This is a genomic window from Streptomyces viridifaciens (assembly GCF_001888885.2).
GTDB lineage: Bacteria > Actinomycetota > Actinomycetes > Streptomycetales > Streptomycetaceae > Kitasatospora > Kitasatospora aureofaciens.
Window position 1 is genome coordinate 279,659 of record NZ_CP090841.1, and the last position, 56,158, is coordinate 335,816.

Consider the following 56,158-nt stretch of genomic DNA (forward strand, 5'->3'; position numbering starts at 1 on the left):
CAGGCCGGAGCGGGCGACCATGAACGCCACGTAGATCGCACCGTCGGGCGCGACGGTGATCGCGGGGTCCCAGGACCTGCTGCCGTTCTGTCCGGTGCTGCCGGGCAGCGTGAGCGGCGAACCGAAGGTGGAGCCGCCGTCCCGTGAGCCGGCGAAGCCGATGCCCTTGCAGCCCATCCAGGCGTCGTAGACGGCGTTCACCGCCGGATCGACGGCCTGTATGGTCTCGGCGTTCTGCCCGGAGCAGGGGGCCGAGATGTTCGTCGGGGTGCTGATCGCGTAGGCGGCGTCCGCGCGGGCGGCCGGGCCCGCGGGGACGGCGGTGCCGACCGGCGCGGCCTGCGCCGGACCGGTGGTGAGGGCGATGACGGTGGCTCCGGCACAGAGGCCGACGAGCAGGGATCTGAGCCTGCCGGGACGTGCGCGCACGGGCTGATCTCCTCGGAGTGGAAGGGAGCCTGGGGGAACCTTGCGCGGAAGTGGCGGGCCGTCAGCAGCACGGCCGCGACCCGCCTCCGGACGGATTCCCCCGGGCGCCGGTCGCGAAGCCGCGCAGCTGTGGAGACAGCTCGGACGTCGTGTGCGCGGCCGGTTCAGATCCCGGAAGGCCGCGCAGGGGTCTTGCGCTGTCCCCGCGTGGCGGGATCGGAACCAGGCGATCGGACCCGTCTGGTCGGCCGACCGTCCGAACGCCGGACTCCGGTTGCGCCGCTCTCAGCGCCCCGGGGCGACCCGGCCGATCAGGTGCAGCAGCCGGTCCAGGGCGTCCTTGGAGTTGGGCTCGGTCAGGTTCACCATCAGCCGGAACGCCACCTTCAGCAGCGCCGGGTGGCCGAGTCCGGCGGCGCCCGCGGCGCCGAGCAGCCGGGGGCGGCCGAGCAGGTCGGCGGCCAGCCGCCCGAGGGCGAAGTAGCCGGCGTAGGCGGAGCGCAGCTTCTGCGGGTAGGCGCGCAGGGCGAGTTCGCGGCCACGGTCGGTGCGGCGGGCGTGCGCCTGGACGATCGTCTCGGCGGCGTAGCGGCCGGATTCCATCGCGTAGGCGATGCCCTCGCCGGTGCCGGGGCTGACCGTGCCGCCCGCGTCGCCGATCAGCAACAGCCCGTCGGCGTAGTGGGGTTGGCGGTTGAGGCCCATCGGGAGGGCGGATCCGCGGATCGGCTCGGTGACGGCCTCGGGGGTGTAGGCGTAGCCGGGCGGCAGGTCGGCGCACCAGCGCCGCAGCAGGTCGCGCCAGTCGAGGTCGGTGCCGGTCGTGTCGAGGACGCCGAGGCCGACGTTGGCCGTGCCGTCGCCCATGCCGAACACCCAGGCGTAGCCGGGCAGGAGGCGACGGGCGGGGTCGTTGGAGTCGCGCAGGTCGAGCCAGGCCTCCAGATAGCGGTCGTCGTGGCGCGGGGTGGTGAAGTAGGTGCGGTAGGCCACGCCCATCGCGCGGTCGGTGCGCCGGTAGCGCTTCATCGCGACCGACAGCCGGGTGGAGTTGCCGTCGGCGGCGACCACGATCGGGGCCCGGTACTCGACGGGCCTGCGCTCCTCGCCGAGCTTGACGCTGACGCCGGTGATCCGCCCGGACCGCTCGTCCGTCAACGGGCCCGCCACATTGGCCCGTTCGACCAGCCGGGCGCCGGCCGCGGCGGCCTTCCGGGCGAGCAGTTCGTCGAAGTCGGCGCGGCGGCGCACCAGTCCGTGGCCGGGGAAGGCCGAGAGCTCGGGCCAGTCGAACTCCATCGAGCGGTGCCCGGAGATCAGCCGCAGACCGCGGTTGTGCAGCCAGCCCGCCTCCTCGGAGACGTCGATGCCCATGTCGACCAGCTGCTTGACGGTGCGCGGGGTGAGGCCGTCACCGCAGACCTTCTCGCGCGGGAAGGCGGACTTCTCCAGCAGCAGGACGTCCAGGCCGGTGCGGGCGAGGTGGTAGGCCGCGGTGGAGCCGGCCGGGCCGGCGCCGACCACGATGACGTCGGCACTGTCCTCGGTCGGGGCGGTCGGCTGCCGCTCCGGTCGCACCTGCTGGTCTGGGCCGGGCATCGAGCACTCCCCCTGGGTCGGATCGGTTCCAGACGGACGATAGAGAACCCCGCGTTCCGCCGGCCGCCCCGACACGCGGGCCCGGCCCCGGACCGGCCAATACCGGCCATCGCATGTCCCGCCTGCGGCGCGCACGAGTCCAACACAATCGGGTGATCAGATTGTTGCGCGGGACTAATTGGACCAACTGCTCTCAGCGTGGCATTTCGGCCAAACCTCCCTTGCGTCGCGTTTCCCACTACGGGAACTTTTGTGCCCCTCACGTCGTACGAATCCGGTCCCCCGGCCCGGCGGCCGACCGAGAGCTCCCTCCCACCCCACAGGCTCGTCCCGGCCTGCCGTCACCCCGATGGAACACGCATGCACATCCGCTCCACCGCCGCACGCTCCCTGGTGGCCGTCCCGACCGCCGCCGCCCTGATGCTGCTCGCCCCCGTCGCGCACGCCGCCGCCGGTGGCAACGGCAACGGCAAGGGCCACCCCGGCAACAACGGCACCGTCAAGATCCACGACGCCGCCACCGGCCAGGAGGACGTGCGCAACGAGCCCAAGGTCTGCACCTTCTACCTGGACTCCTTCGGCTTCGACCCGAACCAGGACGTGCTCTGGGCGATCTTCGACATGGACGACATGACCGAGCCGGTCGTGTACGGCGACCTCCCGGTCGACGACAAGGGCCACATCCGCACCGAGGACATCAACCTGCCGGACGGCCACTACAAGCTGTTCTGGAAGGCCGTTCCGCTGGTCGACGGGGAACTGCCGGAGCACCCGGACGTCAGCAACCCCAAGCAGAAGGTCTTCAAGGTCGACTGCGGCGGCCAGACCCCGACCCCGACCGGCAAGCCGACCGCCACCGGCACCCCGACCAAGGCCCCGTCGGCCAGCCCGACCGCCGTGCCGAGCACCACCCCCTCGCACACCCCCACCCCCTCGCACACCCCCACCCCCTCGCACACCCCGACCCCGTCGCAGACGCCCGCGCCGTCGCACTCGGCCACGCCGCCCGCCACCCCGACGCCCACCGTCCCGGCCCCCACCACCCCGGCGCCGACCACCCCGGCCACGGAGCCCGCGAAGACCCCCGCGCCCACCACCCCGGCCGCCGAGGTCCCGACCGGCGCGCCCAGCGACGCCCCGAGCGCCGGCCCGTCCACCCCGCCGACCGCCACCGTCCCGGTGCACCCCGGCGCCGGCACCAAGGTCACCCCGGACCAGCCGCTGGTCGTGCCGGCCAAGGTCAGCGTCCCGACCCCGATCCCGGGCGCCTCGGACGGCAAGAAGCTGGCCTCCACCGGCAGCGACGGCACCCTGCTGTACGCGGGTGCCGGCACCGCCCTGCTGATCGCCGGCGCGGGCGCGGTGGTCTACACCCGCCGTCGCCGCACCTCCTCCTGACGACCCCCAGGAGCCTGCGGCACCGCTGAGGTGCCGCAGGAGACCCGATGACGCCGCCTCCGGAGGTCTGAGCCCTCCGGAGGCCGCAGGGCCGCGTCTGAGCCGCGGCACCCGGAGCCCCGCCCGCCCGCACTCGCGCGGGCGCCACGGGCGCGTCCCGCGGATCCTGTCGCGCACCCGGCGAAGATCCGCAGGACGCGCCCCGGGGCTCCCGGCCGTGACCCGCCCCTCCCAGCGGGCCCGGCCGGAGACGACGGAAGCCCCTGACCGCACGGGGGGACGTGTCAGGGGCTTCCGTTCTTCACCACGGCCACCACGGCCTCAGTGGTTCACCCTTCTCACGGATTCACCGCCAGCACCATGAACTCCGCCAGCACCCCCAGGTGCAGCGCGCCCTGCAGCAGGGTCGCCCGGCGCGGGATGACGGTCAGCGTGCCGAGCACGACCGTCAGGGTCAGCAGCACCATGTGCGACGGCGCGAGGCCGAGGACGAGCGGGCCGGACAGCCAGGTGGAGGCGATCGCGACCGCCGGGATGGTCAGGCCGATGCTGGCCAGCGCCGAGCCCAGGGCCAGGTTGAGGCTGGTCTGCACCCGGTTGCGCACGGCCGAGCGCAACGCCGCGATGGTCTCCGGCAGCAGCACCAGTATGGCGATCACCACGCCGACCACCGCGTGCGGCAGCCCGGCGTCGTCCACCACGGACTCGATGGTCGGCGAGACGCCCTTGGCCAGTCCCACGACCGACACCAGCGCGACGGCGAGCAGCAGCAGGCTGACCCCGGCGGCCCGGAGGGTGGGCGGGCCCACGTGGTCGTCGTCCTCGTCCCGGCGGATCCTGCCCTCCGGGGTGACGGGCAGGAAGTAGTCCCGGTGCCGCAGGGTCTGGGTGGTCACGAAGAGCCCGTACACCACGAGCGAGGCGGTGGCCGCGTAGCCGAGCTGGGTGGTGGAGAACTGCGGGCCCGGGGTGCTGGTGGTGAAGGTCGGCAGCACCATGCTGAGCGTGGCGAGGGTGGCGATGCAGGCGAGCGCCGTGCCGGTGCCCTCGGCGTTGAAGACAGCGGTGCGGTACCTGAGCGCGGCCACGATGATGGACAGACCCGTGATCCCGTTGCAGGTGATCATGACGGCGGCGAACACGGTGTCCCGGGCGAGGGTCGCGGACTTGTCCCCGCCGTCGGCCATCAGCGTCACGATCAGCGCGACCTCGATCACGGTGACCGCCACCGCGAGCACCAGCGACCCGAACGGCTCCCCGGTCCAGTGGGCGATGACCTCGGCGTGGTGCACGGCCGCCAGCACCGCCCCGATCAGGAACAGCGCGACCACGCCGACCACCCAGCCGGGCAGGTCCTCGTGCCAGGTCAGGACGAGGACGACGAACGCCGCCACCGGGACGACGAGGGTCCATCGCGCGGAGGCCGCGCGGAGCTTCCTGATCATGCGCCCGAGGATCCCAGACCGGAGGCCGGCCACCCGGGCACCCGGGCACCCGCGCCAGGATCCGTACGGATATGGTGCAACTCCTCCCGGTTTTTCAGTCACCCTCCGTAGTCGGCGAGGTAGCGGAGCACCTTGTCGACGTGCGGGCGGACGCGTTCCGGGACTCCCCCGGCGGCCGCCACCGACTTGTCGCTGGTGCGGTACGCGGCTGCGACCAGGGCGGGCAGGTCACGGGTGAAGCCGCGGTGCCTTATCTGCTGGTCGAGCCAGCAGACGTAGTTGCCCATCGCGGCGATCGCGTCGCCCGGGTCCAGGTAGGACTTCGGTCCGTCGTGGTTGGCGGCCTTGGACCAGGCCTCGAAGACGGCGGGCGTCCACATCGCGATGCCGTACTCGCCGGTCTCCGGGCGGGCCGCGTTCGGGTCGAAACCGCTCTCCGCCTTGAGCATCGCAGCCAGCAGGACCGGGGTGATCTCCGGCTCGGGGCAGCGCCGGGCGGCGTCCTCGATCATGCCGCGGTAGGCCACCGGGACGTCGGAGCCGGCCGGGATCGCCCCGGGCAGCGGCGGCACGGCCCGGTGGACGCCGGGTGCGCGGGGCTCGGGACCGCCGGTCAGGACGAGCAGCACGGCCGCGCAGGCCAGCACGCCGGCGCCGGCCCGGACGGCCCGTCGGCGCCCGGCCGGGCGGGCGGTGGCACGGGCGACCAGTGCGGCGAGGTCGGTGCGGGCGCGCTCCTCCCGGTCGGCGGCCAGGCAGGCCGCCACCACCGGCCGCCAGCGGGTCGGCAGCGCCTGGTCCAGCCGCAGCGGGGCGGCTCCGCGCGCGTACGCCTGGGCGGCCAGTGACCGGGCCCGGGCAGTGGCGCCGAGGAAGGGGTGCAGCCCGCCGGTGAACAGCTGGTGGGCGATCACCCCGAAGGCCCAGACGTCGGCGCTGGGGCGCAGCGCGACCCCGCGCGCCCCGGTGCGCTGGGACCACCACTCGGGCGGGACGTGGTCCGGTGAGCCCAGCGGCGGGGCGTAGGCGTGGGTGCCCTCCAGTTCGGCGGTGAGGCCGAAGTCGGCGATCTTGGCGGTGCCGTCGGGCATCAGCAGGATGTTGGCCGGTTTGAGGTCCCCGTGGACCCAGCCCGCCCGGTGCATGTGGGTCAGTCCGGCGCAGACCTCGGTGAGGATCCGCTCGGCGCCGGGCACCGCCGTTCCGGCGCGGGCGGCGGCCAGGACGTCCTGGAGGCTGTGGGCGGCGCGCTCCATCACCAGGGCGACGGCGCCGTCCAGTTCGGGGCGGTCGGGGTCGTCGACGGTGACCACGGCGAGGGTGCGGATCAGGTGCGGGTGGTCGGCGCGGCTGCTGAAGCGCAGCTCACGGGCGGCCATCTGGGCCAGGGTGCGGCGCTGACCGGGGCTGGAGCGGGCCGGGCCGAGGAGCTTGACGGCGGCGGGGGTGCCGTCCGGGCCCTCGGCGGCGTAGACACTGCCCCAGGCGCCCGCGCCGAGGAAGGCTCCGGCGCGGTAGCCGGCCAGCGGGTAGCCGTCGGGGACGTCGAAGAGCGACGCCGCGGCGACGGGCCGCCTCTCGGAGGATCCGCCGTCCGGGGCGGCGCCGCGGTGCTCGGGCGGCTTCACGGCCGGTGGACCGGGCGCCGGGGCGGGAGCAGCAAGAGGTGCTCCTCCCGGACGAGGTCGAACCTCAGGGCCAGCGCGACCAGTTCCTCGCGCTTGCCGCCCGCCGGGCCCTCCTCGTACGGCTCGCGCAGCCGCAGTTTCGTGCCCACCAGGTAGTCGATGTGGTAGTTCACCGCCGAGCGGGTCAGCCCGTGGCAGGAGGGCAGGGCGCGCAGCCTGGCCAGCACCTCGGTCGCCCCGGGGACGGCGGCGGTGGAGGGCGAGCGCAGCCGGGGCTCGCAGAGCGCGAGCAGCACCAGGAAGTACTTGGCGGTCGGGTCCAGTGCGAAGGGGCTGACGGTTCGTTCGCCGTCGGCGCCGCCCGGGTGGCCGTCGAGGTAGGCGTGCTGGGGGGCGAAGACCTTGAAGGCGGCGGGCTCGCCCAGGGCGGGGAGCAGGACGCGGGAGAGCTCGAACGGGACGGGTGCGCCGAGGCGCCCGGGGGCCACCTTGATGTGCTCCCCGGCGCCTTCGAGGTTCTCCACCACGTAGGTGGCGGTGGTGCTGAAGTTGGACAGCCGCCAGTAGTCCTCGGCGGCGACCACCTCGCCGGCGCGGCGGGAGACGCCCTGGTCGGGCAGCGGGATGGCGGCCGGTCGCCCGGGCTCGCCGCGTCCGAACACCGCGGTCTCGCCGGGGCCCATCCGCAGCAGTCCGGGCGCCCGGCCGGGGGCCGGATCCGGTCCCCGGCCGGGCAGTTGCACGATGACCGTGTCCACGCAGCCACCTCCGTGGGATCGGCTCGATGGTATCCGTCCGATTCGCCCAGGTGGCGAGGCGCCACCCGGACGAGTGAAGGAACACGGCCAAGCCCCGTCGGCCGACGGCGAGTTGTCCCGCCGAGCCGGCCCGGCCGGACGGCGGAGCGCCCGCCGCCGCAGGTAAAAGGGTCGTTCAAGGTCTGGTCAACACAGTGTTGTTGGCGTACGAGGTGCGACGCTTCAGGTTCAACTCGCCCCCTCTCCTGCACCACGGACCCCGCCCGGTCCGCCCGGCAGGCGGCCCGGCCGGGGCTTGGGTACAGTTCAAGAAGGCCCACGGCCCTTTGCACGCCGAGGGGTTGGAACAGAAGGCCGAACCGGAGGAGCCCGTCCGGGCGATCCCGGCGCTGACCTCGGACGACTTCGGTCACCGGGCCGCGGCGCCGGCGCCCGCGCACGGCGGCGTGACGGCCCGGCGCGGACGGTTCCACCGCCCCGCCGACTGATCCTCCGTCAGTCTGCAACTTGTCCGTACGCTGAACGTTCGGCGAACGATTGCAGCCAGTAGTTGAACAGTCACCATGGGTGTGACGCAACGCACACATGCGAATCCCAGGATGTGTGCAACACTCATCTCACCCAGTGAGATTCCCTTAATTTCCAAGGAGGTTCGTATCATGCGCACTCGGATTGCAGCCGTGACGATGGCGGCGGCAGGGATCGCAGCGCTGTCGGCTGCTCCCGCCATGGCCGCCACGGCGACGTCCGAGGCCGGCACCGTCGCCTGCGCCACGGTGCTCAACCGCCCCTGCATCACGCACCAGGTCGACGGTGACGGCATCGTCGGCATAGCCCAGGTCAACGCGGACCCCACCCAGTTGACGATGGTTCAGGTAGAGGTGCGCTCCCAGCAGGCCTGGGGCAGCCCGTGGGAGACGGTCGCCAGCGCGTCCGCCGTCCGAGTCGGCTCCGTCCAGGCCACCACCCCGAAGGTCACCGGCCCCGCCCCCCACATCATCTGCGCCACCGCCGGCCCGGCGCTGGACGCCAGCAAGCAGGTGACCACCTGTACCAACCCGTTCTGATCCCCGCGGTCAGGACCCCCGGCCGTTCACCCGTGGAGCGGCATCCGTAAGACAGGGCAGCCCGCACGACAGGGCGCAGGGAGCCGGGGCCTTTCCACAGGCCCCGGCTCCTCGCACGTCCCGCCCGGCGGGCCCGCGCGCACCCCGCCGAGCCCCCACCAGGCCGAAGGCCGAGCCCGGCGCCGACGCGCACCGGCCCGCGCACCGGTCCCGGGTGGACCGGAGGGCCCCGTTCACGGCAAACTGGTCTAGACCTCGGAGGTCTAGACCTCAGACTCGCCTCAGAACGGTGGACCCAGTATGGAAATCGTGATCGTCCCTGACGCCTCAGCGGCCGGCGAACTCATCGCCGCGGCGATCACCGATCTGCTGACCGACAAGCCCGACGCCCTGCTCGGCGTCGCGACCGGCTCGACCCCGCTGCCGATCTACCGGTCCCTCGCCGAGCGGGTCCGGGACGGCCGCCTGGACGCCTCCCGCGCGCGCATCTGCCAGCTGGACGAGTACGTCGGCCTGCCGGCCGGCCACCCGGAGTCCTACCGCTCGGTGGTGCTGCGCGAGGTCGTCGAGCCGCTCGGCCTGACCGAGGACTCCTTCCTGGGTCCGGACGGCAACGCGGCCGACGTCGCCGCGGCCGCCACCGCCTACGACCGCGCGCTGGCCGAGGCCGGCGGCGTGGACCTGCAGCTGCTCGGCATCGGCACGGACGGCCACATCGGCTTCAACGAGCCCTGCTCCTCGCTCGCCTCCCGGACCCGGATCAAGACCCTGACCCGGCAGACCCGGGTGGACAACGCCCGCTTCTTCGACAGCATCGACCAGGTCCCGCACCACGTCATCACCCAGGGCATCGGCACCATCCTGGAGGCCCGCCACCTGGTCCTGCTGGCCACCGGCGAGGCCAAGGCCGAGGCCGTCGCCCTGGCCGTCGAGGGCCCGCTGGCCGCGGCCGTCCCCGCCTCGGCGCTGCAGCTCCACCCGCACGCCACCGTAGTGGTCGACGAGGCCGCCGCCTCCCGCCTCAAGCTCGCCGACTACTTCCGCGACACCTATGCGGCCAAGCCGGCCTGGCAGAAGCTCTGATCCCACGGTCTCAGTCACGCGCACGACGGCCGGGGCGCGATCGCCGTGATCGGCGCCCCGGCCGTCGGTGTGCGCTAACGCTTGCGCAGCCAGTCGGCGAAGGCGTCCAGGGCGGGGCCGGGGTCGCGGCGGCCGACGCCGATCCGGAAGCGGTCGGTGGGGGTGGGGGTGAGGTCGGAGCGGAACATGCTCGCGGGCATCAGCAGCACGCCGGCCTGTTCGACCAGGGCGGTGCAGAAGTCCTCCACGCCGTCCGGGCCGAGGTAGCGCGGGTAGGCGACGCAGCCGCCCTGCGGGGCACGCCATTCGAAGAGCTCGGGGAACTCGGCGAAGAAGGCGTCGAAGGCCGGCAGGTTCTCGGCAATGATGCCCCGGTTGCGCGCCAGGATCCGCTCGCGGGCGGTGATCGCGATCCGGGCCAGCACCTCGCCGGGCGCCGAGTTGCAGATGGTGGTGTAGTGCTTGGCCCGCTCCAGGCGGGCGCGCAGCTCGCGGTCCCGGCAGGCGATCCAGCCGATCCGCAGGCCGGGCAGGCCGAGGGACTTGGACGTCACGTTGAGCGAGAGGGCCGTCGCGGAGAGGTCGGCGGCCTGCGGCAGGGCCCGGTCCGGCTCGCGTTCCAGGCCGCGGTAGACCTCGTCCGAGAACAGCCGGATGCCACGCTCCTCGCAGAGTCCGGCCAGGCGGGCGAAGTCGGCGGCGGGGATCAGCGTGCCGGTCGGGTTGTTCGGGAAGTTGACCGACAGCACCTTGGTGTTCGGGCGCAGCGCCGCCTCGACGGCGTCCAGGTCGAGCGCCCAGTCCTGCCGCTCGTCCAGCGCGACGCCGGTGACCTCGCAGAGCGAGAGCGGAATCGTCTCCGCCGACTGGTAGTTGGGGGTCAGCACCACCGCGTGGTCACCCGGTTCGAGCAGCACCTGCATGGCGAGGTTGATGCCCTCCTGGGCGCCGCCGAAGCAGATCACGTCGTCCGCCTCGACCTGCTCGTACATCCCGGCGATCGCCTGTCGCAGGCCGGGGTCGCCGAAGGTCTCGGTGTAGCCGAGGGCGAGGTTGTCCCAGGCCTCGCGGTCCTCGGGGCCCGCCAGGGCGAGGAGTTCGGCCATCGTCATGGTCTGGGAGTCGGAGGCGGTGAGGTGGTGGCGGGCGGTGAACTCCCAGCGGGTGAAGTAGGTTTCGAGCCGGAAGTCGGGCAGGCGGGTCATCTGGTTCTCAGTCCTTCCTGGGGCCGGCCGGGTGCTTGAGCTCGGCGAGCAGGGCATAGGCGGTGGAGCGGGAGATCCGCAGCGCGGTGGCGACGGCGGGGACGGCCCGGCGCACGGCGAACACCCCGGCCTCGTCCAGCTCGCGCAGTACGGCGAGCCGGTCCTCCCGGGTGAAGCGTTCCAGCGGGCGGCCCTGAGCGCGGACGTGGCCGCCGATCACGTCGTTCATCCGTTCCGTCCAGTCCCGTTCGAACAGCGGCTCGGGGCGCGGGGCGGTGGGCGCGGCGAAGTTCGTCAGCAGGGCGGCGGCCTGCTCCAGCGGGCCACGGTCCAGGTTGACGCAGAGCACCGCCGAGGCCCGGCCGGCCTCGTCCCGCAGCACCGCGCTGACCGAGGAGAGCCGTCGGCCGTCCGGCAGCAGCTTCTCGTACGGCCCGTAGACGTCGGGCGCGGACGGGTCGAGCTCGTCCAGTTCGCCGAGCAGGGACGGGTCGCCTGGGGCGCGGGTGGTCATCGGGTTCCAGATGGCCAGCACCCGGTCGGTGGCGGTGTCGTGCAGCACCACCTCGGCGTAGGGCCCGAGCAGCAGGGCCACCGCACGGCAGACCGGCGACCAGGTCCGCACGCGAAGGTCGGGGGTTTCGGCAGGCATGGTTGGACTGTACGTCCGGCCCGGACGCTTCGTCCAGAGGCTTTACGGAAGAACCCCGGCCGGGTGTCCGGCCGGGGCCCTCCGGGAGGCGCTCCGGGTGGGGCTCTCCGAGAGCTGGAGCCGCTCAGCTGCAGGTGATCAGCAGGCCGAGCACGGAGGTGCAGCTACGACTGTCCTTGCTGGTCGCGGGCGAGGGGTCGGCGGGGGCACCGGCCGTCCGCGCCACGGTGATGCTCCAGGAGGCGAGCACGTTCAGCCCGGCGCCGCCGACGGAGAAGTGCCGGGTGGTGCTCGCACCCTTGGCGAGCGGGGCGCTCAGGGTGCAGGTGAGCCTGCCCCCGGCGACGGTGCAGTCGCCGGAGGTGGTGGTCAGCCCGGCGGGCAGGGCGGCGGAGACGGTGGCCGCCGTGACCGGGTCCGGGCCCTGGCCGGTGAGGGTGACGGTGTAGTCGACCCGGCTCGCGAACAGGCCGGTGACCGGGGTCGCGGCGAGCGCGACGACCAGGTGGGCGCTGGGCGCGGTGTAGGTGAAGCGGTCGGCGGCGACGGCGGCACTGGTGCCGCCGGGCGTGGTGACCTGGACGTCCACCGGCCCGGTCACCGTGGTGGCGGGGGCGGTGGCGGTGCAGCTGGTCCTGGTGCAGCTGAAGGAGGTGGCCGGGCCGGCCGCGCCGAAGGTGACGCCGGTGGCGCCGTTCAGGTCGGTGCCGGTGACGGTCACCGTGGTGCCGCCCACCCCGGAGCCGCCGTTCGGGCTGATCACGGTGACGGCGGGCACCGGCAGCGGGAAGTTCAGCACGTCGACCGCGTTGCCGGTGAAGTCGGCGAGGTAGCCGCGCCGGCCGTCGGCGCTCAGCGCCAGGGTGTACGGGCTGGCGCCGACCGGCACCGTCGCGGTGACGCTCCGGCTCGCCGCGTCGATCACGCTCAGGGTGTTGTCGCCGTAGTTGGAGACGTACGCGGTGGAGCCGTCCGGTGCGAGGCTGACGGAGTACGGGCCGTTGCCGACGGTGACGGTGCCGAGCAGGGTGTTCGCGCCGGTGTCGAGCACGGCGGCCGTGGTGTCGTCGCCGTCGGCGGCCCACAGCCGGCTGCCGTCGGGGCTGAGCGCCAGGCCGAAGGCGCTGTGGCCGACCTGAACGGTGGCGCTCACCGTGCTGCTCACGGTGTCGACCACGTTCACCGCCTTGGCGCCGGAGGCCGCCACGTACAGGCGCTTGCCGTCGGGCGAGACGGCGAGCCCGTGCGGCTCGGCGCCGACCGGGACAGTGGCCGTCACGGTGCCGGACGAAGTGTCCAGCACGCTCACCGTGCCGGCCCCGGCGTTGCTCACGTAGGCGCGCTTGCCGTCCGGCGAGAGGACCAGACCCCAGGGCTGGGCACCGACCGGGACGGTGGCGGTGACGGTGTTGCTCGCGGTGTCCACGACGCTGACCGTGTTGTCGAGGTGGTGGGTCAGGTAGGCGCGTTGCCCGTCGGGCGAGACGGCGACCGCGTACGAGCCCGTCCCGGCGGTGAAGCTGCCGGTCACCACCTTGCTCGCGGTGTCCAGGACGCTGACCGTGCCGCTGCTCTGGCTGGTCACGTAGGCCCGGGCGCCGTCCGGGGTGAGCGCCAGCCCGGCCGGGTAGGGCGCCACCGGCACATGGGCGGTCACGGTCGGCGCGGGCGCGGCGGCCTCGGCGGTGACCGGCTGGGAGAGCAGCGCGGCCGTGGCGGCGGATATCGCCGCCACGGCCGTCCAGGCGCGCCGGGGTGCACGGGGTGGTCTCACGGAATCTCCAGGGGAGTCGGCGGGGGGACGGGGTGCAGGACGTGGCTCCGGAGCCGGGGGAAGCGTAGAGCGGCTGCTGATGGCGGGTCAGGAGCTGATCGGTAATGTCGCCAACTGTTCGGATTCGACCGGGATACGGTCACCGAAGCGGGCCCACCGCCCCGGCCCACCGCTCCGGCCCGCCGACCCGGCCCGCCGACCCGGCGGACCCGACCCGACCGGGGGCGATGAGTGACGTGACCAGGGTCTCAGCCGGGATAGGTCCCGAAATTGGAATCGCAGAGTCGCATTCGTTAGCGTTCGGTTCGTGAGGCTGACCAAGAGCACCGACATCGCTCTCCGCATCGCGATGCGACTCGCCGTACTCGGCGAGGGCGAGAACCCGACCACCCGCGAGGTGGCCGAGTCGGTCGGCGTGCCGTACACCCACGCCGCGAAGGTGGTCAGCAGGCTGCAGCACCTCGGCGTGGTGGAGGCCCGGCGCGGACGCGGCGGCGGGCTGATGATCACCTTCGCCGGGCGGACCGGTTCGCTCGGCCTGCTGCTGCGCGAGCTGGAGGGCATCGGCGACGTGGTCGGCTGCGAGGACGAGCCGCCGTGCCCACTGCGGGCCGCCTGCCGGCTGCGCGGGGCACTGCGCACGGCACAGGAGGCGTTCTTCGCGGCGCTCGACCCGCTCAGCATCGACGACCTGGCGGCCTCCCCCACCGGTCCGGTGCTGCTCGGCCTCACCGCCAGACCCGCCGACTGACCCCATCCCCCAGGGGTCAGTCGGCGCCCACAGTCTTTAATACGAATCTGAGATACCAGTTCTCACTACCGTCAGGAGCTTCTCTGATGCTGTCCGCGAAGTCCGCCGAGGTCGTCGAGGCCACCCTGCCCGTCGTGGGCGGCGCGATCGGTGACATCACCCCGCGCTTCTACGACCGGCTGTTCGCCGCGCACCCCGAGCTGCTGCGCGACCTGTTCAACCGGGGCAACCAGGCCAACGGCACCCAGCGCGAGGCGCTGGCCGGTTCGATAGCCGCGTTCGCCGCCGCGCTGATCGCCAACCCCGACCAGCACCCGGACGCGATGCTCGCGCGGATCGCCCACAAGCACGTCTCGGTCGGCATCGACGACGAGCAGTACAAGGTCGTCCACGAGCACCTGTTCGCCGCGATCGTCGACATCCTCGGCGAAGCCGTCACCCCCGAGGTCGCCGCCGCCTGGGACGAGGTCTACTGGCTGATGGCCAACGCCCTGATGGCCATCGAGGAGCGGCTGCGCGCCGAGGTTGCCGCCGGCACCGACCAGACCGACCTGTGGCGCCCGTACACCGTGGTCGCCCGCCACCAGGAGACCGACACCGTCACCACCTACCTGGTCCGCCCGGCCGACGGCGGCTCCCTGCCGGCCTCCCGCCCCGGCCAGTACGTCTCGGTGCGCGCCGAGCTGGCCGACGGCGCCCACCAGATCCGCCAGTACAGCCTGTCCGGCGGCGCCGACAACGCGCTGCGCTTCAGCGTCAAGCGCGACGGCGAGGTCTCCGGCCACCTGCACGACAACCTGCACGCCGGCGACACCGTCGAGCTGGCTCCCCCGCTGGGCGACATCTTCCTCGCCGAGGGCGACGGCCCGGTGCTGCTCGCCTCCGCCGGCATCGGCAACACCCCGATGACCGCGATGCTCGACCACCTGGCCGCCACCGGCTCCGCCCGGCAGGTCATCTCGGTGCACGGCGACCGCGACCAGCTCAGCCACGCCTTCCGCGCGGACCTGGAGCAGCTGACCGCCAAGCTGGCCAACGCCACCGCCCACGTCTTCTACGAGCAGCCGCTCGGCGAGTGGCCGGCCGAGCGCACCGGCCTGGTCAACCTGTCAACCGTCGAGGTCCCCGTCGGCACCACCGCCTACCTGTGCGGCCCGCTGCCCTTCCTGCGCGCCGTGCGCGGCCAGCTGATCGAGGCGGGCGTCCCCGCGGCGGACATCCACTACGAGGTGTTCGGCCCGGACCTCTGGCTCGGCGCCGGCGCCTGAGCCCCGAGCGTTCCCGCGCGGCCTCCTTCACCGGCACGGGCCCGCCCGTTACGATCACGGGCGGGCCCGTGCCGGTTTCGGCGTTCCGGCGGTTCGGCCGGCTCGGCGTTCCAGCGGTTCGGCGGTTCAGCAGTTCGGCGGTTCGACGTGAGGAGCTCGGGTTGCGGGTCGCGCTGTTCGCCACCTGCGTCAACGACGCGCTGTTCCCCGCCACGGCGGTCGCCACCGTACGGCTGCTGGAGCGCCTCGGCGTGACGGTGGACTTCCCCGCCGGGCAGACCTGCTGCGGACAGCCGCAGTACAACACCGGCTACCGCCGGGCCTGCGAGCCGCTGGTGCGGCGGACCGCCCGCGCCTTCGCCGGGTACGACCACGTGGTGACACCCTCCGGCTCCTGCGTGGCGATGGTCCGGGACAACTACCCGCGGATCGGCGCCCGGGCCGCCACCGAGGGCCGGGGCGGTGAACTCACCGACGCCGCCACGGCGTTGGCGCCCCGGGTGATCGAGCTCACCGAATTCCTGGTCGACGTGCTCGGCGTCGAGGACGTCGGCGCGCACTTCCCGTACACCGTCACCTACCACCCTTCCTGCCACGGCCTGCGAATGCTCGGACTGGGCGAGCGGCCGCTGCGACTGCTGCGCGCCGTCAAGGGATTGGAGCTGGTCGAGCTGCCGGGTGCGGAGGAGTGCTGCGGCTTCGGCGGGACCTTCGCCGTCAAGAACGCGGCGGTCTCGGCCGCGATGGCCGAGGACAAGCTCGCCAACGCCCTCGGCACCGGAGCCCAGGTGCTGTGCGGCGCCGACAACTCCTGCCTGCTGCACCTCGGCGGCACCCTGCGCCGCCGAGGTGACGCGCTGCGGCCGCTGCACCTCGCGGAGATCCTGGCCAGCACCGAGGAGCACCCCTGGAGGCCGTCGTGACCGAGCGGAGCAAGGCGGGCACATGAGCGAGCGAAGCGAGCGAACCATCGAGAGGTGCGTGTGGGCGAATGCCCCTGCCGAGCGGAGCGAGGCGGGTGCATGAGTGACACGTTCCTGGGCATGCCCGCCTTTCCGCAGGCGGCCGCCCGCGCGGTGCGGGACAGGCAGCTGCGCGCCAACCTGCGGCACGCCACCCACACCATCCGCGACAAGAGGGCCCGGGCCGTCGCCGAGCTCCCCGACTGGGCCGAGCTGCGCTCGGCAGGGAAGGCGATCAAGGACCACACCCTGCGCCATCTCGACCGTTACCTGGTGCAGTTGGAGGAGGCCGTCACGGCGGCCGGAGGCACCGTCCACTGGGCGGCGGACGCCGAGGAAGCCAACCGGATCGTCGCCGGGCTGGTCCACGCCACCGGCACGACGGAGGTGGTCAAGGTCAAGTCGATGGCCACCCAGGAGATCGGACTGAACGAGGCGCTGGCCGCCGAGGGGGTCACCGCCTACGAGACCGATCTCGCCGAGCTGATCGTGCAGTTGGGCGAGGACCGCCCCTCGCACATCCTGGTCCCGGCGATCCACCGCAACCGCGCCGAGATCCGGGAGATCTTCGCCGACCGGATGGCCTCCTGGGGCCGCCCGGCGCCCGAGGGCCTGACCGACTCCCCCGCCGAACTCGCCGAGGCCGCCCGGCTGCACCTGCGGGAGAAGTTCCTGCGTGCCGAAGTGGCCGTCTCCGGCGCCAACTTCATGGTCGCCGAGACCGGCACCCTGGTGGTGGTCGAGTCCGAGGGCAACGGCCGGATGTGCCTCACCCTGCCGCGCACCCTGATCTCGGTGGTCGGCATCGAGAAGGTCGTACCGACCTGGCGGGACCTCGAGGTCTTCCTCCAGCTGCTCCCCCGCTCCTCCACCGCCGAGCGGATGAACCCCTACACCTCGCTGTGGACCGGGACCACCCGGGGCGACGGCCCGTCAGAGTTCCACCTGGTGCTGCTGGACAACGGGCGCACCGCCGCACTGGCCGACCAGGTCGGCCGGCAGGCCCTGCGCTGCATCCGCTGCTCGGCCTGCCTCAACGTCTGCCCGGTGTACGAGCGGGCGGGCGGACACGCCTACGGCTCGGTCTACCCGGGCCCGATCGGCGCCGTCCTCACTCCCCAACTGCGCGGCACGGCGAGCCCGGTGGACGCCTCGCTGCCGTACGCCTCCTCGCTCTGCGGGGCCTGTTACGAGGTGTGCCCGGTGGCCATCGACATCCCCGAGGTGCTGGTGCACCTGCGCGAGCGGGTCGCCGAACAGGGCGGCCACCCGGTGGAGCGGGCCGCCGTGGCCGCCGCCGGGTACGTCCTGGACCACCCGGCGGCGCTCGCGGCCGCCGAGCGGCTGGCCGGACGCACCCGCGCCCTGCACCCGCGCCGACTGCCCGGGCCGGGTCGGGCCTGGACCGACAGCCGGGACCTTCCGGAGGTGCCCGCCGAACCGTTCCGCGACTGGTGGCGGAGGAACCGTACGTGACGTCAAGGGACTTGATCCTCGGCCGGATCCGGGCCGCGCTCGGTGACACCGGGACGGTGGCCGAACAGCCGCTGCCGCGCCGGTACCTGAGCGCCCACGCCCCGGCGGACGATCCGGCGGCGCTGCTCGACCTGCTGCACCGCAACCTGACCGACTACCGGGCCCTGGTGCACCGCTGCACCGAGGCCGAACTCCCGAGCCGCATCGCCGAGTTGCTCGCCGCTCGCGGCAGCCGCACGGTCGCCGTGCCGGCCGGGCTGCCGGACGGCTGGCTCACCGCGGCGGTCGGCGTCGAGCCGCTGCCGGACGACGGGAGCCTCACCGCCGCCCGGCTGGACGCCGTGGACAGCGTGGTGACCGGCTGCGCGCTGGCGGTCGCCGAGACCGGGACGATCGTGCTGGACGGCGGGCCCGGTCAGGGCCGGCGGCTGCTGTCACTCGTCCCCGACCACCACCTGTGCGTGGTGCGGGCGCCGGAGCAGGTCGTCGCCTCCGTTCCGCTGGCGCTGCCCCGGCTCGACCCGGCGCGGCCGCAGACCTGGATCTCCGGGCCGTCGGCGACCAGCGACATCGAGCTGGACCGGGTCGAGGGGGTGCACGGGCCGCGCACCCTGGAGGTGCTGCTCGTCACCGTGTGACGCGGGGGTCACGGCCTGAGTTCGAGGGTGCAGCACTTCGCCCCGCCGCCGCCCTTCAGCAGCTCGGAGACGTCCACCGGGATCGGCTCGTAGCCGTGCTCGGCGAGCCGCCCCGCCAGGTTCTTGGCCGCCTCCGGGAGCAGCACCCGGCGGCCGTCCGAGACGGCGTTCAGTCCGAACACCTCGGCGTCGGCCCGGTCGGCCAGGACCGCGTCCGGGTAGAGACTGCGCAGCACCGAGCGGCTGTTGGCGTCGAAGGCCTCCGGGTAGTACATGACGTGGTCGTCGGCGAGGACGGCCAGCGCGGTGTCCAGGTGGTAGAAGCGCGGGTCGACCAGGGTCAGGCTGACCACCGGCACGCCGAACAGCTGCTCCGCCTCGGCGTGCGCGGCCCGTGAGGTGCGGAAGCCCGTCCCGGCGAGCACCCGGCGGCCGACCACCAGATGGTCGCCCTCGCCCTCGTTGACGTGGCCGGCGCGGCGCACCGCCCGGTAGCCGTGCAGCCGGAACCAGGACTGGTAGGCCTCGGACTCGGCGGCCCGCTCCGGGTAGCGGAAGGTGGCCACCAGGGCCCGGCCGTCGAGCACGGTCGCGCCGTTGGCGGCGTAGACCATGTCGGGCAGGCCCGGCACCGGGTCGATCAGCTCGACGGTGTGGCCGAGGCGCCGGTACGTCCGGTACAGCCGCTCCCACTGGCGGACGGCGAGTTCGGTGTCGGTGGGCTGCGCCGGGTCCATCCACGGGTTGATCGCGTAGTCCACCGTGAAGTGGGTGGGCCGGCACATCAGGTAGCGCCGGGGCCGCGCCGTACGCGCCGGGGTGTGCGTGGACATTGCTCAACCGTCCTCGGTTCGCGGGGTCTCGGTACGCGTCGCTCCAGAGGCGGCTGCCCCGCCGCTCCCGTTCGCACACCCGCGCGGGCCTGCCCGGCGGGCGCAACCCCCCGCGCACCCGGCGCGAGCCCCGGCGCACGGTCCTGCCGTCGGGGGTTACCAGCGCACGGCGGCGAAGTCCACCGGCTCGGTCCGCAGCGCCCGGGCGCGGACGGCGAGGGCGCGAAGCCGTCGCTCCGCCTCCTCTGCGGGCATCCGCTGCTTGTCACCGTGACCCGGCAGCAGCCACTCGAAGCGCAGCGCGTCCAGGCTGCGGTCCAGCGAGGCGGACTGCTCCTCGATCGAGTACCAGGTCACCGCCTCCTGCACCTCGATGTCCTGGTTGGTGCGGGACCAGTACAGGCTGTCACCGCTGAAGCAGTAGCGCCGGTCGGCGACGTACAGCACGCTCCCCACGGTGTGGCCGGGGAAGGGGTGCGCGACCAGGCCGGGCGAGATCTCCACCGGGTCGGTGCCGCGCAGCACATCGTCGGCGTCGGGGGCGGCGGCGAGGTCTCCCTCGTGGATCCGGAGCCGGGCGCCCAGTCGGTCGGCGTACTGCCGGCCGTGCGCCGCGTGGTCGCGGTGAGTGAGCAGGACGTCGGTGACCGGGCCGAGTGCCTCGTAGCGGGCGGCGAGCGCCTCGCTGTAGCGGGGCGTGTCGATCATCACCCAGCCGGTGGGCCGGCGGCACAGGTAGGAGTTGGCGCCCGCGGTCTGCCGGGAGTTGTGCCCGAGCAGCAGCACGTCGCCGTGCTCGTCGAGCGCGAGCGGGAACGGGTCGGTGGCCGGGTCGAGCCGGCCGGTACCGGGGCGGATCGAGCGGGTCGGGCAGGCGTGGGCGGCGGCGAGCAGCTGGCGTTGTTCGGCCTCGTCCCGCGGCTGGCGGATCAGCTCGGACTTGCGGGCGTGCTCGCGGATCAGGTCGGGCGCGAGCTGCCGGGCCACGTCGCAGTTGGTGCAGCGGTCGTCGACGGTCCAGTTCTCGGAGAGGTTCATGGTCCGGATTTCCCCCAGGAAGAACGGCGGCCCAGGCGGCGCGCCGTACTTCGAGCATGGTCCCGACGGGCCGCAAAGCGGAAGGGGGCACGGATCTTGCGCTTTCCCGGGCACGGCGCTCTGCGGCGGGGCGACCGGCCGGCGCGGGCCGCGCAGGGTACGTGGCCCATCTCACGTGCCGCCAGGCTCACCTACGGTGGCGTAGGTCACTTGAATGGGTGAACTATCTCTTTCATGCCGAACCTCCAGGAGACCCTTGACCTCAGTTCGTACGTCGCCCTCGGGGACAGCTTCACCGAGGGCCTGAACGACCCCGGTGCCGACGGCGCCTTCGCCGGCTGGGCCGACCGCCTGGCCGGGATGCTCGCCGAGGGCAGGCCGCCGGGCGGGTTCCGCTACGCCAATCTGGCGGTCCGGGGACGGCTGCTCGACCAGATCGTGGCCGAGCAGGTGCCGCAGGTCCGCCGGCTCCAGCCCGACCTGGTCACCTTCTGCGCCGGCGGCAACGACATCCTGCGGCCCGGCAGCGACCCGGACGAGGTGGCCGAGCGATTCGAGACCGCCATCGCCCAACTCGCCGAGAACGCCGGGACGGTGCTGATCTGCACCGGCTTCGACACCCGCGAGGTGCCGCTGCTCAAGCACCTGCGCGGGAAGATCGCCACCTACAACGGCCACATGCGGGCGGTCGCCGACCGCTACGACTGCAAGGTGGCCGACCTGTGGTCGCTGCGCGCGGTGCAGGACCGCCGCGCCTGGAGCGAGGACCGGCTGCACCTGTCCCCCGAGGGGCACCAGCGGGTCGCCCTGCTGGCCGCCCGCTCGCTGGGCCTGCGCACCGCGGAGGACCCGGAGGCCGCATGGCCGACCGCCCGCGTCCTCACCGCCGCCGACCAGCGGCGCGAGAACCTCCAGTGGGCCCGCGAGCACCTGATCCCCTGGGTCGGCCGCCGCCTGCGCGGGGAGTCCTCGGGCGACCACGTCGAGGCCAAGCGGCCGGAGTTGCTTCCACTCTGACGCGTGGTCAGGTGGTGCCACCGGGTGCCGCGGTCCCACCGGACCGCAGCACCCGGTGCAGCAGCGCGGCACCGGCCCCGCCGACCAGGTACCAGAACAGGTCCGGCGGGTTGAAGGTCGATCCGAGCACCAGGTGCACCAGCCCACTGCGCCGCCCCCACGCGTCCGGCAGCCCGGTCGCCTGGAACAGCTCCACCGCCCAGCTCACCCCGGCCGCCACCAGCGCGGCCCGCACCGGTCGCACCCTCGGCGCGACCAGCACCACCAGGGCGTACACCAGGACGGTGTAGAGCGCGTCGCCCGCGCACTTCGCCGGGTCGCCGTCCGTCGCGGCGCGCACGCCCAGACCGGCCGCCACGGTGAGCAACACGGCCACGGCGGCGGGGAGTCGGGCCGTCAGGGCCTTCCGAAGATCGTTCACCCGCCCAAGGCTACGGGCGGGCCCCACCGGCACATCCGCGCCCCCACCCCAGGAACCACCGCGCGACGCCGGACGTCACTCCCCCTGATGAGCCATCCGTGCAGGTCACGGGCGGGAGTTCGAGCAAGGCGGGCGGGGAACAGTGACGGACAGCGGGAACACCACCGGGCGACGGAAGTTCACCGTCCCCGGGTTCGCGACCGGGCCGGACGGCCGGGCGCAGCGGGCGCGGGAGCAGGGAAAGGCGCTGCGGGTGCCGGTCCCCCGGGAGCGGCACTCGGAGTTCGTGCCCGCGGCCGACCGGCCCACGGCGGTGGCGGCGCTGGAGGCCTCCAACGCGGGCCGGATCGCGGGCCTGGTTCCCATCCGGGTCGGCCGGATGGCCGCCACGCCGTTCGCCTTCCTGCGCGGGTCGGCCGGCCTGATGGCCGCCGACCTCGCGGGCACACCGGTGACCGGCGTCACGGCGCAGCTGTGCGGGGACGCGCACGCGGCGAACTTCGGTCTGTACGGCGATGCGCGCGGCCAACTGGTCATGGACATCAACGACTTCGACGAGACCGTGCCGGGCCCCTGGGAGTGGGACCTCAAGCGTCTCGCCACCAGCCTGGTGCTGGCGGGCCGGGAGACCGGGGCGAGCGAGAGCACCGCCCGCGCGGCCGCCCAGCACGCGGCCGGCTCCTACCGCCGCACCCTGCGCACGCTCGCCAAGCTGCCCGCCCTGGACGCCTGGAACGCCGTGGCGGACGAGCAGTTGGTGTCCTTCGCCGAGGCTCACGACCTCACCGAGGTGCTGCGGAAGGTCGGCGCGAAGGCCCTCGGCAACACCAGCGCCCGGTTCGCCGCCCGCAGCACCACCCGTACCGCGGACGGCGGTTGGCGGTTCACGGCCGCTCCGCCGGTGCTCACCGGGGTCACCGACGCGACCGCCCGGGCGGTGGCCGAGGCGCTCGGCCCGTACGTGGCGACGGTGCCCGCCGAGGTGCGCACCCTGCTGTCCCGGTACCGGGTGCAGGACGTGGCGTTCCGGGTGGTCGGCACCGGCAGCGTCGGCACCCGCTCGTACGTCGTGCTGCTCACCGACCACCGGGACCAGCCGCTGGTGCTGCAGGTGAAGGAGGCCAGGCCGTCCGTGCTGCTCCCGTACCTCGGCGGCCACTGGCGGCGGCCGGCGGAGGAGCACGAGGGCCGGCGGGTGGTGCTCGGCCAGAAGCACATGCAGGTGGTCAGCGACACCCTGCTCGGCTGGACGACCGTCGACGGACGCCCGTACCAGGTGCGGCAGTTCCGCAACCGCAAGGGAAGTGTCGACCCGGCCGTGCTGCTGCCGAGCCAGCTGGACGACTATGCCCGGATCACCGGCGCCCTGCTGGCCCGCGCCCACGCCCACACCGCCGACCCGGGGCTGCTCGCCGGGTACTGCGGCAAGAGCGAGGCGCTGGACGAGGCGGTCGCCGCCTTCGCCGTCGCCTACGCGGACCGCACCGAGGCCGACCACGCCGAGCTGGTGGCGGCGGTGCGCAGCGGGCGGCTGCCCGCCGAGCAGGGGGTCTGACGGGCATGGGACTCGCGATCAGTGTGGGGCTGCTCGGCACCCCGGACCTGCGGGAGGAGGCCGAGGTGCTGCACCGGGCGCTGGCCGCCGAGGGCGTGGCCTGGCGGGAGCCGGCCACCGCACCGGCAGGCCCCGCCGAGGTCTTCGGGGCGGGCTTCCCGTACAGCTACCTGTCCGGGCTGCGGCGGGTGTACGTGCTGCACCGGCTGGGCGAGCCGGTCACCGGGGCGCGCGAGGTCAGCAGCGAGCAGTACGACGAAGACCTGGAGCTGGTCGACGACGAGACGGCCGTGCTCGACTCGCATCTGCTCTGCCACGCCGACCACGAGGGCTACTACGTGCCGGCGGAGTTCCCGTTCGAGGATCCGCTCTTCCTCCCGGAGGGGGCCGGTGTGCCCGGCGCCGGCATGGTGGGTTCCTGCGGCCCGCTGCTGGCGGAGCTCCAGAGGTTCGCCGCGGCCATCGGGATCCGGCTGGCGGCCGACGGCTCGCTGGCCCCGGAGGAGTCGGCCCGGCTGGACGCACTGCCGGGCGACGACCCGTTCGAACCGGAGGTCTTCGCCTGGCACGCGCTGTACCGGGCCTGCCGGACCAGTCTCGCCACTGGCCACGCCATCGTCTTCGGGTGACGGCCGGGCCGGGGCGCCGTTCCGGCGTCCCGGCGTCCCGGCTCAGGCTTCCAGGAACGGCGCCACGGCGGCGACGAACTCGGCCGGGCGGGCGTTGTGCACCAGGTGCCCGGCCTCGATGCTGACCAGGCGGCAGTCTGGGATCAGGCGGGCGAGTTCGGCGATCCGCTCCTGGGGGACGTGGCTGCTGGGCCCGCCCGCGACGGCCAGGGTGGGGGCGGTGATCCGGGTCAGCCCCTCCCGCCAGGCCGGGTCGGGGGTGTCGAGCTGCGCCTTCACGGCCCGGACCATCGCCCAGTCGAAGTGCGCCGGTTCGTCCGCCCCCTCGGGCGGCACGCTCGACGGGCGCGGGTACAGGGCGGCGATCTCCTCGAGGACCAGCCGGTCGATCCGTTCGGGCGCGGCCTGGGCGACCAGGTAGGCGACGGCGCCGCCCATCGAGTGGCCCACCAGGGCGATCCGGTCGAGGCCGAGGGCGTCGAGGAAGGCGAGCACGTCCTCGCGCATGGCCTCCAGGCCGTAGGCGGCGGTGCGGCCGCTGTCGCCGTGGCCACGCAGGTCGAGCGCGTACACGTGGTGGTGGGGGGCGAGGTCGGGCAGCACCGTGTCCCAGCCGGCGGCGCGTTCGCCGAGGCCGTGCAGCAGCACCAGGGGCGGGCCGTCGGGGTGTCCGCTCTCGCGGTAGGCGAGGGTGACCTCGGGCAACTGCACCGTCCGTACTGTCGTCATGCCCGCCACCGTACGCGCCGATCGACCACTACCGAACTGACGTTCGCCCTGGGCTCACCGTGACCGTCTCGTCCGGCTTCTCCGGCGTCCGGTCCCGCCCGCTGACCCGGCCGGCGAACACCGAGGCCAGTACGGCGAGTCCGGCCACCGCCGCGCAGACCAGGCCGGCCGTCAGGTAGGCGGAGCGGTGGCCGCCGCCCCCGGCGGTCTCGCGCAGGTAGACCCCGGACAGGGCGGAGACCGCGACGGCCGCCGCGATCCGCTGTGCCATCTGCAGGATCGCGCCGCTGACCCCGGCCGCCTCGGCGGGCGCGTGGCGCAGCACGTAGGCCTGGTTGGTGGAGCCCATCAGGCCGACCGAGGCGCCGCCGAGCAGCTGGAGCAGTGCGAGCAGCCAGGGCAGGACGACGGCGGGCGCCCACTGGGCGACGATTCCGCTGAGCAGCATGGCCAGCGCGGAACCGGTCATGCCGACGGTGACGGTGCGTCGGCCGAGGCGCTGCACCACGCGCCAGGCGAGCCCGGAGGCGGTGGCCATGGCCAGGGCCGAGGGCAGCGACACCAGGGCGGCGCCCATCGGGGACAGGCCCAGGCCGTCCTGGAGGAACATGGTCAGCACCAGGGAGGCGGCCAGTGAGGAGCCGAACTGGGCCATCGCGGTGGCGGTTCCGAGGGCGTAGGGCGCGGAGCGGGTGAGCGCGGGGTGGATCAGCGGGTGTCCGCCGGTGCGGGCGTAGCGGCGCTGCCATCCGATCAGTGCGCCGAGCAGCGCCAGGGCGCCGGCCGCGAAGGCGAGCCGGCCGGCCAGGCCGGGCGGCCGGACGAAGGGCAGCATCAGGGCGAGGGTGAGCGCGCCGACCAGCAGCAGGCCGAGCAGGTCGAGGTCGGCGTGCCGGGCGGCCGGGCGGGGCCTGGGCAGGTGGCGGACGGCCAGGGCGAGGGTGGCCAGGCCGAACGGGACGTTGAGCAGGAAGGTTATCCGCCAGCCGAGTTCGGGGCCGGCCGCCGCCAGCACCAGGCCGCCGATCGGTGGGCCGAGGGCGAAGGCGAGGCTGCCGGTGACGGCGTACATGCCGAGCGCGCGGGCGCGCAGCTGGCCGTCGAAGACGTCCTGGAGGGTGCCGATCATCTGGGAGTTGACCAGGCCCGCGCCGGCGCCCTGCAGGAGCCGGGCGGCGATCAGCACCGTCGGGTCGGTGGCGGTCGCGGAGACCAGGCTGACCAGGGTGAACAGGGCGAGCCCGATGACGAAGAACCACTTGCGGCCCTTGACGTCGCCGAGCCGCCCGCCGGGGATCAGCGCAAGGCCGAAGGCGAGGGAGTACCCGGCGACGATCCACTGCAGATGGGCGGGCTGGGCGTGCAGGGTCCCGCGCAGGGCGGGGATCGAGGTGTTGAGGACGGACTGGTCGATCAGGGTGGTGAAGCCACCCGCGACGCAGACCAGCAGGACGCGGCGCCCGGCGGCGTCGAAGCGTTCCTTCTCCGGTATGGGACCGGAGGCGGCGGTCACGGCTCGCCCACCACGAGGGCGTAGCGGGCCTCGCCCGGGCCGAGGCTGCGGAAGCGGCTGGTGCGGGCGCGGTAGCGCAGGCAGTCGCCGGGGCCGAGCAGCTGCGGCTGGCCGTCCACGCTCAGTTCCAACGCTCGTCGGCGGCCGTATCGGTTCCCATATCCAGGATGCTATCCCTGATATGAGATCACCTTCCCGCGTTCTCGCCGCCTGGTGACGGCCCGACGGCAGCGCGGCTCCGGTTCGGCTCCGGTTCGACCGACCGGTCCCCCTGGTGCGGCGGTGATCATATGATGTTTGCCGACAAAGTGGCCGGTCAGCGGCCCATCGGCGAGGGGGATCAGGATCGTGTTCGGCATCATCAGACCGTGCAGGCACCGGCTGTCCGAGCGCCTCCAGGCCTCCTGGATGGCGCACCTGTGCGGACTCTGCCTCGCCCTGCGGGACGACCACGGGCAGCTCGCCCGGACCGCCACCAACTACGACGGGCTGATCATCTCCGTCCTGGTCGAGGCCCAGACCGCCCTGGAGGACTCCAGCCGGCGCCGCACCGCCGGGCCCTGCCCGCTGCGCGGCATGCGGACCGCCTCCGTCGCCAAGGGCGAGGGCGCCCGGCTGGCGGCGGCCGTCTCGCTCGCGCTCGCCTCGGTGAAGATCCGCGACCACGTCGAGGACCGGGACGGCGTGTTCGCCCGCCGCCCGGTCGCCGCCGGGGCCCGGGCCGTGACCCGGCGCTGGGACCGCAAGAGCGCGGGCAGCGCCTCCACCATCGGCTTCGACACCGCCGTGCTGCTCGACGCCGCCTCCCGGCAGGGCGAGTTGGAGCGCTCGCTGCCGCCCGGCAGCTCCGTGCTGCTGGTCACCGAGCCCACCGAGACCGCCACGTCGGCCGCCTTCGCCCACACCGCCGTGATCGCCGGCCGCCCCGGCAACGCCGCACCGCTCGCCGAGGCGGGACGCCTGTTCGGCCGACTCGCCCACCTCCTCGACGCCGCCGAGGACCAGGCCGCCGACGCCGCCTCGGGCGCCTGGAACCCGCTGACCGCCACCGGCACCGACCGGGCCGAGGCCGAACGGCTCTGCCGCGACGCCGTACACGGGATCCGGCTCGCGCTGCGCGAGGTCGAGCTGACCGACCGGGCGCTGGTGCACGTGCTGCTCGGGCACGAGACGGAGAGCGCGGTGGACCGGGTCTTCGGCCGGGCCGGGCACGGGGCGAGCTGTCGCAGCGCCAATCGCGGCGCCACCGCCGACCACCCCCAGGACGCGCCGCCGCGTCAGGTGCCGCCCGGCCACCCCGGTGGCCCGTACCCGAACCAGGCGCCGGTCCCGCCGTGGGTGCCGCAGGGCCCCGGCTTCGGCCCGCCCGGCGGTAAGCCGCCGCACCCGCGCAACCTGCTCGCCGGGTGCGCGGTGTGGGCGCTGATGGCCTGCACCTGCCAGCTGCTCTGCTGCGAGCACAACGACCCGTTCAGCCGCGAGCGGCGCAAGGGCTTCTGCGAGCGGCACGACTGCTGTGACTGCGGTGACTGCTGCAACGGCTGCGACCCCAGCTGCTGCGACTGCTGCAAGTGCGGGTGCGACTGCTGCGACAACTGTGGGTGCGACGGCTGCGGCTGCGACGGCTGCGGGTGCGACTGCTAGTGAACCGTCACGCCTCGTCCGGCGCAGCCTCCGGCTGATCGGACACCACCGGCCCGGGGTGCCCCCGCAGCACCCCGGGCCGATCCGCGTTCCGGCGCTCCTCTCCGCCCTCCCAGCGCCGCCAGAGCGGCAGCACCACCGCCGGACCGTGCCACTCCGCGGTTCCGGGCGCCGGGCCGCGCGGTTCGGCGGACTCAGCCACCGGCCCGGGCCGCTCGCCGGCCTCAGGCCTCACGCCCCGCCACCTCCCGGTCCGCCGCCAGCGAGCTCTCCAGCCCGGCCAGCAACTGCCGGAACCGCTCGGCGTCCTGCTCCGTGATCCGCCCCTCGGGCGCCGCCCCCGGCCACTCGGCCGTCCTGTCGTCCATGGGCCCGACGCTAGACGTAGACGATCAACGGGCGATAAACGAGGGGCTGGTGGGACGGGAGGGACAGCAATCCACCCAGCTCCGGTACGCGGGGCGACTTGGCGCTGGTGAGCCCACCTCGGTGGGCACACTCGCGCCCGCGGTCCATTCGCCTAACGAGTACCCATGGGTGATCTTTCCGGGCCACCGGGACCGGTTACGGTCGGACGGCAGTTCCCGCTCCACACCGCGCCTGCCCGGTCACCGTCCTCGCAGTGCACGCGGCCGGGATCGTCCACTCGGTGCTGGTGGCCGAACGACGCCGTCGTCCGGACCCGGCGGAGGCCCGGGGACGACCGCCGGGTCGCCGTCGAGCACACCGCCTCCACCGTCCTGGCCGCTCTGGACCAGGTGCACGGCGAGTGCGTAGCCGGCCTGCTGTACGGCCCCGGAGCGCGGCCCCGTCGGACCTGGCCCAACCAGCCCGCTGGTTCCGTCAACGCTGCCTGATACCAAGGGATTTCGTATTCCCGAGGGCAAAGTCGGCGAACGTCACACCACGGGCGGACGGGGTGGCCGACCGGCCACCGTGCGCCTGCAGGGCTGCGGCGGGCCTCGCGACCGCGGCGGCTGCCGAACCACCAGGCGCGTGCGTGCGCCACCGGTCCGCTTCGGGCCCACCCCCAAGGAGGTCGAGGCTCCCACTGGCACGGATCCCCACGGGACCACCGCGACCGCCCGACCCGCGGCACATCCCTCCGATCCGGAGATCTGGTCCACCGACATTCCGGCCTGACTTCCGCAGACGAGTCCCGAGATCGGGCCAAATGAGTGAGGCGAAGTCAGGCACTACCCGAATGGACCTATCTGCTCCGTCAACTCCCGTACAAAAAACAGGATTTGAGGACAGCAGGCCGCCGAGCGACGCCAGTTCCGGGAGTGGTTCGGGGGCTCACATGACACTCATTTAGACCTGCCCGTCAACCATTCGGCGGCCTATTAATAGGACAGCCCTTTAGTCGGTCGGTACGTTCATTCATGTCGGCACCAAGCCGATCCAGTCCAGAAACAGGAGAGGGTCCATGAACAAGATGACCACCGCCATTGCCCTCGCGGCGTCGGCGGCCGTGGCCGTGACCGGCATCAGCTACGCGTCGGCCGCTTCCGAGCCTGTGGCGAAGGCGGCCCCGGTCGTTGAGAAGGCCGCCCCGGCGGCCGTTCCCGCCCAGGCTCCGCTCGACGGCGGCACGAAGGGCAACGAGGGCAAGGGCAACGAGGGCCACGAGCGTCGCGAGCACCGCGAGCACCGCGAGCACCGCGAGCACCGGGGCGTCATCCACGTCAACGAGCGGACGTACTCCGCCGACGACTACGGCTGCATCACCGTGGTCAGCGGCCTGGGCGCCAAGTCGCTCAACATCCGCAACGACAGCCACCGGACCGTCGAGGTCTTCAGCGGCGCGGTCTGCGACAACGGCGCCCCCATCGCCACCGTCGGGCCGCACAGCTCCAGCGACGGCGTGCACCCGAAGCGCGTCCACGAGGGTGTCGAGGTCGACGACGGCGTCGTCGGCAGCTTCCGGGTCGTGCGCCACGACTACGGCTTCGGCGGGCACGGCGGCGAGCGTGGCGGCGAGGGCGGCGGCGAGCGCGGCGAGAAGTAGAAGTACTCCAACGGTATAATCTGGCGCCCCGGCCCGCCGTAATCGGGCCGGGGCACCGACACGCCCATCCTTCCACAGGTCCCCGCCCCCTGCCCCTCGATGACGTCCGCCGGGACAGCGCAGCAGCGACCACTGCCGCCGCAGATCCGGCACATCGAGAAACGGCGGCCGACCATCGATGCCCTCGAAGAATTGATCTTCCGGGGGCTCGCCCCGCAGGTCGTGGCCCGCCTCGATCAACGGACCTGCCGATCACCCCCCGGGCAGCGACTGCTCCGCTGGCCGCTCGGCCGCCGCCCCGACGACCACCCGGGGCCGGCGAACTCGGCCTCTGACCGCTCGCCGGCCACGTCATCAGCTCTGCAGCGCACACGAACTGACACCATGTCCGGTCGTGCTGTTCCGGGGCTGTGACAGAGCAGGCACCGGGCGCGGACCTCGGACTGCGAACCTCTTTGACGAAGGCGAACAGCATCACCAAGGGGGATCTCGAATGTCCGTGCGCAACCGATTCGGCAGTGCCGCCGCGATCGCGCTGATGACCACCGTCAGCGCGGTCCTGCTCTCCGCCTGCGGCCCCGACAACGCCGATTCCGGCGCCACCGCCGCGCCCGGCACCAACGCATCCGGCTCCAGCGCGCCCGGAGCGGCGGCACCCGGCACGGCGGCGCCCGGCGGTGCCACGCACTCGGGCAGCCCGGCCCCCGGCCGCAAGGAGGTCAACGGGACCACCGTCGCCAACCACCTGACCATCAGCACGGGCACCAGGAACGTCGCGATGAACGGCACCATCGTCGACTTCGGCTCCGTGGTGCGCGACCTCGCCTGGTCGCCGGACGGCAAGAAGGTCGTCTTCGTCGGCGACAGCGGCGACCTGATGACCGCCAACCCGGACGGCACCGGCAAGGCCACTCTCGCCAAGCACCCGGACGGCGAGGAGTGGTCCCACCCGACCTGGCAGCACGCCGACAAGGGGCCGAGCGGCGACGCCGTCCCCAACGAGACCGAGCGCTACAACAACATCGTCTTCACCGCCAAGAAGGCCGGTGTGCTGCGGCTGGTGAAGGTCCCCGCCAAGGGCGGCGCCGTCGAGGACCTCAGCCCGCACAACTCCGAGGGCGGCGACAACCCGGGCGTCCCCCAGCCGCCGCAGACCGGCAACACCTGGGCCAACGCGGGCGGCCGGCAGGCGGCCATCGCTTACGCCAACACCCCGACGAACGAGGTGTACATCTACGACGACTACATCCGCTCGGGCACCCAGGACATCGGGAAGGGTTCGCAGCCGGCCCTGTCCCCGGACGGCGGGCAGATCGTCTTCGTCCGCGCGGTGAACGGCCATGACCACCTGTTCACCCGCTCCACCGATCACGACCGGAAGGCCGAGAAGGACCTCACCCCCTCGGCCACCACGGACTTCACCGAGCCCGCCTGGTCCCCCGACGGAAAGACCGTCGCGGCCCGCACCCCCGACGGCATCGACGCCGTACCGGCCGACGGCTCCGCCGCGCCGACCCAGGTCTCCACCATCCCGGGCCTGCCGGTCTACCGGCCCTGATCCCGCGCCGAGCTGCGGGCCAACTCGGCCCGCAGCTCGGCCAGGTGCTCGTCGGCGGACTCGTGCGGCAGGAACTCGACCACGTCGAGGAAGCGGAACAGCACCCGGGTGTCGGTGACCGCGTACTCGTAGTCGCCGAACCCGACCACCGCCCCCGTTCCGCCACGGGCGGCCCCGCGGACGGCGGCGGCGGTCAGCCGGTCCTCCGCGTCCCCGGCGGTCACCTTGCGGCGGGCGTTGGGCCTGGCCAGGTACGGGCACACCATCGACGCGTACAGCATGCAGGCGCGGTGCCCCGGGCCCTCCATCGTCGGCGCGAGATTGCGGTACGGCCGCCCCGCCGCGATCGCCTCGGCGATCGCGGCGCTCTCGGCCGGCCCGACCACCCGCCACACCGGCCCGCGCGCCATGAACACCCCGCACACCGAACACCGGCGCTCCAGCGCGCAGTCGGCGCTGCGCCCGTGGTCGGTCAGGGCGAACCGCGGCTGCCCGTCCTGCCACGGCGTGATGGCCGGCACCGGGTACCCGCGCCCGTCCCGGGGCCGCTCCCCCACCTCGTCCGGCATCGGCACTAGTTCGAATCGCACGCCCTTATCGATACCAGTCGGGCGTGCCCCCGGTCGAGCCCCGAGCCCGCCCCCGCTCCGGCCCGCGCAACCGCCACCGCCACCGCCACCGCCACCAAGCAGCCGGCGCCGCGGCCGGCGTACTACTCCGCCGCCCCGGACTCCTGAGCGAGCATCACCTTCCGCAGCAGGCCCGAGAGCGTGCGCCGTTCGTCCTCGGACAGCACGCCCAGCAGTCGGCGCTCCTCGCGGCCGACCACGTCCAGGGCCTCGTGCCACGCGGCCCGCCCGGCCTCGGTGAGCACGATGTCGACCTTGCGGCGGTCCTCGGTCGAGGGGGTGCGCAGGACGAAGCCGCGGCGTTCCAGGGTCTCCAGCCGGCCGGTGACGGAGGCGGGGGCGAGGTTGAGGTCGGCGCGCAGGTCGGAGGGGGCGGCGTGGCCGCCACGGCCGGCCAGGACGTGCAGGGTGTCGAACTCGTGCTTGTGCAGGCCGTAGTCTGCGACGCCCTGTTCGCGGACGCGGCCGAGGTGGCGGGTCAGCCGGGACATCCGGGTCACCGCGCCCTCGATCTCCGGGTCGAGCTCGGGGAGCACCGGTAGCCAGCGGTCGAGGTGGCCGTCCGTCCAGTCGCGGGGCGGGGTCGGCTGCTGGTGGGGGTGCTCGGGCATGGGAGGAGTCTACAAAGGCGGATGTGTCGTCACCAAAATATTCGTTGCCAAAATTTCGTCACCGAAATACAGTGCCGCTCGTGATCCGACGACCCGCACCCAGACACCCGGCAGCCCGACCCCCCGCACCCCGACACCCGGTGTCTCAGCACCCCTTGGGCCTGCGCGACTTCAGGCTGCTCTTCCTCGGCCGGACGGTCTCCACCCTCGGTGACGCCGTCGTCCCGGCCGCCCTCGCCATCGCCATCACCCGCGCGACCGGCTCCTCCGCCGCGCTCGCGCTCGTCCTCGGCTGCGCGATGGTGCCGCGACTGCTCCTGCTGCCCTTCGGCGGGGTGGCCGGCGACCGCCTCGACCCGCGCCTGGTCGCGCTCACCACCGACCTGCTGCGCGCCGTCACCCAGCTGCTGGTCGGCCTCGAACTCCTCGGCGACCGGCCCGACCTGACCCACATCGCGATCGCCTCGGCGGCCGGCGGCCTCGCCTCCGCCTTCGCCATGCCGACCACCTCGCCGCTGGTCCGGGCCGCCGTCCCGGCCGAGCACCGGCTGCGGGCCAACGCCCTGCTCGGCTCCGCCACCAGCGCCGCCCGGCTCGGCGGCCCGGCCCTCGCGGGCCTCCTGGTCTACACGGCCGGGCCGGGCTGGGCCTTCGTCGCGGACGGCGTCTCGTTCCTGCTGAGCGCCGCCCTGCTCAGCCGGGTACGCCTCGTCCCGGCCCGCGACCCGCTCGCAGCCGCCGGTGGCCCGCCCGCCGGAGCGCGCCCGCTGCGGCGGGACCTCGCCGAGGGCTGGCGCGAGGTCCGCGCCCGGGACTGGTACTGGACCAGCCTGCTCGCCCACGGGGTGTGGAACGGCGCGAGCGCCGTCGCACTCACCCTCGGCCCACTGATCGCCGCCACCCGGCTCGGCGGGGACGGCGTCTGGGTGGCGATCACCCAGGCCGGGGCCGTCGGCCTGCTGCTCGGCTCACTGGCGGCCGGGCGGCTCCGCCCCCGGCGCCCGGTGCTGGTCGGCAACCTGGCACTGGCGCTGTACGGGCTGCCGCTGCTGGCGCTCGCCGTTCCGGCGCCCGCGCCCGTCACGGTGGCGGCCTACGGGGTGGCGCTGGCCGGGCTGGGGTTCCTCAACCCGGTGTGGGAGACGGTGGTGCAGGAGGAGTTCCCGCCGCGGGTGCTGGCCCGGGTCACCTCGTACGACTGGCTGCTGTCGCTGGCCGCCGCGCCGTTCGGCTACGTGCTGGCCCCGCTTGCCGCCGACGCCTGGGGCAGCCGGGTGCCGCTGCTGGCCGCGGCCGCGCTGGTGACCCTGGTGTGCGCGGGCACCGCGGCGGTGCCGGGGGTGCGCAGGCTCGGCACCGCGCCGGGAGCGGCGGAACCGGCGGCCGTCGAACGGCCGCCGGTCCAGATCGACTCCTGACCGGAGGAGGTCAGTTCCAGATGCCGGTGATGTCCGTCGCGGTCGCCGCGTTGCCCGCGTGGCCGCTCGCCCCGGTGAGGTCCTCCAGGGTGCGCAGCACGCTGTAGTGGTTGTAGGTGGTGGCCGAGCTGCTGCCCGGGGTGACGTGGGCGCCGTAGACCACGGTCGGGATGCGGTTGCCGGACAGGCTGTTGTCCTCGTCGAAGGTGACGACCAGCAGGCTGTTGTGGCTCTGCGCCCAGGTGGCGTACGCGCCCAGTTTGTTCTTGATCCAGGTGTCACCCGTACTGATCGAACAGTCGTGCATGTCGCTGCACAGGTTCGGGATCACGAAGGAGACGTTCGGCAGGGTGGTGTAGTCGGTCGGGAACTGCGCGAAGGTCTTGGCGCTGCTCAGCGGCACGTTGCCGAAGCCGAACCAGGGATTGTGCTTCTGCGCGTAGTTGCCACTGCTGCAGGTCGTGCTGCCCTGGCTGGGCAGGGACTCGTTGTAGCTGGCCCAGGTCTTGCCGGCGGCGAGCACCTCGGAGGCCAGGTTCGGGGTCTGGAAGCCGCCGACCGTCACGCAGCTGTCGTCGACCCGGCCCTGGGTGGAGCCGGAGAACAGCGCGTAGTAGTTCGGCTCGCTGGGGTGGGTGATCGCGAAGGACTGGGTGAGGTTGGCACCCCCCGCCTTCAGGGTGTTGTTGATGTACGGCGCGCTGCTGCTGCCGATGATCTGGCTGTACGAGTGGTTCTCCATCACCACGACGACGACGTGGTCGGGCGTGGGCAGCCCGGCCGCCTGCGCGGTGGTGGCGGTGGCCGCCCAGAGCCCGGCGGAGGCGGCGACCAGCGCGACGGCCGAGCCGAGCGCGGTCGCGGTGCGGCGGGACCGGGGGCGGGCGGAGTCGTTCAGGGGCTTCGCGGACGAAGTCATGACAGGTCCTCGGGTGGGCGGGCGGCCCCGCGGGGCCGCCCGGAACGGGAGGGTGACGGACTGTCGTGCTTCCGCCGAACGGCCTGTGGCAGGGCGTCCGGCGGGATCCGCCGAACGGCCTAGTAGGGCGTGCCGTTGGCGAAGTCGGTGGCGAAGGTCGACTCGATCGTGTTGAGCACCCCGGAGTCGGAGACGATCAGGCCCAGCTCGCGGTTGTTGTTCAGCGAGTTGTCCGAGAAGTTCTCCGAGCCGGCGAACACCTTGGCGGTGGAGGTGCCGTAGTCGGCGACGACGGCCTTGGCGTGGATGTACAGGCCGGTGGTAGAGGAGTAGGTGACCACCCTGGCGCCGGCCGAGGTGACCTCGTCGAAGGAGGAGCCGTACGAGCTCGGGTCCATCCCGACGACGCGCACCGTGACGCCGCGGTTGGCGGCCGCGGTGACCGCGTCGACCAGGGCCTGGTCGCCGAACTCCAGCTCCTCTACGTCCAGCGAGGTCTGCGCGCCGTTGATCAGCGCCAGCAGGCGGTCCTGCGAGTCGGTGGGCGACCAGACCAGGTTGTCGCCGTCGGAGGGGGTGATCGAGGTCTTGGCGTAGTCGGCGGCGAAGACCTGCTCGATCGCGTTGACGTCGTTGGCGTCGGTGTCGAGGACGCCGTAGTCGCGGCTGCTGGAGTAGTAGGTGGCGTCCAGGTTCCCGGTCAGGATCAGGGAGGTGGCGCCGTCCACGGTGACGGTCTTCTGGTGGGTGTAGACGAACGCCGAGGAGGAGTACGTCACGCCGACGCCGGCCGCCCTCAGCGCGCTGTAGGCGGAGCCGTTGACCGAGGTGTGCTGGGCGTCCAGGATGACCCGGACCTTGACGCCGGCCCGCCGACGGGCGATCAGGTCGTTGACCGCCGTGGTGTCGCGCAGCTCGTACATGGTGACGTCGATGCTCTTGGTGGCCGAGTTGATCAGGTTGTAGACCACCGTGTGGTTCTGGTCGGGAAAGACCACGGCGGTGTAGGTGCCGGTCGCGTGGGCGGTGCCGGTGGCGGATATCAGGCCGGCACCGGCGAGCAGCAGAGCGCCGGCACGGCGCGCGAGGGTGGCCAGGGGCATGGGGACTCCGTGGTCGGTGAGGGGAAGTCGCTGGGGGGAAGGCCCGGTGCGAGGCGGCACCGGACGGCGGAGCGAGCGCCCGAACAGCATGGGGGCGGGACGGTCAACGCGGGTAGACGACGGGAGGTAAAACCTTGACCCCGGCCCGGAGAACGAACGGTGCGCCCGCCAAATCCACCCGACAACGGACGATGCGGGCGATCCGGTTCACATTGCGACCAGCCGCCCCGACCGATGATAGTGATCACGATCGACGCGATCCGACACCGCGTCAGCCCACGAGAGAGCCGAGGAACATGGCGAAGACCAGCCTTCTGCGTCCGCTCTTGGTGACCGCCGCCGCCGCTGTCCTGGTGGCGGGCGGAACCGCCCCCGCACTGGCCGCCGACCGGGGTGGCGCGACGCTGCCGACCCCCGACACGGCCGGCGTGCTGAACGCACTCCAGGCCACCACGGGCGCGGGCGCCCCCGGCGCCTTCGCGGTGATCCGCGACCACGGCGACGACGACCGGACCCGCTCGCTGGCCGTCGGCAGGGCGAACCTGGACGGGACGCCGATGAACTCCGCGTGGAGGTTCCGGGTCGGCAGCAACAGCAAGATGTTCGCCGCCGTTCTCGTGATGCAGCTGGCGCAGGAGGGCCGGATCGACCTCGACAAGCCGCTGTGCGACTACCTCCCGGCCGGGACCCTCCCCGAGGGCTGGACGATGACCGGCCGCCAGGTGATGGAGCACCGGGCCGGCGTCTACGACCACACCAACGACCTGCTGGAGCAGCCCGGCGAGGAGACCACCTCCGCCTTCGAGGCCCGCATCCGCAGCAAGGTGTACGCCCCGGCCGACCTGGTCGCGATGTCCGTCAAGCATGGCCAGCAGTACGCGCCGGGCAGCCGCTACACCTACTCCAACACCGACTTCGTGCTGATGGGCCTCGCCGTCGAGCACCTCACCGGCCGCCCGTACGCGGACGTGCTGCGCGAGCGGATCATCGAGCCGCTCCGCCTGAAGCGGACCTCCTTCGTCGTCCCCCACCAGCGGATCGCGGGCGCCCACATCACCGGCTACCTCACCAACGACGACCGCAGCAAGCCGCTGCTGGACTCCACCGAGCAGACCGGCTCGTGGGTGTGGAGCGCAGGGGCGGTCATCTCCTCCGCCGAGGATCTCGACACCTTCCTCACCGCGCTGATGGCCGGCAGCTCCGGCGGACTGGTCTCCGACGACTCGCTGCGCCAGATGGAGGCCGCACTGCCCACCCCGACCGCCAAGATCTCCTACGGGCTGGGGCTGCGCCGCATCACGCTGTCCTGCGGGGACGTGTACGGGCACGGCGGCATCGTCCAGGGCTACCAGACCCAGTCCTTCACCACCCCGGACGGGCACCGCTCGGTGGTGGTCTTCGCCAACGCCTCCAACAACGGTTCCGTCACCCAGGGGCTGATGAACGCTCTGGAGCCGGCCTTCTGCGGGAAGAAGCCGGCGGCCGCACCGCGAACCGCCTTCACTCCGGCCGCGCGGGACGGCGGGGGCGACCAGGGTGACCAGGGCCTGCCGGTGGTGGAGGACACCCGGATCTGACCCGGTGCCGCAGCCCAGGGGCCGCTGCGGGCCTGTCCGGCACGATCAGTCGGACAGGCCCTGCACGGGGCTCCGGCCGCGCCGGCCGTCCGCGCTCAGGTCGGTGAGCGCCTCGGTGAGGATCTCCCGGGCCTCGTCGGCGCGGCCCTGCTCGATCAGCGCGGTGCCGAGTTCGGTCAGCGTCTTGGTCATGCTGTCCGGACGCCCGATCGCCTCGTAGTGCACCAGCGCCTGCCGGTAGGCCTTCTCGGCGGCCGGCCAGCGTTTCAACGCCGCCCGGTCCTGGCCTAGTTCGTGCGCCGTCACGGCGGCCATCAGGTGCATCAGCGGCGAGGACCAGCGCTCCACCAGCTCCAGGGCGCGTGCCAGCGCCCGGCGGCGGGAGTCCTGCGCCTCATCGGCCCGGCCCAGGTGGCGCAGGCAGGTCGCGGCGCCGCGCAGGGTGACCAGCCGGCCGATCATCGCGGCCCGGTTGTCCACCTCGGCGAAGGCCTCCGCCGCCCGCTGGTAGCTCTCGCCGGCCTCCTGGTAGCGCTGGAGGTGGCGCAGCCCGGTGCCGAGGTAGGTGAGCGCCCAGCCCTGCTGCTCGTGGTCGCCCAGGCCGCGGGCCAACGCCAGCCCCTCACCGGCGAGTTCGATGCCGCGCCGGTAGCGGTGCAGACAGGTGACGTACGTCCAGGCCAGGTAGTTGACGTGCACTGCCTCGGCCTGCCGGTCGCCGCTCGCGCGGGCCGCGTCCACCGACAGCTGGAACACCTCGCCCCAGAGGTCCCAGCTGACCAGGCGGTCGGAGAACCAGTGCATGGCCTCGGCGGTGTCGATCACCTCCCGGTGGCGGCCCTCCCGCTGCGCCCGGTACAGCGCGGCCAGCCACTCCGGGTGCTCCTCCTCCAGCCAGCGTGCGGCCTCGGTGAGCGGGACGGAGTCAGCCCCGGCGGCTGCGGCGCCCTCGGCCGCGGTGTGGTCCGGGTCGAACCGCAGGCCGTGGGCCGCCGCCTCGCGCAGCAGCCAGCTCCCGGCCCGGGTGCGGGCCTCGGCGACGGCCTCGGCCGTCTCGTCGACGGTCAGGCGCTCTCCCGCGTACAGCCGCACCAGGTCGTGCAGCCGGTAGCGCTCCGGGGCGGCCGGCTGCACCAGGCCCGCGTCCACCAGCTGCTCCAGGACGAGTTCGGTGCGCGCGGCCGACAGCCCCGCGTAGCGGGCCAGGACGGACGCGGTGAAGTCCGCCCCGGCCGTCAGCGCGCAGCGGCGCAGCACCAGCCGGGACTGCTCGGGCAGCCGGCGGTAGGAGAGTTCGAAGGCCGGACGGACGGCGAGGTCCCCGGTCTCCAGCAGGTCCAGGCGGTTCTCCTCGGCGGCGAGCTGGCGGGCCAGCTGGGCCACCGGCTGCTGCGGCCGGGCGACCAGCCGCTGCCCGGCGATGCGCAGCGCGAGCGGCAGGTAGCCGCAGAGCCGGGCCAGCTCGGCGGCGGCGTCCGGGGCTGCCTCGACCCGTTCCGGCCCGGCGATCCGGGCCAGCAGCGCGGACGCCTCGGCCGGGGAGAGCACGTCGAGCCGCAGCCGGTGCACCGCCTCCAGGCCGGGCAGGGCGTGACGGCTGGTCACGATGGTCACGGCCGGACCGGAGCCGGGCAGCAGCGGGCGCACCTGGGCCTCGTCGGCTGCGTTGTCCAGCACCAGCACCAGCCGGCGGTCGCGGACCAGGGCGCGGAACAGACCGGCCCGCTCCTCCGTCCCGGCGGGCACCGCGCCGTCCGCGACCCCGAGGGCGCGCAGCACCTGGCCGAGCGCCTCGCGGGCGGCCAGCGGGGTGGCGGCCATACCGCCGAGGTCGAGCGAGAGCTGACCGTCCGGGAAGGCCGGGGCGAGCGCGTGGGCGGCGTGCAGGGCGAAGGCGGTCTTTCCCAGGCCCGGCTGACCGCTGATCAGCACCACCCGGGGGTGGGCGGGGTGCTCGTCGGCGGTGAGGGCGGCGAGCTCGGCGAGGGCCTGCTCGCGGGCGGTGAAGTCGGCGAGGTCACGCGGCAGGGCGAGCGCGCCGGGGGGCGTGCCGGGGGGCGCGGGCTCTGCGGCGGCGTCCGGCGCGGGTGGCGCTGCCGGTTCCGGCCCGGCGCCGGCCGGAGCCGCGGGCGGTACGACCGGCCCTACCGCCTGCCCCTGCGGCGGCACCTGGCGCACCCCCCGGGGCCGGCCGGACTGCGCGGCCCCCTCCAGGGCGGCGGACTGCGCGCCGTCCAGGCCCAGGGCGGCGGCCAGGGCCCGGACGGTGCGCCGCTGCGGGCCGCGGGTGCGGCCGCGTTCCATGTCCCCGAGGGCCCGCAGGCTGACGCCCGCGGTGGCGGCCAGGTCCTCCTGGGTCAGGCCCGCTGCCACCCGGTGCCCGGCCAGCAGGTGGCCGAACTCCCCGGTTCCGCTCGCCAGCGTCATCTCCCCGCCCCACCCCTGGTTTCGTACGCCCTCAGTTCTGCCGGGCGCCGGGCCGGGCAGTTCCCCTCAGGCAGAAGTATGCCTTGGCGGAAGTAGCGCGCACACCAGCCCTCCGCCTGCGGGGATGCCCGGGACGGAGGCGGTCCGGCGGGCGGTTCCGCGTGGCAGAACCGCCGATAGTTCCGCCTGTACGGGCCGGTGCGGGAGGCAGTTGTGCACCGGTCCGCAGGGCCCGCCGTCAGCGCTCCCCCGCCACCAGTGCCTCTTCGCGCCGCCTGGCTTCCGCTCCCTCGACGCTGCGGCCGAGCTCGAGGAGCAGGTCGGCGAGCAGCCCGTGCGAGCGCGCCTCCACGGTGGCGTCGCCGACGGTGCGGCCGAGCGCGACGGCGAGCCGGGCCGAGGACAGCGCGGCTTCCCGGCGGCCGAGGGCGTGCAGGGCGCGGGCCCGGCTGTGGGTGGCGAGCACCGTCTCGACCTCGTCCGGGCGGCCGCGGTCCGGGCCGCCGCCGTCCGGACGCCCGTCGGCGCTGCGGGCGGTGGCCGTGCGGACCGCCTCGTCCGCGTGGGCGAGCGCCCGCTCCGGGCTGCCGACCAGGACCAGGACCTCGGCGAGGTCGGTGAGGGCGCGCACCAGCAGGTGCCCGGTGGCCGGGGTCCGGGCGGCGGCCACCAGGTCGGTGAGCAGCGGCAGCGCCCGGTCGTACTGCCCGGCCCGCACCAACGCGGCGGCCACCCGGCTGCGGCAGTGGTGGCGCAGCAGCGCGTCACCGGCCCGGTCGGCGGCCGCGGCCGCCCTGTCCAGGTGCTCCAGGGCGGTGCGGTGGGCCGCCCGGCGGACGTGCAGGACGGCGAGGTCGGTGCCCAGCCGGGCGAGGGCCGCGTCGTCCCGGTCGGCGTGCGCGGCGCGCAGCCCGATCTCGGCGACGGTCCGCCAGTGCGTCCGGTCCCGGCCAACGGGCCCGTCCGGGCGCTCGGCCGAGCGCTCGTACAACAGGCTCATCCGGTGGGCGAGTTGCCAGGCGGCGCGGGTGCGCCCGTACTGCTCGGCGCAGAGCACCACGGCGCGCAGCGCGCTCTCCTCCCGGCGGAACCAGGCCGCCGGGGGCCTTCCGCCCTCGCCGCCCTCCCCCGCCCACGGGGCGGTGAGCTCCAGGTAGTGGGCGATCAGCCGGTCGAGCGCGCCGAACCGCTCCTCGCACTGCAGCGCGGCGGCCTGTCCGGCGGCGTAGCGGCGGACCAGTTCGCGCCGGGTGTAGCGGCCGGGGGTGGTCTCGGCCAGCAGGTGGACGGCGTCGAGCGCGGTCAGCAGGGTGCGGGCGGCGGCCGGTCGCAGGTCGGCGAGCGCGGCGGCGGTGGCGGTGTCGATCTCCGCGCCGGGGTACAGCCCGAGCAGGGTGAACAGCCGGGCGGCGGCGGGCGGCAGGGTCCGGTACGTGCGGTCCAGGGCGGCGCCGACGCCGACCGGGCCGCGCGCGGCGCCGGCCCCGGCCAGGGCGGCGAGGCCGGTCTGCTCGTCGGCGAGTTCGGCGCCGAGGTCGCCCGGGGACCAGTCCGGGCGGGCGGCAAGCCGGGCGGAGGCCAGGCGCAGGGCGAGCGGCAGCCGGTCGCAGCGCTCGGCGAGCTCGGCGAGTTCGGCGGCCGTCTCCGGGTCGGTGGCCGGACGGTCCGGGCCGAGTCCGCGGGCGAGCAGGTCCCGGGCGTCCTCGGCGTCCAGCGGACCGAGCGGGAGCACCAGGGCGTCCTCGTGGAGCAGCACTTCGCGCAGCCGGTCGCGGCTGGTGACGACGGCGACCGGGCCCAGCGCGGTGCTGGTCGGCGCGGGCCGGTCGGGCAGCAGCGGGGCCAACTGCCGGTAGGAGGCGGCGTCGTCCAGCAGGATCAGGATCCGGCGGTCGGCGAGGAGTGCGCGGTAGCGGGCCGCGCGCTCCTCCAGGCCGGCGGGGACGGCCTCCGGCGCGACGCCGAGGTCGGTGAGGAAGCCGGCCAGGACGTCGGCGGGCCGGCGCGGGCCGGCCGGGTCGGAGCCGCGCAGGTCGGCGTGCAGGACGCGCTCGGGGAAACGCTGCGCCGCCCAGTGCTGGACCAGACCGGTCTTGCCCACCCCGGCCGGGCCAGTGACCAGGATCGGGCGGGCGGTCCGGGCGGCCACGGCCAACGCCTCGTGCAGCCGGGCGAGTTCGGCGGCGCGGCCGACGAAGCGGCGGTCCGGCGGCGTGCGGCGCGCCAACTGCTCGCCCGCCTGCCGCAGTTCCGGCCCAGGCGGGCCGGACAGCCGGGCCACCGTCCGCTCGTACCGCTCCCGGGCCTCCAGCCCGCGCCCGGCCTGCTCCAGGCACTCGACCAGCCGGGCGGCCAGCGGCTGCCGGCCCGGGTGCGCGTCCGCCGCCTCGGTGAGCTCGGGCACCAGCTCGCCGCCGCGACCGGCCAGCACCAGCCCCTGCGCCAACCGGTTCAGCGCGCACAGCCGCAGGTCGGTCAGGAACGGGAGGGTGCGCTCGCGCAGCAGGGCGGACCCGCAGTCGGCCAGCGCCGGGCCCCGCCACAGGTCCAGGGCCGCGCGCAGCAGCGGAACGGCCGGGTCGTCCGTCCCGACCCGGGCCGCCGCATCGGGCGACAGCAGCCCCGCCCGGTCGCAGAGCGTGCTGAAGCGCACCAGGTCCACCCGGTCCGCGTCACCCTCCAGGACGTACCCGCCGCCCCGGGTGCCGAGCACCAGCCCGGGGTCGTCCAACTGCTGCCGCAGCGCCGCGACGTGGCCCTGGAGCGCCGCCCGCGCGGTCGGCGGCGCGGCGCCTTCCCAGACCAGCTCGATCAGCTCCTCGGCGCCCACCGGCTGGTTCAGCCGTGCCGCCAACGCCCCCAGCAGCGCGCGCCGTTTGGGCGCCGAGGGCGTGGCCACCGTGCCGTCCTCCCGCCGGACCACCATCGGCCCGAGCAGCTCGATGTCCATGCTCCCCTTCCCTCTCGTCGTGGGACAGTACGCCGGACCGGACCGGGCCGGTTCACTTCGCGGGCTCGTCCTCCGTACGGTCCGGGCCCTCGGCGAGCTCGGACCAGACCGGCGGCGTCCTGAAGTCCGGTCCCTCGACGACCAGCACGTCGAACGGCGCGTAGTCGTTCCCCGAGGCCCGGACGGTGAAGCCGGCCGCCGAGAGGATCGCGGTCACCGCGGCGGACATCGCCCGGTGCACCTGGTCGCCCAGGACGACCGCGGGCGTCGGCGCCGCGTACCGCCGCAGGTCCGCCGTCGCCCTGCTCCGCAGTCGGGGGCTCGTGTGCCAGCTCACCAGCACCTCCGGGTCCTCCCCGAAGTGCTGGTTCCAGCTGCTGATCCGCACCGCCGCCCCGACGGCCAGCTCGTCGTCCAGGCCCGGGGCCACCACCGGCAGTCCGGCGGCGGCCAGTTCGTCGCGGACCCGCTGGGCCAGCCGCTCGAACCGGGCGTTCACGTGTCTCCCGAGAGTCTCGTCCATGCCCGCACGCTACCGGCCCGCCGCACCCCTCCCGCACCACACTGTCGGCCCACGCGCCTACGGTCCGCCCCGTCACCGGTCCCGCCCACCGCACCGCACCGCCGCGGACGACGACCTCCTGCTCGACCGGCTCCGCGCCCTCACCGGGGCACCCGGCCTGGTGCACGCGACCTCCTCGCCGCGCCACCGGCTGTGGACCTGGGCCGACGGCGGCGACGTCCGGGCCGGGGTGCCGGCGGCGATCCCTCGCCGAGTGGCCGGGCGGGGCTTCGGTGCCCGGGGCCCCAGGGGCGATCTGGTTTCCAGAGGCAACCATCTACCACCCCCGGGGCCTCTGTACCCGTGGCGGCTCCGACGGTTGCGAGCGTTCGAGTGCGGATCGGACACGTGTGCGCACTACACTGCTCCACCCCGGCGGCCGCCTCCAGGTCTCGGGTGCGGTGAGGTGGGGGTACGGGTGCGGATTCGGCTGCTCGGGCCGGTGGAGCTGGAGGTCGCCGGGGGCGGTCTCGCCACCTTGGCGGGGGCGCAGCGGCGGGCGGTCCTGGCGTTGCCGGCGCTGCGGCTGGGCCGGGTGGTCACCATGGACCAGTTCTGCGAGCTGCTGTGGGGCGAGCGGTCCCCGGCCAGCGCTCGGGCGGCGGTGCAGGGGCACGTCGCGGCGCTGCGCAAGGTGCTCGCCGACACCCCGTTCGAGCTCCACACCCGGGCCGGCGGCTATCTGCTGAGCGGGCCGGCCGAGGAGGTGGACGCGCTGCGGTTCACGGCGCTCGCCGAGCGGGCGGGCGAACGCGCCGACCGCGGTGACGGTGCCGGCGCGATCGCGCTGCTGGAGGAGGCGCTGCAGCTGTGGCGCGGCGAGGCCCTGGCCGACCTGCCGGACACCCCGCTGCGGGCCGCCACCGTGGAACACCTGAAGCAGTCCTCCACCGCCGCGCTGCTGCGCTGGGCCGGGCTGCGGCTGCGCCAGGGCACGGGTGCGGCGGCCGTGGCGGTGCTGGAGCAGAGCGTCCGGCGGGACGGGCTGCGCGAGGAGCTGGTGGCGCTGCTGGTGCGCTGTCTGCAGCAGGCCGGGCGGACCGCGGACGCGCTGAACGCCTACCACCGGGCCCGGCTGCGGCTGGACCGGGAGCTGGGCATCCGCCCCGGACCGGCGCTGCGGGCCGCGTTCGCCGAGGTGCTGGCGGACGACCGCCCGGAGGCGCCCCCGGCCGCCCCCGCCGCCGTCCCCGCCGAGGCCCCCGCCGCCGCTCCCCCGGCCGCCCGGTCGGGCTATCAGGCGCCCCAGCAACTGCCTCGCCAGCGGGGGGAGTTGATCGGACGCACCGCCGAGGCCCAGTGGCTGGACCGCGCCTGCGCCCCCGACCGGGCCTCCGACGGGCCGGCCCTCGTGGTCGGCCCGGCCGGGATCGGCAAGAGCGCCCTGGTCACCGCCTGGGCGCACCGGGCCGCCGAGCGCTTCCCGGACGGCCGGCTGTACGCGGACCTGCGCGGCCTCGACCCGGCCGGCCCCGCCGAGCCCGGGGCCGTCCTCGGCCGCTTCCTGCGCGCCCTGGGCGTCCCGGACGACGCCGTCCCGACCGACCCCGCCGACCGCGCCGCGCTCTACCGGGAGCACACCAGGGGGCGCCGCCTGCTCGTGGTGCTGGACGACGCCGCCGACGCCGACCAGCTCACCGACCTGCTGCCGGACGGCCCGGGCTGCGCCGTCGTGATCACCGCGCGCGGCTCGCTGGAGAAGCTGGTCGCCACCGAGGACGCCGCCCTGCTGCGGCTGACCGCACTACCCGAGGCCGACGCCCTGGGCCTGCTGGAGCACCTGCTGACGCCCGGGCGCCTGCGCGCCGAGCCGGAGGCGGGCGCCGAACTCGTCCGGCTCTGCGAGCAGTTGCCGCTCGCCCTGCGGATCGCCGCCGCCCGGCTGACCGCCCACCCGAGCTGGACGCCCACCGACCTGGTCGCCGAACTCGCCGACGAGCGGACCAGGCTGGCCGCCCTGGAACTCGACGCGCACACCGGGCTGCGACAGCAGCTTCGCCTGTCCCTCCATCAGGTCTCGGCGCAGGCAGTGGAACTGCTCGCACTGCTCGCACTCCACCCGGGCCGGGAGGTTGACGGCCAGGCCGCCGCCGCGCTGCTCGGCACCGACACCGCGACCGCCCACCGGGCGCTCGGCGAGCTGGCCTCCCACCACCTGCTCACCGGTGCCGCCCGCGGCCGCTACCACCGCTCCGACCTGGTACGGCTGTTCAGCGCCGACCTGCTCGCCGAGCAGTCCGCACCCTCCGAACAGCGCCGGGAGCACGCCCTGCTGCGCCTGCTGGACCACTACCGGGGCGCCCTGCAGCGCTGCGGCAGCTACCTCGACCCCGGCCAGGAGGACCCCGGGGCGCCCGCCCTCCCGCCGCAGCCCCTGCCGCCCGTCGTGGACATCCGCACCGCACTGGACTGGTTCCGCGCCGAGGAGCCCGCCGTCCGGATGCTGATCGACCGGGCCGCCGTCAGCCACCCCGACCGGGCCTGGCGGCTCGCCCTGACCACCGGCTCGCTCTACTACGGCGCCAGCCGCTTCACCGACTGGCTGGCCCGGGCCGACGTCGGCCTGGCGGCGGCCGAGCGCTGCGCCGACCCGGTCGCGGTGGCCTTCCTGCACAACTGCCGGGCGCAGGCGCTGGTCGCCCTGGAGCGCCGTCACGAGTCGGCGGAGGCGGCCCGAAAGGGGGTGGCCGCCGCCGAGTCCGCCGAGGGGCCCGCCGCCGATTCGGCGCGGGTCCGGTCGCTCGCCACCCTGGGCCTGGTCACCGCGATGCTCGGGGACCCAACCGAGGCGCGGCGGCTGGCGGCCGAGGCGACGGCGCTGGCCGTGGAGTCCGGCAACCGCGAGCGGCTGGTCGACGCGCTGGTGCACCAGGGCTGGGTGAGCCTGGCGACCGGGGATCCGGCGGGTGCGGAGCGCCGGTCCCGGGAGGCCCGGGAGCTGCTGCCGCCCCGTCCGGTCACCCAGGTGCACCTGTGGTCGCTGCTGACCGAGGCCCAGGCGCTGCCGCCGACCGTCCGGGAGGAGACGGCGGACCTCGCCTGGCACCGCCTGCTGGCCGCCTGCGAGGAGGCGGGCCTGCTCTACCTGCACGCCGTCGCCGAGCAGTCCTACGCGGCCCACCTGGTGGCCCGGGGCCGCGCGCCGGAGGTGCGGGCGCGGCTGGCCTCGGCGCTGGAGCGCTTCCGCCGGCACGACCGGCTGGCAGGCCACCGAAGCGAGTTGACCGCGGGCCTGGAGTCCTCGCTCAGCCTGCGCACCCCTTGAGCCGCAGCCCCAGCGGGCGTTCAGCCGGTGGCCGGCGCGTCCCCCTGCTCAGCCCGTGACCGGCGCGTACCCGTGCTCGGCCGCCAGCACCGGCCGCAGCGCCCGGACCGCGTAGAAGTTCCGGGATTTGACCGTCCCCGGCGGCACCCCCAGCCGGGCCGAGGCCTCCACCACCGAGCGGTCCTTCAGGTGCAGCTCGACCAGCACCTCGCGGTGGTGCTTCTGCACCCGCCGCAGCGCCAGCGCGAGGTCCCGGGCGACCACCACCTGCTCGTACGGGTCGTCGGCGAGCGGACGGTCCTCGACCGGCTCGCCGATCACCTCCTTGGCGCGGGCGGCAGCCATCCGGTAGTGGTCAATGGCGATCCGCCGGGCGACGGTGAACAGCCAGGGGCGGGCCTGCTCGGGGCCGGCGGCCAGGGCCTCCGGGTGCTGCCAGGCGCGCAGCAGGGTCTCCTGGAGGATGTCCTCGGCCTTGCCGCGGTCGCCGCCGGTGGTGCGCATCAGGGCGCGCAGCAGGTAGCCGCCGTGCAGGCGGTGGATCTCGGCCAGGGTGTCGGGGTCGAGGGTCGGTCGGGCCGGGGCCGGCTCGGGGGTGGCCGCGATGGCGGCCGGGGGGCCCGCGGGCGGCTGGGCGACGGGTGTGGGGCGGGCGACGGACGGCTTCGACACGCGCTACCTCTCAGGTCGGGCAAGGGCACATGGCAGGGCTTCCGCCGTACATCCCCCGTGGCGGTCTGGACCAGACTGCCGGGCGCCGCCAAGGACCTGCCAACGATCCACCAACGCCCCCACCTGCGGGCATCTGGGGCTCCACCGAGTGCCACCGCTCAGTCCCCGTCGATCTCCCGGCCCGGACCGTCCCGGCCCGGTCCCTCCCGGCCCGGTTCTCGGCACAGCTCCCGGACCAGCTCCTGGACGCCGTCCTCGCCCCGGTGCTCGATCAGCACCGCGACCCACCCCGCCAGCCGTTCCCGCTCGGCCACCGTCCACCCCGGCGCGCAGGGGTGCACGTCCACCACCAGCCCCCTCGCCACGGCCAGGAGTCCCGGCGTCGGCTCCGGCCGCCGCTGACGGTCGGGCAGCGCCCGCAGCGCCAGCCGCCGGGCGACGGCCGTCACCTCGGCCGCGGTGCCCGCCGGGACCGCCAGCGCGGGCGGGCCCGGCACCTCCGGAGCGCCCATCCGCACCAGGGCCGTGATGTACGCACGCACCTCCGGGCCGTCCGCTTCCATCCCCTGTTCCTCCCCCGTCCCTTTCCGTCCCGCTCTACGTGGCTTCCGCCGAGCGGGGTTCAGCCGCAGCCCGGCGGTGGTGACCCGTCAGTAGGGGTGCGGCCGGGAGCCGCCCACCACCACGACGCAGGCGACCGTTCCGCCCGCTGATCCGACGTGATCCGAAAGACACGCCCTGGACCGCATTGTCCTCGTCCGGCGTGAGAACGGTCGACGGCCGGCCGTGGGTGTCTGCCCCCGACCGGCCGGTCTCATGCGGTGCGGGTTACTTCTTCGTCTGTGCCATCGGGGTCTGGTACGGGTGGTGGTGGGTGCCGCCGATGTGCAGTTCCTCGGCGGGCTTGCCGGCGATCCCGGGCAGCACGTGGGTGCCGAAGGGGTCGGTGACGGTGACGGCGTTGCCGTTGCGGCGCACCTCGTGCGGCGAGCCGATCGAGTAGGAGGCGAGCGCGATCCCGGTGCTCGGGTCGCACCGGCGCTGGGGGCGGTGCCGAACACGCCACCCCGCCGCCGGAATACCGGTCAGGTCATTTTCCGGGCCCCTCGGCGAGGCCCGCCCCAGCGCTCCGAGTAGCAACATTGGCCCTGCATGTCCGACACCGTCCCCTCACTCGCGTCGGCGCCGCCGAGTGGCACACGAACCAGGCCTGGACCAGGCTGAGGCGAAGTCCGGTCGCCAGAGGGGTGCGGTGCCGATGTTCGATACGAGCTTTGCGTTCCCGCGTGCCCTGCTGAACCCGGTGGCGGGCGCCCGAGGGCGGGTCGCCGTCATCGGCGCAGGAATCGCCGGCCTGGTCTGCGCGTACGAGCTGGAGCGGCGCGGGTTCGACGTCGTGGTCCACGAACGGTCGAACCGGCCCGGCGGACGGGTGCGGACCCACCGCTTCTGGGACGGCACCCACGTCGACCTCGGCGCCATGCGCATCCCCGGCAACCACCACTGCGTGCTGCACTACGTCTCCCAGTTCCACCTGGAGACCCGCCCGTTCGTCAACGCCAACCCGCGCGCCTACTACCACCTGCGCGGCCAGCGGGTCCGGGTCCAGGACGTGGCCGTCCTCTACCCCGCGTACGCGCTCCGCCCGGGCGAACGGCAGGCCCCGACGCCGGTGCTGGACCGCCTGCTCGGCCCGGTGTGGCGCTCGCTCACCGTCGAGCAGCAGGAGCACACGCTGGCCGGCCACTGGGACGACCCGGCGCTGGAGCGGGCGGCCTCGGTGTCCCTGTGGCAGTTCGTCCACGAGCACCTGTCGCAGGACGCCTGGGACCTCATCGGCCACGCCAGCGGGCTCGCCCACTACGAGCAGTCCTCCCTGCTGGAGGTCCTGGTCGACTACTTCGGACTGTTCCACGAGGGGCAGGTCGAGCTGGTGGACGGGCTGGAAGCGCTGGTCCACGCCTTCGTCCGGGCCCTGCGCCCCGGCACCCTCCGGCTGTCCAGCCGGATCGACGAACTCACCCTCACCACGGACGGCGTCCGGATCCACGGCAAGCGGCTCGGCGCCCCGCTGGAGGACCACGCCGACTACGTGGTCTGCTGCGTCCCGGCGCCCGCACTCGACCAGATCGCCGTCAGTCCGGGCCTGCCCCACTCCCAGCGGCACGCCGTGCGCGGCATCAGCTACGCCAGCAGCAGCAAGTCTGTCCTCCACCTCACCCGCCGCCGCTGGGAACTGGAGGACGGCATCCACGGCGGCGGAAGCTTCACCGACCTGCCGATCCAGCAGTGCTGGTACCCGTCGGACAACGCCATGCCGGTCACCGACGGCGTCAACGGCAGCGCCGACCACCGCTGGGCCGCCCGAGACCCGCTGCGCTCGGCCGAGCCGACCGCCCTGCTCGGCGCCTACCAGTGGGGCGCGAACGCCCGGCGCTTCGCCGCGCTGCCCCCGGCGGACCGCGACGCCCTGGTGCTGGACTGCCTGGACCGGCTCCACCCCGGCATCTCCGCCGACGTGGACGACATCCTGCACTGCGACTGGGACGTGCAGACCGGCATGGGCGGCGGCGCCTTCGCCCACCTGACACCCGGCGAACACACCCGCTACCTGACGGTGCTCGGCTCGCCGCACCCGGCCGACGACCCGCGGATCTTCTTCGCCGGCGAGCACCTCTCCGGCGCCCACGCCTGGTGCCAGGGCGCCGCCCGGTCCGCCCTCGACGCGGTGGCCGCCGTACTCGACCGCGCCGGCCACCCCCGGATCGCCACCCGGGTGGGTACCGCGTGACCGACCGGCAGCTGACCCGGGACGACCTGCGCGCCCCGTTCCGGCCCGCCCGCAGCGAGCAGGTCGGCATCGAGGTCGAGTGCGGACTGCTCGACCCGGCCACCGGCCTGGCCGCCCGCTACTTCGGCGACCGCGGCGTGCTGGCCGTCCTGGAGGCGGTGCTGGCCCACTGGGGCGGCGAGCGCCAGGAGGACGCCGGACGGCTGACCGGAGTGCTGCGCCCGGACGGCAGCCAGATCACCCTGGAACACGGAGGCCAGCTCGAGTACTCCTCGGTGCCCGTCCCCAGCGTGGCCGAAGCGGTGCACGACATGCGCACCGCGCTGGAGCAACTCGCCGAGCTGGTGGGCCGGTTCGGCCTGGCCCTGGTGCCCGGGGGGAACCTCCCGTTCGACCGGCTGGCCGACGTGCAGTGGGTGCCGATGACCAGGGGCGCCATCATGCGGGACTACTTCGCCGCGCTGGGCCCTGCGGGCGACCGCGCCCGGTACATCATGGCGCTGTCGCTCTCCACCCAGGTCACGCTGGACTACCTCTCGCCCGGGGACTTCACCGAGAAACTGCGCACCCAGATGGCCGCCGCACCGGTGGTCGCCGCCCTGCTCGTCAACTCCCCGATCCAGGAGGGCCGTGCGGACGGCCTGCTGTCCCACCGCAGCTGGGCCTGGCTGCGGATGGACCCGCGCCGGTGCGGCGTGCTCGCGCCCGCGCTGCGCCCGGACGTCGACGTGGACGACGTGATCGACTGGGCCCTCGACCTCCCCCTGATCCACTACCGCACCCCGGACGGCCGCTACCACCCGGCGCCCGACCGCCCCTTCGCCGACCTCCTCCGGTACGGCTACGACGACGGGTCGCGCCCCACGCCCGCCCACTGGGCCTCCCACCTCAACCAGCTCTGGACCCACACCCGGGTGCGCAACACCCTGGAACTGCGCGGCTCGGACGGTCCGCCGTACCCGTTCATCGCCGCCGTCCCGGCCCTGTGGACCGGCCTCACCTACCACGCCGAATCCCGTGCCGCCGCCTGGAAGCTGCTCGGCCACCACACCGTGGCGCAGCACCGCGCCGCACTCGCCGAACTGCCCGTCCGCGGCCTCGCCACCCGACTGGGCGACGACCCCGTCCGCCCGCTGGCCGCCGAACTGCTCCGCCTCGCCCGGGCCGGGCTGGACGCGCGCGTCTCGGCGGGCCTCGAACCGCCCCACGTCCCCGGCTACCTGGACCCGCTGGACGAGATCGTCGCCACCGGCCTCACCTTCGCCGAGCAGTGCCTCGGGCGCTGGCACGGCGAGTTCCGCCAGGATCCGGCCCGCTACGTCGCCGCGCACCGGGTCTGAAGCGCACCTGATCCGAACGCAAGGAGCTGGCGCGGTCCCCGTCCGGGCCGCCCCCGAAGCTGCGCCCGGTCTTCGAACACGGCCCCGCCCCCCGCCCAGGTCGCCGACGCCGCCTTCGACGAGCTCTTCCGCTCGGCCGTGCTCGCCGTCCTCGCCGTCCTCGCCGTCCTCGCCGTTCTCGCCACCGGCGAGATGCCGCTGTCCCTCACCGAGTTCACCGCCGAGGGCGCTCGGACAGAGCTGTCCGCCCGGTGGCTGGTGGTCGGCCCGGACAGCCCGGACAGCCCGGACAGCCCGGACGGCTGGACGGTCAGGGCACGGGCCCGCACTGAACCCGTTGACGCGGCGGCCCCGTTGGACCAGTGTCAGGGCGAGTCACCGCAGCCGCGCACGGGTTGGAGGGAGCCGGACCATGGGCATCGCACGTCGTGACCTTCTCAGGTGGGGAGCCGGAGCGGGCGGTGCGGCCGCCGTCGGAAGCCTGTTCGAACCGGTCTCCTCCGCCACCGCCCGGACCGCGGCCTCCTCGGCCACTCCGGGCGGGCTGCCGACGGACAGCTGGATGAGCCGGCTGGACGGGAGCCTGTCGCTGCTCGACCTCACCGTCCCAGGCACCCACGACTCCTGCTGCCAGAACCCGTGGTACGGCACCGAGTGGTCGCACACCCAGAACTGGGGCATCCCGCAGCAGTTGCAGGAGGGCGTCCGCTTCCTCGACATCCGCTGCAACGGCCTGGAGGGTGCGCCCGACGAACTCGGGATCTACCACGCCGACAACTACCAGCACATCCGGCTCCAGGACGTGCTGGACCAGTGCCGGTCCTTCCTGGCGGCGCACCCGGGCGAGACCGTCCTGATGCGCCTCCGGAACGAGCGCGCCGGCGGCCAGTCCCTCGACGACCCGGAGTTCCAGCGGCGGGTCAACCACTACCTGGACGGCCTGGGCTACCGCGGCATGTTCCACTTCTACGGCTGGCCGACCCTCGGCACGGCCCGCGGAAAGGTGGTCCTGCTCGCGGACTTCGCCAACCCGTGGGGCCTGATCGACTGGTCCAGCGGCCAGAACGACTGGTTCGACACCCAGGACGTCTGGCAGATCGGCGGCACCGACGCGCTGGGCGACAAGGGCCGGTACATCACCGCCCAATTCGACAAGGCATTCCTCAACCCGGCCTACCCGCGAATGTTCGTGAACTTCCTCAGCTATGCGGGTGGCTACTGGCCCAAGAGCAGCTCGCAGACCCTGATGGACCGGACGGTCTACCCGTACCTGGTCGCCCGCACCCGGCAGCGGGCCCGGTTCGGCATTGTGCCGATGGACTTCCCGGACTTCCACGTGAACGTGCTGCAGATGCTCATCGACAAGAACTTCGTCTGAGCCCGGTGACCGGCCGGCGGCACGGCCACCGGGCCGGTCTCACGAGGTCGCGCTCGGCGTCGGGGACTCCGTTACCGGGACGGAGGCCACCGGGCTCGGGGCCTTCGGGGAGGGGGCGGCCATGGTGGCGGCCCGGGCGGCGGGGTCGGTGACGAGCGGGAGGCACCCGTCCCCGCCCGGCTGGTGGCCGCACACCCGCAGGGTGGTGTCGGCCGGTCCGGCGTCGACCATGGCCGAGTAGTTGTCGTAGCCCCAGTGGATCAGGGCGGTCTCCTGCCAGCCGGTCCTGTTGGTGATGGTGACGGTGTCCCCGGGGGCGCCTTCGGTGATCCCCGCCCAGGCGGCTCGGCAGCGCGGGCTGTAGTGGAGGTACAGGACCACCTGGCCGACGTTGCCGGTCAGCAGGGTGTGGTCGTCGTTCTCGCACCCCATGAGCTGGGGGTCCTTGCCCGCGCAGCCGATGCCCTGGCAGAGCGGGGCGGCCCCGGCCTCCGCACTCGTCGCGGGGAGTCCGGCCGCGGCGGCGTCGGTGCCGCCGTTCAGACCGTGCAGGTAGAGGCTCACGGCCAGGACGAGCGCGACGGCGACGGCGGCCGCGAGCAGGGCCGACGGGCGGCGCCACCCGGCGGCGCGGCCGAGGACGGCGGACCGGACCGGCGCTTCGGTCGGCCACGCTTGAACGGCGACCGGCACGGGCGCGGGCACGAGCACGGGTTCCGACACGGGCGCGAGCACGGGTTCTGACACCGGCGCTGGCACGGGTTCCGACACCGGCGCGGCCCCTTCGGCCGCGTCCCGCGCCGCCTCGGCCTGCCTCAGCAGGGAGGTCAGCAGCTCGCCGTCGCAGTCCAGGGCGGCGATCATCCCGGCAAGCGCCTGAGGGGTGATCAGGCGCTTGCCGTTCAGCCAGCGTTCCCAGGAGGCCTTGCTGAGGTAGGTCCGCTTCCCGAGTTCGGCGAGCGAGATCCGGTGCGCGTCCTTGACCGCACGCAGTTCCTCGGCCAGGCGCCTGGCAGGCTCCGAAAGACCGTCAGGAAGCGGTTTCCAGGACTGGCTCATCGTGGGGGTGCACCTCTGGCGGGTCGACGGCAGACATGAACTGGTCATCGTTGGGATGATCAGCTTAGTCGCGCTCCGCCCTCAGCCCCTGCGGAATCCGTCCCTCCGTCTCAACCGTCTCCACCCGGGCGTCCCAAGCCCCAGCTCAGGGGCCCTGGAACGGGGCCCATCGTCTCAGAAAGTTCGGAGACGGTCGAAGATCGGCCCGCGATCGCGCAGAGTTGGCCTCGCCGGGTAGCCCCGAGGTCAGCACCGGTTCTGGTCCGGGTAAAGACCTCGGCGAGTCGGAGCAGACGAGGGCGCCCGGGTGCACACCCAGTACTCCGCACCACAACGGTCATCTCAGAGGAAGTTCGGGGAGATACCTCATGGGCCGCCATCACACGTCCGAGACCACATCACCGTCGCCCGCCGACCAGCTCGCCAGCGAGCTGCAGTCGCTGAAGTCCGGGTCGGGCCTCACCTACGCCCGGCTCAGCGAACGCACCCACTACGCGAAGTCCTCGTGGGAGCGCTGGGTCAACGGGAAGCAGTTCCCCCCGCGGGACGCGGTGCAGAGCATCGCGTCCGTCTGCGGAGGCGACGCCGAGCGCCTGCTGGAACTGTGGCGCCTCGCGGACAGCCGCCGCATCACGTTCGTCCCGCTGGGCGCCCCGGCGCCCGCCACGACGGCCCCCGTGGCCGGCCCGGCCGACGGGGGCCCGCTCGGGGAAGCGGACTCCGCGTGCCGCCACCGCCGGGAGGCCGCCCTGCTGCGGCGGGTGGCCCTGGTCTCGCTGGCGCTCGGGGCGGGCGGGGTGCTGGCCGCCGCCGGCCGCCGTCCGTTCCGTCGCGAGGCCTGACCGGCCGCACTGCGAGAAGGGGGGACAGGACACGAGCGACACGGCACCGCGCCCGGTGGGGAGGGCGCGGTGCCGCGGCACGTGGGGAGGGGGCCCCGCCGCTACGCCACGCCGTCCTGCCACCACCAGGAGCCCGAGCCGTAGTTGGAGTGCTCGATCCGGCTGTCCACGTGCTGCCAGGAGACCGTGTAGGTCTCCAGGCCGGAGAAGCCGCAGGTCTCGGCGATCCGGTAGACGGAGAGCGTCGACAGGCCCGAGACGGCGATGTCGGCGGCGACCCCGTAGGTGTGCATGGAGTTCGACGCCCCGCCGACCTGGGCGTTGTACGAGGTGCTGCGGAAGCCGGAGTTGACGGTGATCGCGCGGTCACCCGCCTTCTTCCGCAGCGCCTCCAGCTTGTACATGGTGCGCCGGACGTTCTCCTGCACCTCGCCGGAGCCGACGTTGCCGCCCCCGAAGCCCGAGCCGTCGTGGCTGGTGAACTCCGACCAGTTGAAGTGGGCCGTGGAACCGTCCGACTTCTCCAGCGAGTTGAGTACCCCGAAGGTCTGCGGACCGGCCACGCCGTCCGCGCTCAGCCCGTACGCGGCCTGGAACCGGCGCACCGCGGCCGCGGTGCCCGGCCCGAAGGAGCCGTCCACGGCCACGTAGGTCTGCGAGGCCGAGTCCGCCGCCCAGCCCGCGACGCGGATCTGGAGCTCGGCCACGGCCGAACCGGAGGAGCCCTGGCCGAGGTTGCCGGACCAGCCGTACGCGGCCGCGGGGCGGGCGAACCCGATGTCGGCGACCGCGGCGAGCCCGGCCGCGGCCACGGCGCCGGTGCCCAAGCGCAGGAGCGATCGGCGGTCGAGGGAAGAGCTGTTCACTATGTGCTCCTTCGAGGAGTCGGCACGGGGAAGACGTCGATCGGTGACGAACAGGGTGAACAGAACGGGGTCGGAGGAGTCAGGGGGCCCGTCAGTACCAGTTGTGGGCCTGCCAGAAGCTCCAGGCCGAGCACGGGTCGCCGTAGCGGCCCTTGATGTAGTCCAGGCCCCACTGGATCTGGGTGGCCGGGTTGGTCTGCCAGTCGGAACCGGCGCCGGCCATCTTGTCACCCGGCAGCGACTGCGGGATGCCGTAGGCGCCGGAGGACGGGTTGGTGGCGTAGACCTTCCAGCCGCTCTCGTGGATGTAGATCTGGTCCAGGCAGCCGAACTGGCCGCTCACGCTCCAGCCGTGGCTGGGGAACTTCCACTGGGCGGTGATCTGCACGGTGCGGGCGACGCCCATCGCGTTCATCGTGGCCGGGCCGGCGATGCCGTCGGCGCTCAGGTTGTGCGCCCGCTGCCAGTCCGTGACCGAGCCGGTCGTGCCGGAGCCGTAGGCGCCGTCCGCGCCCGCGCCGGCGGCGCGCTGGACCTCGGCGACCTTGTTGTGCAGGGCCAGCTCGGTGCGCGCGCCGTACGCGCCGTCCTCGTCGAGGCCGTTGTCGTGCTGGAAGCTGCGGACGGCCGCGGTGGTCTGCGGGCCGTAGTTGCCGTCGACGCCACTG

The 56,158-nt window shown here is 74.1% G+C and carries 52 protein-coding genes (2 of these 52 cut by a window edge); 23 read left to right on the plus strand and 29 right to left on the minus strand.

Features of this window, described 5'->3' with window-relative positions; genetic code table 11:
• Together BOQ63_RS08815 and BOQ63_RS08820 are read right to left on the minus strand one after the other, a co-directional pair.
• On the minus strand, positions 1-429 hold the beginning of the coding sequence (locus BOQ63_RS08815) for a sialidase family protein (protein ID WP_072653998.1). It extends 960 nt beyond the left edge of the window; only the first 429 of its 1,389 coding nucleotides appear in the window; its start codon is at positions 427-429; the stop codon falls past the left edge of the window.
• A gap of 285 nt (positions 430-714) precedes the next feature.
• Positions 715-2,028, minus strand: coding sequence for a geranylgeranyl reductase family protein (locus BOQ63_RS08820; RefSeq protein ID WP_051746674.1), 1,314 nt, complete (start codon positions 2,026-2,028; stop codon positions 715-717).
• Between the two features lie 360 nt (positions 2,029-2,388).
• Between BOQ63_RS08820 and BOQ63_RS08825 the strand changes: the two genes are divergently transcribed.
• Positions 2,389-3,426, plus strand: coding sequence for an LPXTG cell wall anchor domain-containing protein (locus BOQ63_RS08825; RefSeq protein ID WP_150475766.1), 1,038 nt, complete (start codon positions 2,389-2,391; stop codon positions 3,424-3,426).
• 338 nt (positions 3,427-3,764) lie between these two features.
• On the opposite strand, the gene BOQ63_RS08830 is transcribed toward BOQ63_RS08825, so the two are convergent.
• From BOQ63_RS08830 to BOQ63_RS08840, 3 genes are all read right to left on the minus strand, one after another.
• On the minus strand, positions 3,765-4,871 hold the full coding sequence (locus BOQ63_RS08830; RefSeq protein WP_072654000.1) for a calcium:cation antiporter: 1,107 nt from the start codon (positions 4,869-4,871) through the stop codon (positions 3,765-3,767).
• A gap of 98 nt (positions 4,872-4,969) precedes the next feature.
• The gene (locus tag BOQ63_RS08835) at positions 4,970-6,499 is read right to left on the minus strand and encodes a serine/threonine-protein kinase (RefSeq protein ID WP_078867138.1); all 1,530 of its coding nucleotides are present in this window, start codon (positions 6,497-6,499) and stop codon (positions 4,970-4,972) included.
• Complete coding sequence (locus tag BOQ63_RS08840) at positions 6,496-7,257, minus strand: serine/threonine protein kinase (RefSeq protein ID WP_072654001.1); 762 nt, start codon at positions 7,255-7,257, stop codon at positions 6,496-6,498. Before BOQ63_RS08840 ends, BOQ63_RS08835 begins: the two co-directional genes overlap by 4 nt.
• Positions 7,258-7,598: 341 nt before the next feature.
• Here BOQ63_RS08840 and BOQ63_RS08845 point away from each other — a divergent pair, with 341 nt between their 5' ends.
• The 3 genes from BOQ63_RS08845 to nagB all read left to right on the plus strand — a co-directional run bounded on the left by BOQ63_RS08845 (position 7,599) and on the right by nagB (position 9,407).
• The gene (locus tag BOQ63_RS08845; protein WP_157846597.1) at positions 7,599-7,745 is read left to right on the plus strand and encodes a hypothetical protein; all 147 of its coding nucleotides are present in this window, start codon (positions 7,599-7,601) and stop codon (positions 7,743-7,745) included.
• Positions 7,746-7,916: 171 nt separating this feature from the next.
• Positions 7,917-8,324, plus strand: coding sequence for a hypothetical protein (locus BOQ63_RS08850; protein ID WP_141763758.1), 408 nt, complete (start codon positions 7,917-7,919; stop codon positions 8,322-8,324).
• Positions 8,325-8,624: 300 nt separating this feature from the next.
• The gene (gene nagB, locus BOQ63_RS08855; RefSeq protein WP_030280526.1) at positions 8,625-9,407 is read left to right on the plus strand and encodes a glucosamine-6-phosphate deaminase; all 783 of its coding nucleotides are present in this window, start codon (positions 8,625-8,627) and stop codon (positions 9,405-9,407) included.
• Positions 9,408-9,481: 74 nt separating this feature from the next.
• Here nagB and BOQ63_RS08860 read toward each other — a convergent pair whose 3' ends face one another.
• From BOQ63_RS08860 to BOQ63_RS08870, 3 genes are all read right to left on the minus strand, one after another.
• Positions 9,482-10,612 (minus strand): aminotransferase class I/II-fold pyridoxal phosphate-dependent enzyme, encoded by a 1,131-nt coding sequence (locus BOQ63_RS08860; protein ID WP_072654002.1) that lies wholly within the window; start codon positions 10,610-10,612, stop codon positions 9,482-9,484.
• Positions 10,613-10,619: 7 nt separating this feature from the next.
• Complete coding sequence (locus BOQ63_RS08865) at positions 10,620-11,264, minus strand: helix-turn-helix transcriptional regulator (RefSeq protein ID WP_030280530.1); 645 nt, start codon at positions 11,262-11,264, stop codon at positions 10,620-10,622.
• A gap of 124 nt (positions 11,265-11,388) precedes the next feature.
• The gene (locus BOQ63_RS08870) at positions 11,389-13,038 is read right to left on the minus strand and encodes a YVTN family beta-propeller repeat protein (protein WP_107488478.1); all 1,650 of its coding nucleotides are present in this window, start codon (positions 13,036-13,038) and stop codon (positions 11,389-11,391) included.
• Positions 13,039-13,345: 307 nt separating this feature from the next.
• Between BOQ63_RS08870 and BOQ63_RS08875 the strand changes: the two genes are divergently transcribed.
• The 5 genes from BOQ63_RS08875 to BOQ63_RS08895 all read left to right on the plus strand — a co-directional run bounded on the left by BOQ63_RS08875 (position 13,346) and on the right by BOQ63_RS08895 (position 18,133).
• Positions 13,346-13,789, plus strand: a complete 444-nt coding sequence (locus BOQ63_RS08875) for an RrF2 family transcriptional regulator (protein WP_072654004.1) — start codon at positions 13,346-13,348, stop codon at positions 13,787-13,789.
• A gap of 86 nt (positions 13,790-13,875) precedes the next feature.
• Entirely contained in the window at positions 13,876-15,057 is a 1,182-nt protein-coding gene (locus BOQ63_RS08880) for a globin domain-containing protein (RefSeq protein WP_072654005.1), read from the plus strand.
• Between the two features lie 161 nt (positions 15,058-15,218).
• Positions 15,219-15,980, plus strand: a complete 762-nt coding sequence (locus tag BOQ63_RS08885; protein WP_030280536.1) for a (Fe-S)-binding protein — start codon at positions 15,219-15,221, stop codon at positions 15,978-15,980.
• A 99-nt stretch (positions 15,981-16,079) separates the two neighbouring features.
• Positions 16,080-17,495, plus strand: coding sequence for a lactate utilization protein B (locus BOQ63_RS08890; protein ID WP_030280537.1), 1,416 nt, complete (start codon positions 16,080-16,082; stop codon positions 17,493-17,495).
• Positions 17,492-18,133, plus strand: coding sequence for a LutC/YkgG family protein (locus BOQ63_RS08895; RefSeq protein ID WP_030280538.1), 642 nt, complete (start codon positions 17,492-17,494; stop codon positions 18,131-18,133). Before BOQ63_RS08890 ends, BOQ63_RS08895 begins: the two co-directional genes overlap by 4 nt.
• 8 nt (positions 18,134-18,141) lie before the next feature.
• Here BOQ63_RS08895 and ddaH read toward each other — a convergent pair whose 3' ends face one another.
• On the minus strand, positions 18,142-18,966 hold the full coding sequence (ddaH, locus tag BOQ63_RS08900; RefSeq protein ID WP_030280540.1) for a dimethylargininase: 825 nt from the start codon (positions 18,964-18,966) through the stop codon (positions 18,142-18,144).
• A gap of 156 nt (positions 18,967-19,122) precedes the next feature.
• Positions 19,123-20,004 carry a 4Fe-4S domain-containing protein gene (locus tag BOQ63_RS08905; protein ID WP_030280542.1) on the minus strand — a complete coding sequence of 294 codons (882 nt, stop codon included), beginning with the start codon at positions 20,002-20,004 and terminating at the stop codon, positions 19,123-19,125.
• Positions 20,005-20,238: 234 nt separating this feature from the next.
• On the opposite strand from BOQ63_RS08905, the gene BOQ63_RS08910 reads away from it, so the two are divergent.
• A complete protein-coding gene (locus BOQ63_RS08910; RefSeq protein ID WP_030280544.1) occupies positions 20,239-21,021 on the plus strand; it encodes an SGNH/GDSL hydrolase family protein in 783 nt (260 codons plus the stop codon).
• 7 nt (positions 21,022-21,028) lie between these two features.
• Here BOQ63_RS08910 and BOQ63_RS08915 read toward each other — a convergent pair whose 3' ends face one another.
• Positions 21,029-21,442, minus strand: a complete 414-nt coding sequence (locus tag BOQ63_RS08915; protein ID WP_030280546.1) for a ribosomal maturation YjgA family protein — start codon at positions 21,440-21,442, stop codon at positions 21,029-21,031.
• A 142-nt stretch (positions 21,443-21,584) separates the two neighbouring features.
• Here BOQ63_RS08915 and BOQ63_RS08920 point away from each other — a divergent pair, with 142 nt between their 5' ends.
• Both BOQ63_RS08920 and BOQ63_RS08925 read left to right on the plus strand, forming a co-directional pair.
• On the plus strand, positions 21,585-22,997 hold the full coding sequence (locus tag BOQ63_RS08920) for a DUF2252 domain-containing protein (protein ID WP_030280548.1): 1,413 nt from the start codon (positions 21,585-21,587) through the stop codon (positions 22,995-22,997).
• A 5-nt stretch (positions 22,998-23,002) separates the two neighbouring features.
• On the plus strand, positions 23,003-23,626 hold the full coding sequence (locus BOQ63_RS08925; RefSeq protein WP_046385518.1) for a putative DNA-mimic protein: 624 nt from the start codon (positions 23,003-23,005) through the stop codon (positions 23,624-23,626).
• 42 nt (positions 23,627-23,668) lie between these two features.
• Here BOQ63_RS08925 and BOQ63_RS08930 read toward each other — a convergent pair whose 3' ends face one another.
• From BOQ63_RS08930 to BOQ63_RS08940, 3 genes are read right to left on the minus strand one after another with little or no spacing between them, the layout of a single operon-like run.
• A complete protein-coding gene (locus tag BOQ63_RS08930; RefSeq protein WP_030554791.1) occupies positions 23,669-24,355 on the minus strand; it encodes an alpha/beta fold hydrolase in 687 nt (228 codons plus the stop codon).
• Positions 24,356-24,383: 28 nt separating this feature from the next.
• Entirely contained in the window at positions 24,384-25,868 is a 1,485-nt protein-coding gene (locus BOQ63_RS08935) for an MFS transporter (RefSeq protein WP_223885878.1), read from the minus strand.
• A complete protein-coding gene (locus BOQ63_RS08940; RefSeq protein ID WP_318277541.1) occupies positions 25,865-25,987 on the minus strand; it encodes a cupin domain-containing protein in 123 nt (40 codons plus the stop codon). Before BOQ63_RS08940 ends, BOQ63_RS08935 begins: the two co-directional genes overlap by 4 nt.
• Positions 25,988-26,216: 229 nt before the next feature.
• Between BOQ63_RS08940 and BOQ63_RS08945 the strand changes: the two genes are divergently transcribed.
• Complete coding sequence (locus tag BOQ63_RS08945; RefSeq protein ID WP_030280558.1) at positions 26,217-27,512, plus strand: DUF5685 family protein; 1,296 nt, start codon at positions 26,217-26,219, stop codon at positions 27,510-27,512.
• 7 nt (positions 27,513-27,519) lie between these two features.
• On the opposite strand, the gene BOQ63_RS08950 is transcribed toward BOQ63_RS08945, so the two are convergent.
• The gene (locus BOQ63_RS08950) at positions 27,520-27,747 is read right to left on the minus strand and encodes a hypothetical protein (protein WP_030554797.1); all 228 of its coding nucleotides are present in this window, start codon (positions 27,745-27,747) and stop codon (positions 27,520-27,522) included.
• A complete protein-coding gene (locus tag BOQ63_RS08955) occupies positions 27,737-27,880 on the minus strand; it encodes a hypothetical protein (RefSeq protein ID WP_157846596.1) in 144 nt (47 codons plus the stop codon). Before BOQ63_RS08955 ends, BOQ63_RS08950 begins: the two co-directional genes overlap by 11 nt.
• Positions 27,881-28,941: 1,061 nt before the next feature.
• Here BOQ63_RS08955 and BOQ63_RS08960 point away from each other — a divergent pair.
• Both BOQ63_RS08960 and BOQ63_RS08965 read left to right on the plus strand, forming a co-directional pair.
• Positions 28,942-29,523, plus strand: coding sequence for a hypothetical protein (locus BOQ63_RS08960; protein ID WP_063737889.1), 582 nt, complete (start codon positions 28,942-28,944; stop codon positions 29,521-29,523).
• 493 nt (positions 29,524-30,016) lie between these two features.
• On the plus strand, positions 30,017-31,081 hold the full coding sequence (locus BOQ63_RS08965) for a TolB family protein (RefSeq protein ID WP_072654007.1): 1,065 nt from the start codon (positions 30,017-30,019) through the stop codon (positions 31,079-31,081).
• Here BOQ63_RS08965 and BOQ63_RS08970 read toward each other — a convergent pair.
• Positions 31,069-31,671, minus strand: a complete 603-nt coding sequence (locus BOQ63_RS08970) for a hypothetical protein (RefSeq protein ID WP_223885879.1) — start codon at positions 31,669-31,671, stop codon at positions 31,069-31,071. The genes BOQ63_RS08965 and BOQ63_RS08970 overlap by 13 nt on opposite strands.
• 122 nt (positions 31,672-31,793) lie before the next feature.
• Entirely contained in the window at positions 31,794-32,321 is a 528-nt protein-coding gene (locus BOQ63_RS08975; RefSeq protein ID WP_030598264.1) for a MarR family winged helix-turn-helix transcriptional regulator, read from the minus strand.
• A gap of 140 nt (positions 32,322-32,461) precedes the next feature.
• Here BOQ63_RS08975 and BOQ63_RS08980 point away from each other — a divergent pair, with 140 nt between their 5' ends.
• Positions 32,462-33,739 carry an MFS transporter gene (locus BOQ63_RS08980; RefSeq protein WP_150475767.1) on the plus strand — a complete coding sequence of 426 codons (1,278 nt, stop codon included), beginning with the start codon at positions 32,462-32,464 and terminating at the stop codon, positions 33,737-33,739.
• Positions 33,740-33,749: 10 nt separating this feature from the next.
• On the opposite strand, the gene BOQ63_RS08985 is transcribed toward BOQ63_RS08980, so the two are convergent.
• Complete coding sequence (locus tag BOQ63_RS08985) at positions 33,750-34,658, minus strand: alkaline phosphatase family protein (RefSeq protein ID WP_046385520.1); 909 nt, start codon at positions 34,656-34,658, stop codon at positions 33,750-33,752.
• A gap of 119 nt (positions 34,659-34,777) precedes the next feature.
• Positions 34,778-35,761 carry a phospholipase D-like domain-containing protein gene (locus tag BOQ63_RS08990; protein WP_072654009.1) on the minus strand — a complete coding sequence of 328 codons (984 nt, stop codon included), beginning with the start codon at positions 35,759-35,761 and terminating at the stop codon, positions 34,778-34,780.
• Positions 35,762-36,057: 296 nt separating this feature from the next.
• Here BOQ63_RS08990 and BOQ63_RS08995 point away from each other — a divergent pair, with 296 nt between their 5' ends.
• On the plus strand, positions 36,058-37,338 hold the full coding sequence (locus BOQ63_RS08995) for a serine hydrolase domain-containing protein (protein WP_072654010.1): 1,281 nt from the start codon (positions 36,058-36,060) through the stop codon (positions 37,336-37,338).
• 45 nt (positions 37,339-37,383) lie between these two features.
• Here BOQ63_RS08995 and BOQ63_RS09000 read toward each other — a convergent pair whose 3' ends face one another.
• The 3 genes from BOQ63_RS09000 to BOQ63_RS09010 all read right to left on the minus strand — a co-directional run bounded on the left by BOQ63_RS09000 (position 37,384) and on the right by BOQ63_RS09010 (position 43,238).
• Positions 37,384-39,765 (minus strand): tetratricopeptide repeat protein, encoded by a 2,382-nt coding sequence (locus BOQ63_RS09000; protein WP_051746680.1) that lies wholly within the window; start codon positions 39,763-39,765, stop codon positions 37,384-37,386.
• Between the two features lie 238 nt (positions 39,766-40,003).
• Complete coding sequence (locus BOQ63_RS09005) at positions 40,004-42,715, minus strand: AfsR/SARP family transcriptional regulator (RefSeq protein WP_150475768.1); 2,712 nt, start codon at positions 42,713-42,715, stop codon at positions 40,004-40,006.
• Positions 42,716-42,767: 52 nt separating this feature from the next.
• Entirely contained in the window at positions 42,768-43,238 is a 471-nt protein-coding gene (locus tag BOQ63_RS09010; RefSeq protein WP_143174682.1) for a hypothetical protein, read from the minus strand.
• Positions 43,239-43,695: 457 nt separating this feature from the next.
• Here BOQ63_RS09010 and BOQ63_RS09015 point away from each other — a divergent pair, with 457 nt between their 5' ends.
• Positions 43,696-46,542: an AfsR/SARP family transcriptional regulator gene (locus BOQ63_RS09015; RefSeq protein WP_050366361.1), complete on the plus strand. Its 2,847-nt coding sequence runs from the start codon at positions 43,696-43,698 to the stop codon at positions 46,540-46,542.
• 48 nt (positions 46,543-46,590) lie between these two features.
• Here the strand turns inward: BOQ63_RS09015 and BOQ63_RS09020 are convergent, their stop codons facing one another.
• The 3 genes from BOQ63_RS09020 to BOQ63_RS09030 form a co-directional block, all read right to left on the minus strand.
• Positions 46,591-47,214 carry a sigma-70 family RNA polymerase sigma factor gene (locus BOQ63_RS09020; RefSeq protein WP_223885880.1) on the minus strand — a complete coding sequence of 208 codons (624 nt, stop codon included), beginning with the start codon at positions 47,212-47,214 and terminating at the stop codon, positions 46,591-46,593.
• A gap of 158 nt (positions 47,215-47,372) precedes the next feature.
• Positions 47,373-47,777 carry a hypothetical protein gene (locus BOQ63_RS09025; protein WP_072654015.1) on the minus strand — a complete coding sequence of 135 codons (405 nt, stop codon included), beginning with the start codon at positions 47,775-47,777 and terminating at the stop codon, positions 47,373-47,375.
• Positions 47,778-48,042: 265 nt separating this feature from the next.
• Positions 48,043-48,357 (minus strand): hypothetical protein, encoded by a 315-nt coding sequence (locus BOQ63_RS09030; protein ID WP_143174683.1) that lies wholly within the window; start codon positions 48,355-48,357, stop codon positions 48,043-48,045.
• 115 nt (positions 48,358-48,472) lie between these two features.
• Between BOQ63_RS09030 and BOQ63_RS09035 the strand changes: the two genes are divergently transcribed.
• The 4 genes from BOQ63_RS09035 to BOQ63_RS09050 all read left to right on the plus strand — a co-directional run bounded on the left by BOQ63_RS09035 (position 48,473) and on the right by BOQ63_RS09050 (position 52,723).
• A complete protein-coding gene (locus tag BOQ63_RS09035; RefSeq protein ID WP_150475770.1) occupies positions 48,473-50,005 on the plus strand; it encodes a flavin monoamine oxidase family protein in 1,533 nt (510 codons plus the stop codon).
• Positions 50,002-51,345, plus strand: coding sequence for a glutamate-cysteine ligase family protein (locus BOQ63_RS09040; RefSeq protein WP_072654016.1), 1,344 nt, complete (start codon positions 50,002-50,004; stop codon positions 51,343-51,345). Before BOQ63_RS09035 ends, BOQ63_RS09040 begins: the two co-directional genes overlap by 4 nt.
• 138 nt (positions 51,346-51,483) lie before the next feature.
• Entirely contained in the window at positions 51,484-51,777 is a 294-nt protein-coding gene (locus BOQ63_RS09045) for a hypothetical protein (RefSeq protein WP_072654017.1), read from the plus strand.
• Positions 51,758-52,723: a phosphatidylinositol-specific phospholipase C gene (locus BOQ63_RS09050; RefSeq protein WP_030280596.1), complete on the plus strand. Its 966-nt coding sequence runs from the start codon at positions 51,758-51,760 to the stop codon at positions 52,721-52,723. Before BOQ63_RS09045 ends, BOQ63_RS09050 begins: the two co-directional genes overlap by 20 nt.
• 39 nt (positions 52,724-52,762) lie before the next feature.
• Here BOQ63_RS09050 and BOQ63_RS09055 read toward each other — a convergent pair whose 3' ends face one another.
• Positions 52,763-53,782, minus strand: coding sequence for a DUF2690 domain-containing protein (locus BOQ63_RS09055; protein ID WP_030554824.1), 1,020 nt, complete (start codon positions 53,780-53,782; stop codon positions 52,763-52,765).
• A 368-nt stretch (positions 53,783-54,150) separates the two neighbouring features.
• Between BOQ63_RS09055 and BOQ63_RS09060 the strand changes: the two genes are divergently transcribed.
• The gene (locus tag BOQ63_RS09060; protein WP_051746684.1) at positions 54,151-54,624 is read left to right on the plus strand and encodes a helix-turn-helix domain-containing protein; all 474 of its coding nucleotides are present in this window, start codon (positions 54,151-54,153) and stop codon (positions 54,622-54,624) included.
• A 101-nt stretch (positions 54,625-54,725) separates the two neighbouring features.
• Here BOQ63_RS09060 and BOQ63_RS09065 read toward each other — a convergent pair whose 3' ends face one another.
• Together BOQ63_RS09065 and BOQ63_RS09070 are read right to left on the minus strand one after the other, a co-directional pair.
• Positions 54,726-55,490: a D-Ala-D-Ala carboxypeptidase family metallohydrolase gene (locus tag BOQ63_RS09065; RefSeq protein ID WP_223885881.1), complete on the minus strand. Its 765-nt coding sequence runs from the start codon at positions 55,488-55,490 to the stop codon at positions 54,726-54,728.
• Positions 55,491-55,581: 91 nt separating this feature from the next.
• Positions 55,582-56,158, minus strand: the 3' portion of a protein-coding gene (locus BOQ63_RS09070; RefSeq protein WP_078867144.1) for an aggregation-promoting factor C-terminal-like domain-containing protein. 149 nt of this gene lie beyond the right edge of the window; only the last 577 of its 726 coding nucleotides appear in the window; its start codon lies off the right edge, out of view; its stop codon occupies positions 55,582-55,584.

Excerpts from the sequence above, each read along its gene's own strand:
- BOQ63_RS08820 (WP_051746674.1), bottom strand. The coding sequence starts at position 2,028 with ATGCCCGGCCCAGACCAGCAGGTGCGACCGGAGCGGCAGCCGACCGCC.
- BOQ63_RS08825 (WP_150475766.1), top strand. The coding sequence starts at position 2,389 with ATGCACATCCGCTCCACCGCCGCACGCTCCCTGGTGGCCGTCCCGACC.
- BOQ63_RS08830 (WP_072654000.1), bottom strand. The coding sequence starts at position 4,871 with ATGATCAGGAAGCTCCGCGCGGCCTCCGCGCGATGGACCCTCGTCGTC.
- BOQ63_RS08850 (WP_141763758.1), top strand. The coding sequence starts at position 7,917 with ATGCGCACTCGGATTGCAGCCGTGACGATGGCGGCGGCAGGGATCGCA.
- nagB (WP_030280526.1), top strand. The coding sequence starts at position 8,625 with ATGGAAATCGTGATCGTCCCTGACGCCTCAGCGGCCGGCGAACTCATC.
- BOQ63_RS08860 (WP_072654002.1), bottom strand. The coding sequence starts at position 10,612 with ATGACCCGCCTGCCCGACTTCCGGCTCGAAACCTACTTCACCCGCTGG.
- BOQ63_RS08865 (WP_030280530.1), bottom strand. The coding sequence starts at position 11,264 with ATGCCTGCCGAAACCCCCGACCTTCGCGTGCGGACCTGGTCGCCGGTC.
- BOQ63_RS08880 (WP_072654005.1), top strand. The coding sequence starts at position 13,876 with ATGCTGTCCGCGAAGTCCGCCGAGGTCGTCGAGGCCACCCTGCCCGTC.
- BOQ63_RS08890 (WP_030280537.1), top strand. The coding sequence starts at position 16,080 with ATGAGTGACACGTTCCTGGGCATGCCCGCCTTTCCGCAGGCGGCCGCC.
- ddaH (WP_030280540.1), bottom strand. The coding sequence starts at position 18,966 with ATGTCCACGCACACCCCGGCGCGTACGGCGCGGCCCCGGCGCTACCTG.
- BOQ63_RS08905 (WP_030280542.1), bottom strand. The coding sequence starts at position 20,004 with ATGAACCTCTCCGAGAACTGGACCGTCGACGACCGCTGCACCAACTGC.
- BOQ63_RS08910 (WP_030280544.1), top strand. The coding sequence starts at position 20,239 with ATGCCGAACCTCCAGGAGACCCTTGACCTCAGTTCGTACGTCGCCCTC.
- BOQ63_RS08925 (WP_046385518.1), top strand. The coding sequence starts at position 23,003 with ATGGGACTCGCGATCAGTGTGGGGCTGCTCGGCACCCCGGACCTGCGG.
- BOQ63_RS08930 (WP_030554791.1), bottom strand. The coding sequence starts at position 24,355 with ATGACGACAGTACGGACGGTGCAGTTGCCCGAGGTCACCCTCGCCTAC.
- BOQ63_RS08955 (WP_157846596.1), bottom strand. The coding sequence starts at position 27,880 with ATGGACGACAGGACGGCCGAGTGGCCGGGGGCGGCGCCCGAGGGGCGG.
- BOQ63_RS08960 (WP_063737889.1), top strand. The coding sequence starts at position 28,942 with ATGAACAAGATGACCACCGCCATTGCCCTCGCGGCGTCGGCGGCCGTG.
- BOQ63_RS08965 (WP_072654007.1), top strand. The coding sequence starts at position 30,017 with ATGTCCGTGCGCAACCGATTCGGCAGTGCCGCCGCGATCGCGCTGATG.
- BOQ63_RS08975 (WP_030598264.1), bottom strand. The coding sequence starts at position 32,321 with ATGCCCGAGCACCCCCACCAGCAGCCGACCCCGCCCCGCGACTGGACG.
- BOQ63_RS08985 (WP_046385520.1), bottom strand. The coding sequence starts at position 34,658 with ATGACTTCGTCCGCGAAGCCCCTGAACGACTCCGCCCGCCCCCGGTCC.
- BOQ63_RS08990 (WP_072654009.1), bottom strand. The coding sequence starts at position 35,761 with ATGCCCCTGGCCACCCTCGCGCGCCGTGCCGGCGCTCTGCTGCTCGCC.
- BOQ63_RS08995 (WP_072654010.1), top strand. The coding sequence starts at position 36,058 with ATGGCGAAGACCAGCCTTCTGCGTCCGCTCTTGGTGACCGCCGCCGCC.
- BOQ63_RS09000 (WP_051746680.1), bottom strand. The coding sequence starts at position 39,765 with ATGACGCTGGCGAGCGGAACCGGGGAGTTCGGCCACCTGCTGGCCGGG.
- BOQ63_RS09005 (WP_150475768.1), bottom strand. The coding sequence starts at position 42,715 with ATGGACATCGAGCTGCTCGGGCCGATGGTGGTCCGGCGGGAGGACGGC.
- BOQ63_RS09010 (WP_143174682.1), bottom strand. The coding sequence starts at position 43,238 with ATGGACGAGACTCTCGGGAGACACGTGAACGCCCGGTTCGAGCGGCTG.
- BOQ63_RS09025 (WP_072654015.1), bottom strand. The coding sequence starts at position 47,777 with ATGGAAGCGGACGGCCCGGAGGTGCGTGCGTACATCACGGCCCTGGTG.
- BOQ63_RS09030 (WP_143174683.1), bottom strand. The coding sequence starts at position 48,357 with ATGTTGCTACTCGGAGCGCTGGGGCGGGCCTCGCCGAGGGGCCCGGAA.
- BOQ63_RS09035 (WP_150475770.1), top strand. The coding sequence starts at position 48,473 with ATGTTCGATACGAGCTTTGCGTTCCCGCGTGCCCTGCTGAACCCGGTG.
- BOQ63_RS09050 (WP_030280596.1), top strand. The coding sequence starts at position 51,758 with ATGGGCATCGCACGTCGTGACCTTCTCAGGTGGGGAGCCGGAGCGGGC.
- BOQ63_RS09055 (WP_030554824.1), bottom strand. The coding sequence starts at position 53,782 with ATGAGCCAGTCCTGGAAACCGCTTCCTGACGGTCTTTCGGAGCCTGCC.
- BOQ63_RS09060 (WP_051746684.1), top strand. The coding sequence starts at position 54,151 with ATGGGCCGCCATCACACGTCCGAGACCACATCACCGTCGCCCGCCGAC.